The sequence below is a fragment of the Rhodopseudomonas faecalis genome, from assembly GCF_003217325.1.
GTDB classification, from domain to species: domain Bacteria; phylum Pseudomonadota; class Alphaproteobacteria; order Rhizobiales; family Xanthobacteraceae; genus Rhodopseudomonas; species Rhodopseudomonas faecalis.
In genome coordinates this window covers 1-55,296 of record NZ_QJTI01000002.1, presented here as the reverse complement: position 1 = coordinate 55,296, position 55,296 = coordinate 1, and the positions used below count along the sequence as shown (strand labels likewise).

56 protein-coding genes (1 of these 56 only partly in view) are annotated in these 55,296 nt (G+C 64.5%); 27 read left to right on the top strand and 29 right to left on the bottom strand.

The features are described 5' to 3' along the window. From BJ122_RS01970 to BJ122_RS01955, 4 genes are all read right to left on the bottom strand, one after another. Positions 1-765, bottom strand: the 5' portion of a protein-coding gene (locus tag BJ122_RS01970) for a branched-chain amino acid ABC transporter permease (protein ID WP_110779496.1). The gene continues 216 nt to the left of window position 1, outside the view; the window shows 765 of its 981 coding nt (coding positions 1-765); its start codon is at positions 763-765; its stop codon lies off the left edge, out of view. After that, positions 765-1,622: a branched-chain amino acid ABC transporter permease gene (locus BJ122_RS01965; protein WP_110779495.1), complete on the bottom strand. Its 858-nt coding sequence runs from the start codon at positions 1,620-1,622 to the stop codon at positions 765-767. Before BJ122_RS01965 ends, BJ122_RS01970 begins: the two co-directional genes overlap by 1 nt. Positions 1,623-1,760: 138 nt before the next feature. Then, a complete protein-coding gene (locus BJ122_RS01960) occupies positions 1,761-3,005 on the bottom strand; it encodes an ABC transporter substrate-binding protein (protein WP_103012614.1) in 1,245 nt (414 codons plus the stop codon). Between the two features lie 58 nt (positions 3,006-3,063). Further along, positions 3,064-3,876: a putative hydro-lyase gene (locus BJ122_RS01955; RefSeq protein WP_110779494.1), complete on the bottom strand. Its 813-nt coding sequence runs from the start codon at positions 3,874-3,876 to the stop codon at positions 3,064-3,066. A gap of 112 nt (positions 3,877-3,988) precedes the next feature. On the opposite strand from BJ122_RS01955, the gene BJ122_RS01950 reads away from it, so the two are divergent. The 3 genes from BJ122_RS01950 (at position 3,989) to BJ122_RS01940 (ending at position 7,108) form a co-directional block, all read left to right on the top strand. Continuing rightward, positions 3,989-4,948 (top strand): LysR family transcriptional regulator, encoded by a 960-nt coding sequence (locus tag BJ122_RS01950; protein WP_110779493.1) that lies wholly within the window; start codon positions 3,989-3,991, stop codon positions 4,946-4,948. Positions 4,949-5,185: 237 nt separating this feature from the next. Further along, positions 5,186-6,109, top strand: coding sequence for an NAD(P)-dependent oxidoreductase (locus tag BJ122_RS01945; RefSeq protein WP_110779492.1), 924 nt, complete (start codon positions 5,186-5,188; stop codon positions 6,107-6,109). Positions 6,110-6,292: 183 nt separating this feature from the next. Beyond that, positions 6,293-7,108 carry a hypothetical protein gene (locus BJ122_RS01940; protein WP_110779491.1) on the top strand — a complete coding sequence of 272 codons (816 nt, stop codon included), beginning with the start codon at positions 6,293-6,295 and terminating at the stop codon, positions 7,106-7,108. A gap of 427 nt (positions 7,109-7,535) precedes the next feature. On the opposite strand, the gene BJ122_RS01935 is transcribed toward BJ122_RS01940, so the two are convergent. From BJ122_RS01935 to BJ122_RS01905, 7 genes are all read right to left on the bottom strand, one after another. Next, positions 7,536-8,024, bottom strand: a complete 489-nt coding sequence (locus BJ122_RS01935) for a phasin family protein (RefSeq protein ID WP_110779490.1) — start codon at positions 8,022-8,024, stop codon at positions 7,536-7,538. Positions 8,025-8,184: 160 nt separating this feature from the next. Continuing rightward, entirely contained in the window at positions 8,185-8,964 is a 780-nt protein-coding gene (locus tag BJ122_RS01930; protein ID WP_110779489.1) for an esterase/lipase family protein, read from the bottom strand. 19 nt (positions 8,965-8,983) lie between these two features. Further along, on the bottom strand, positions 8,984-9,250 hold the full coding sequence (locus BJ122_RS01925; protein WP_110779488.1) for a DUF6489 family protein: 267 nt from the start codon (positions 9,248-9,250) through the stop codon (positions 8,984-8,986). Positions 9,251-9,350: 100 nt separating this feature from the next. Continuing rightward, positions 9,351-10,601 carry an FAD-dependent oxidoreductase gene (locus BJ122_RS01920; RefSeq protein WP_110779487.1) on the bottom strand — a complete coding sequence of 417 codons (1,251 nt, stop codon included), beginning with the start codon at positions 10,599-10,601 and terminating at the stop codon, positions 9,351-9,353. A gap of 102 nt (positions 10,602-10,703) precedes the next feature. Next, entirely contained in the window at positions 10,704-13,799 is a 3,096-nt protein-coding gene (locus tag BJ122_RS01915) for a MexW/MexI family multidrug efflux RND transporter permease subunit (protein ID WP_110779754.1), read from the bottom strand. A gap of 135 nt (positions 13,800-13,934) precedes the next feature. Beyond that, on the bottom strand, positions 13,935-15,131 hold the full coding sequence (locus BJ122_RS01910; RefSeq protein WP_110779486.1) for an efflux RND transporter periplasmic adaptor subunit: 1,197 nt from the start codon (positions 15,129-15,131) through the stop codon (positions 13,935-13,937). A gap of 1 nt (position 15,132) precedes the next feature. Further along, complete coding sequence (locus BJ122_RS01905) at positions 15,133-15,834, bottom strand: TetR/AcrR family transcriptional regulator (RefSeq protein WP_110779485.1); 702 nt, start codon at positions 15,832-15,834, stop codon at positions 15,133-15,135. 241 nt (positions 15,835-16,075) lie between these two features. Between BJ122_RS01905 and BJ122_RS19385 the strand changes: the two genes are divergently transcribed. Both BJ122_RS19385 and BJ122_RS01895 read left to right on the top strand, forming a co-directional pair. After that, the gene (locus BJ122_RS19385; protein WP_210205421.1) at positions 16,076-16,258 is read left to right on the top strand and encodes a hypothetical protein; all 183 of its coding nucleotides are present in this window, start codon (positions 16,076-16,078) and stop codon (positions 16,256-16,258) included. A 74-nt stretch (positions 16,259-16,332) separates the two neighbouring features. Continuing rightward, positions 16,333-17,226, top strand: coding sequence for a sugar kinase (locus BJ122_RS01895; protein ID WP_103012604.1), 894 nt, complete (start codon positions 16,333-16,335; stop codon positions 17,224-17,226). A gap of 232 nt (positions 17,227-17,458) precedes the next feature. Here BJ122_RS01895 and BJ122_RS01890 read toward each other — a convergent pair whose 3' ends face one another. The 3 genes from BJ122_RS01890 to BJ122_RS01880 all read right to left on the bottom strand — a co-directional run bounded on the left by BJ122_RS01890 (position 17,459) and on the right by BJ122_RS01880 (position 21,438). Beyond that, complete coding sequence (locus tag BJ122_RS01890) at positions 17,459-18,676, bottom strand: NAD(P)/FAD-dependent oxidoreductase (protein WP_110779483.1); 1,218 nt, start codon at positions 18,674-18,676, stop codon at positions 17,459-17,461. A gap of 141 nt (positions 18,677-18,817) precedes the next feature. Beyond that, positions 18,818-20,308 carry a glycosyltransferase family 39 protein gene (locus BJ122_RS01885; protein ID WP_110779482.1) on the bottom strand — a complete coding sequence of 497 codons (1,491 nt, stop codon included), beginning with the start codon at positions 20,306-20,308 and terminating at the stop codon, positions 18,818-18,820. Then, entirely contained in the window at positions 20,305-21,438 is a 1,134-nt protein-coding gene (locus BJ122_RS01880; protein WP_110779481.1) for a glycosyltransferase, read from the bottom strand. The genes BJ122_RS01885 and BJ122_RS01880 overlap by 4 nt, the downstream gene beginning before the upstream one ends. 431 nt (positions 21,439-21,869) lie before the next feature. Between BJ122_RS01880 and BJ122_RS01875 the strand changes: the two genes are divergently transcribed. The 4 genes from BJ122_RS01875 to bcsS all read left to right on the top strand — a co-directional run bounded on the left by BJ122_RS01875 (position 21,870) and on the right by bcsS (position 24,347). After that, entirely contained in the window at positions 21,870-22,676 is an 807-nt protein-coding gene (locus tag BJ122_RS01875) for a DUF72 domain-containing protein (RefSeq protein WP_110779480.1), read from the top strand. A gap of 31 nt (positions 22,677-22,707) precedes the next feature. Further along, the gene (locus tag BJ122_RS01870; RefSeq protein ID WP_110779479.1) at positions 22,708-23,166 is read left to right on the top strand and encodes a DUF488 domain-containing protein; all 459 of its coding nucleotides are present in this window, start codon (positions 22,708-22,710) and stop codon (positions 23,164-23,166) included. Positions 23,167-23,282: 116 nt separating this feature from the next. Continuing rightward, positions 23,283-23,528, top strand: a complete 246-nt coding sequence (locus BJ122_RS01865) for a hypothetical protein (RefSeq protein ID WP_110779478.1) — start codon at positions 23,283-23,285, stop codon at positions 23,526-23,528. Between the two features lie 126 nt (positions 23,529-23,654). Beyond that, positions 23,655-24,347, top strand: coding sequence for a cellulose biosynthesis protein BcsS (gene bcsS, locus BJ122_RS01860; protein ID WP_245407576.1), 693 nt, complete (start codon positions 23,655-23,657; stop codon positions 24,345-24,347). 23 nt (positions 24,348-24,370) lie between these two features. On the opposite strand, the gene BJ122_RS01855 is transcribed toward bcsS, so the two are convergent. The 12 genes from BJ122_RS01855 to BJ122_RS01800 all read right to left on the bottom strand — a co-directional run bounded on the left by BJ122_RS01855 (position 24,371) and on the right by BJ122_RS01800 (position 35,465). Further along, positions 24,371-25,531, bottom strand: a complete 1,161-nt coding sequence (locus BJ122_RS01855) for an ABC transporter permease (RefSeq protein ID WP_110779476.1) — start codon at positions 25,529-25,531, stop codon at positions 24,371-24,373. Further along, entirely contained in the window at positions 25,528-26,481 is a 954-nt protein-coding gene (locus tag BJ122_RS01850) for an ABC transporter ATP-binding protein (protein WP_110779475.1), read from the bottom strand. Before BJ122_RS01850 ends, BJ122_RS01855 begins: the two co-directional genes overlap by 4 nt. Next, on the bottom strand, positions 26,478-27,257 hold the full coding sequence (locus tag BJ122_RS01845) for an HlyD family secretion protein (RefSeq protein WP_027277975.1): 780 nt from the start codon (positions 27,255-27,257) through the stop codon (positions 26,478-26,480). The genes BJ122_RS01850 and BJ122_RS01845 overlap by 4 nt, the downstream gene beginning before the upstream one ends. Further along, positions 27,254-28,009, bottom strand: a complete 756-nt coding sequence (locus tag BJ122_RS01840) for a TetR/AcrR family transcriptional regulator (RefSeq protein WP_245407575.1) — start codon at positions 28,007-28,009, stop codon at positions 27,254-27,256. The genes BJ122_RS01845 and BJ122_RS01840 overlap by 4 nt, the downstream gene beginning before the upstream one ends. Before the next feature lie 262 nt (positions 28,010-28,271). Further along, positions 28,272-29,870, bottom strand: a complete 1,599-nt coding sequence (locus BJ122_RS01835) for an NTP transferase domain-containing protein (protein ID WP_110779474.1) — start codon at positions 29,868-29,870, stop codon at positions 28,272-28,274. Continuing rightward, on the bottom strand, positions 29,867-30,559 hold the full coding sequence (locus BJ122_RS01830) for an XdhC family protein (RefSeq protein ID WP_110779473.1): 693 nt from the start codon (positions 30,557-30,559) through the stop codon (positions 29,867-29,869). The genes BJ122_RS01835 and BJ122_RS01830 overlap by 4 nt, the downstream gene beginning before the upstream one ends. Further along, positions 30,556-30,894, bottom strand: coding sequence for an XdhC family protein (locus BJ122_RS01825; protein ID WP_110779472.1), 339 nt, complete (start codon positions 30,892-30,894; stop codon positions 30,556-30,558). Before BJ122_RS01825 ends, BJ122_RS01830 begins: the two co-directional genes overlap by 4 nt. A gap of 12 nt (positions 30,895-30,906) precedes the next feature. Beyond that, positions 30,907-32,124 carry a vWA domain-containing protein gene (locus BJ122_RS01820; RefSeq protein ID WP_110779752.1) on the bottom strand — a complete coding sequence of 406 codons (1,218 nt, stop codon included), beginning with the start codon at positions 32,122-32,124 and terminating at the stop codon, positions 30,907-30,909. 426 nt (positions 32,125-32,550) lie between these two features. Further along, positions 32,551-33,468, bottom strand: a complete 918-nt coding sequence (locus BJ122_RS01815; RefSeq protein WP_110779471.1) for an AAA family ATPase — start codon at positions 33,466-33,468, stop codon at positions 32,551-32,553. Further along, positions 33,465-34,313 carry an FAD binding domain-containing protein gene (locus BJ122_RS01810; protein ID WP_110779470.1) on the bottom strand — a complete coding sequence of 283 codons (849 nt, stop codon included), beginning with the start codon at positions 34,311-34,313 and terminating at the stop codon, positions 33,465-33,467. Before BJ122_RS01810 ends, BJ122_RS01815 begins: the two co-directional genes overlap by 4 nt. A 42-nt stretch (positions 34,314-34,355) precedes the next feature. Then, positions 34,356-34,841: a (2Fe-2S)-binding protein gene (locus BJ122_RS01805; protein ID WP_110779469.1), complete on the bottom strand. Its 486-nt coding sequence runs from the start codon at positions 34,839-34,841 to the stop codon at positions 34,356-34,358. 168 nt (positions 34,842-35,009) lie between these two features. Beyond that, positions 35,010-35,465: an SRPBCC family protein gene (locus BJ122_RS01800; RefSeq protein ID WP_103012586.1), complete on the bottom strand. Its 456-nt coding sequence runs from the start codon at positions 35,463-35,465 to the stop codon at positions 35,010-35,012. 266 nt (positions 35,466-35,731) lie between these two features. Between BJ122_RS01800 and pcaD the strand changes: the two genes are divergently transcribed. Next, positions 35,732-36,511: a 3-oxoadipate enol-lactonase gene (pcaD, locus tag BJ122_RS01795; RefSeq protein ID WP_110779468.1), complete on the top strand. Its 780-nt coding sequence runs from the start codon at positions 35,732-35,734 to the stop codon at positions 36,509-36,511. A gap of 187 nt (positions 36,512-36,698) precedes the next feature. Beyond that, on the top strand, positions 36,699-36,836 hold the full coding sequence (locus tag BJ122_RS19110) for a hypothetical protein (RefSeq protein ID WP_181418849.1): 138 nt from the start codon (positions 36,699-36,701) through the stop codon (positions 36,834-36,836). A gap of 94 nt (positions 36,837-36,930) precedes the next feature. Here BJ122_RS19110 and BJ122_RS01790 read toward each other — a convergent pair whose 3' ends face one another. Next, on the bottom strand, positions 36,931-37,485 hold the full coding sequence (locus BJ122_RS01790) for a hypothetical protein (protein WP_245407574.1): 555 nt from the start codon (positions 37,483-37,485) through the stop codon (positions 36,931-36,933). A 524-nt stretch (positions 37,486-38,009) separates the two neighbouring features. Here BJ122_RS01790 and BJ122_RS01785 point away from each other — a divergent pair. The 5 genes from BJ122_RS01785 (at position 38,010) to BJ122_RS01765 (ending at position 43,266) form a co-directional block, all read left to right on the top strand. After that, positions 38,010-38,927, top strand: coding sequence for an ABC transporter permease subunit (locus BJ122_RS01785; RefSeq protein ID WP_110779467.1), 918 nt, complete (start codon positions 38,010-38,012; stop codon positions 38,925-38,927). A 12-nt stretch (positions 38,928-38,939) separates the two neighbouring features. Next, positions 38,940-40,280 (top strand): high-affinity branched-chain amino acid ABC transporter permease LivM, encoded by a 1,341-nt coding sequence (livM, locus tag BJ122_RS01780; RefSeq protein ID WP_110779466.1) that lies wholly within the window; start codon positions 38,940-38,942, stop codon positions 40,278-40,280. Next, entirely contained in the window at positions 40,277-41,113 is an 837-nt protein-coding gene (locus BJ122_RS01775) for an ABC transporter ATP-binding protein (protein ID WP_110779465.1), read from the top strand. The genes livM and BJ122_RS01775 overlap by 4 nt, the downstream gene beginning before the upstream one ends. A 136-nt stretch (positions 41,114-41,249) precedes the next feature. Then, positions 41,250-41,993, top strand: a complete 744-nt coding sequence (locus BJ122_RS01770; RefSeq protein ID WP_110779464.1) for an ABC transporter ATP-binding protein — start codon at positions 41,250-41,252, stop codon at positions 41,991-41,993. Positions 41,994-42,150: 157 nt separating this feature from the next. Further along, positions 42,151-43,266 carry a branched-chain amino acid ABC transporter substrate-binding protein gene (locus BJ122_RS01765; RefSeq protein ID WP_110779463.1) on the top strand — a complete coding sequence of 372 codons (1,116 nt, stop codon included), beginning with the start codon at positions 42,151-42,153 and terminating at the stop codon, positions 43,264-43,266. 345 nt (positions 43,267-43,611) lie between these two features. Here the strand turns inward: BJ122_RS01765 and BJ122_RS01760 are convergent, their stop codons facing one another. Beyond that, a complete protein-coding gene (locus BJ122_RS01760) occupies positions 43,612-44,346 on the bottom strand; it encodes a cytochrome c biogenesis CcdA family protein (protein ID WP_110779751.1) in 735 nt (244 codons plus the stop codon). Between the two features lie 116 nt (positions 44,347-44,462). On the opposite strand from BJ122_RS01760, the gene BJ122_RS01755 reads away from it, so the two are divergent. Next, positions 44,463-45,458, top strand: a complete 996-nt coding sequence (locus BJ122_RS01755; protein ID WP_110779750.1) for a P1 family peptidase — start codon at positions 44,463-44,465, stop codon at positions 45,456-45,458. A gap of 11 nt (positions 45,459-45,469) precedes the next feature. Here BJ122_RS01755 and BJ122_RS01750 read toward each other — a convergent pair whose 3' ends face one another. After that, positions 45,470-46,210, bottom strand: a complete 741-nt coding sequence (locus BJ122_RS01750; protein WP_110779462.1) for an EF-hand domain-containing protein — start codon at positions 46,208-46,210, stop codon at positions 45,470-45,472. A 242-nt stretch (positions 46,211-46,452) separates the two neighbouring features. Here BJ122_RS01750 and rpe point away from each other — a divergent pair, with 242 nt between their 5' ends. The 10 genes from rpe to BJ122_RS01700 all read left to right on the top strand — a co-directional run bounded on the left by rpe (position 46,453) and on the right by BJ122_RS01700 (position 54,747). Further along, complete coding sequence (rpe, locus tag BJ122_RS01745) at positions 46,453-47,151, top strand: ribulose-phosphate 3-epimerase (protein ID WP_110779461.1); 699 nt, start codon at positions 46,453-46,455, stop codon at positions 47,149-47,151. 386 nt (positions 47,152-47,537) lie between these two features. Continuing rightward, positions 47,538-48,845, top strand: a complete 1,308-nt coding sequence (gene purB, locus BJ122_RS01740; protein WP_110779460.1) for an adenylosuccinate lyase — start codon at positions 47,538-47,540, stop codon at positions 48,843-48,845. 235 nt (positions 48,846-49,080) lie between these two features. After that, positions 49,081-49,413, top strand: coding sequence for a type II toxin-antitoxin system TacA family antitoxin (locus BJ122_RS01735; RefSeq protein WP_110779459.1), 333 nt, complete (start codon positions 49,081-49,083; stop codon positions 49,411-49,413). Next, the gene (locus tag BJ122_RS01730) at positions 49,398-49,907 is read left to right on the top strand and encodes a GNAT family N-acetyltransferase (RefSeq protein WP_110779458.1); all 510 of its coding nucleotides are present in this window, start codon (positions 49,398-49,400) and stop codon (positions 49,905-49,907) included. The genes BJ122_RS01735 and BJ122_RS01730 overlap by 16 nt, the downstream gene beginning before the upstream one ends. Further along, positions 49,897-50,454 (top strand): MOSC domain-containing protein, encoded by a 558-nt coding sequence (locus tag BJ122_RS01725; RefSeq protein WP_110779457.1) that lies wholly within the window; start codon positions 49,897-49,899, stop codon positions 50,452-50,454. The genes BJ122_RS01730 and BJ122_RS01725 overlap by 11 nt, the downstream gene beginning before the upstream one ends. Positions 50,455-50,538: 84 nt before the next feature. After that, on the top strand, positions 50,539-51,375 hold the full coding sequence (gene murI / locus BJ122_RS01720; RefSeq protein ID WP_110779456.1) for a glutamate racemase: 837 nt from the start codon (positions 50,539-50,541) through the stop codon (positions 51,373-51,375). Positions 51,376-51,518: 143 nt separating this feature from the next. Next, positions 51,519-51,905: a cupin domain-containing protein gene (locus BJ122_RS01715; protein ID WP_027278001.1), complete on the top strand. Its 387-nt coding sequence runs from the start codon at positions 51,519-51,521 to the stop codon at positions 51,903-51,905. A 34-nt stretch (positions 51,906-51,939) separates the two neighbouring features. Continuing rightward, a complete protein-coding gene (locus BJ122_RS01710) occupies positions 51,940-52,782 on the top strand; it encodes an acyltransferase (RefSeq protein WP_245407573.1) in 843 nt (280 codons plus the stop codon). A gap of 179 nt (positions 52,783-52,961) precedes the next feature. Continuing rightward, the gene (gene rpsD, locus BJ122_RS01705; protein WP_110779455.1) at positions 52,962-53,579 is read left to right on the top strand and encodes a 30S ribosomal protein S4; all 618 of its coding nucleotides are present in this window, start codon (positions 52,962-52,964) and stop codon (positions 53,577-53,579) included. A gap of 100 nt (positions 53,580-53,679) precedes the next feature. Next, positions 53,680-54,747: a threonine aldolase family protein gene (locus BJ122_RS01700; protein ID WP_110779454.1), complete on the top strand. Its 1,068-nt coding sequence runs from the start codon at positions 53,680-53,682 to the stop codon at positions 54,745-54,747. Positions 54,748-55,296 lie beyond the last annotated feature (549 nt).

The window sequence follows — 55,296 nt, the reverse complement described above, 5'->3', positions numbered from 1 at the left end:
CAGCGCCATCAGCAGCGAGAAGTGGAAGCTCATCACGCTTTCCGGATCGATATAGGACACGAACTGCGCATAGAACGCGCCGCCGACCGCGGTGAAGAACGCCGACACCGCGGCCGCGCCCATCTTGGAGTTGAACACCACCACGCCGAGGCTTTCGGCGGCTTCCGGATTATCCTTTACCGCGCGCCACCAAAAACCCCATTTGGAGTTTTCCAGCCAGAACGTCACCAGCCAGACCACGCAGCACAGCGCCAGCGCGAAGTAGAAATACGGCAGCTTGGAGCGCGTGAACTGGAAGGTCGCCCAGGAATCGCTGCGCACCGGAATGTCGATGCCGAGCGCGGCGCCGGCCCAGTCCCAGTTCAGGAACAAAAGATAGGCGATTTCCGCGATCACGATGGTGGCAATCACGAAGTAATGGCCTTTGAGGCGGAAGGTCGGATAGCCGAGCGCCAGCGCGATCAGCGCCGAGATCAAGCCGCCGGTCAGCATGCCGAACCATGGCAGCACGCCGAATTTGGTGAACAGCAGCGCGGTGGTGTAGGCGCCGAGCCCGAAATACAGCGCATGGCCGAGTGAAATCTGCCCGCAATAGCCGCCCAGGATATTCCAGGCCTGCGACAGCGCGGCATACATCAGCGTCAGGATCAGGATGTTTTGGACATAGACGTCCTTGATGAACACCGGGGCGAGCGCCGCGAGGCAAGTCAGCACGGCGGCCAGAATGAGATCGCGTCGGCGGCGCTGAGCGAAGCTGTTATCCATCAGATCGACCCGAACAGGCCACGCGGCCTAATGAACACCACCAGCAGATAGACCGCGTAGATGCCCACCGCTTTCAGCGACGGCGGCAGCACCAGCGCGGTGGTCGCCTCCACCAGTCCGACGATGATGCCGCCGGCAAAGGCGCCGAGCGCTACCGTGACATAGGCGATCAGCGCGAACGAGGCGCCGACATCCGGATAGATGTAGAAGAACATCGCCATGATCGCGCCGGCCAGCCCGACCAGCGCCGCGCCCAGGCCCCAGCCGACCGCGAACACCCGGTTCTTGTCGATGCCGACCAGCGCCACCGCGCCGGCATCCTCGCGCGTCGCCTCGAGCGCGCGGCCAAAGTCGGTCTTCTTGATGAAGAAGAACAGCGCGGTGAACGCCGCCAGCGACACCGCCGCGCCGACCAGCTGCGGCACCGGCAGAAATACCCCGCCGATCGATATCGTCTGGCCGCCGAGCCAGGAGGTATTGATGCTGCGATAATCCGGCGTGAAGAAGAACTGCGCCAGCCCGCGCATCACAATCGCCAGCCCGAAGGTGGCGAAGATCTGCACCATGCCGACGTTACTTCTGGCCCGCATCGCGAAGCGTATCACTAATATGTAGATCACGGCGCCGAACACGAACAGCGCCGCCGCCACGAATGGTGCCGCGAGCAGCGGATCGATCGCGAAGAACACGAACAGGAAGAACGTCGTGTACATCGCGATCATCAGGAACTCGCCATGGGCGAAGTTCACGACGTCCATCAGCCCGAAGATCAGGGCTAGCCCTGCCGCGATCAGGCCGTATAGCAGGCCCATCAACAGGCCACTCGCCAGGGATTGGATGATGGTGGCAGTCGTCAAATGAAACGCTCCGAAGCGAGGTCGATCATGACCGTCATTGCGAGCAGCGCAGCAGCGAAGCAATCCTTTTCAAGCTCTGAACTGTGGATTGCTTCGCGCCGTTCGTGACCGGCCGGAACGGTGCCCGGCCGCGGCCGATTACGGCATCGGCCACACCGCTTCCGCCACCGCAGCCTGCGGCGGGAAGATGGTGACGAACTTGCCGCCGTTATATTGCAGTAGCACCGGGTCGGCGTCGTTGTTCTGGCCGCTCTCGTCGAACTTGACCCGCTTCCAGGGCATGATGGTCTGCTCGCCCGGCAGGTCGGTGGCGACCAATGCCTCGCGGATCTTGTCGCCGTCGGTGGACTTGGCGCGATTGATGGCCTCGGCCATCACGATCAGCCCCATGAATTGCCGCGACGAATAGTCGTTAAAATCCTTGCCGGACTTCGCCTTGTACAATTCGTTGATCTTGCCGACCATCGGCCGCTTGGCCGCCAGATCCAGCGAGAACGAGCCGCGCGAAATCACCCCGGCCACCTTGTCGCCGACCGCGTCATACAGCGCCTTTTCCGAGAAGCCGGCATCCTGGGCCACGATGTTCTTGGCCTTGTAGCCGAGCTCGCCCATGGTCTTGATCAGCAGAATGGCGTCGGTGGTGTAGCTCGACGGCATCAGCACGTCGGCATCGGCCGCCTTGAGCTGCTGCACCTCGGCGGTCAGCGACGGCGAGTTGGCGCGATATTTGATATCGGCCACCACCTTGTAGCCGCGCTCCTTGGCGAGCTTGAGCTGAGCGTTCGAGGAGTCGGTGCCGAAGATGGTGTCCTCGTGGAACAGCGCCAGCGTCTCGATCTTGCGGCCCTTGGCCTTCTCGGCGTCGAAGAAGTCGAACATCGCGGTCGAGAACATCTCGTCATGCGGTGCCGGCCGGAAATAATATTTGAGGCCGCGGCGATGCAGGCTCGGCGAGGAATTGTCGGCCGACAGGAACGGCACCTGATAGCGCTCGCAGATCTGGCTGACGGTGACCGCCACCGAGCTCTGATAGGTGCCAATGATGGCGCTGACCTTGTCCTGGGTGATCAGCCGCTCGGCTTCGGCGCGGCCCTTCTGCGGGTCGGCCTGGTGGTCGGCAAACACCAGCCGTACCTTGGCGCCGCCCAGCCCCGGCAATCCGGTGCCGCGCGCCAGCGGCAGGTCGAAATCATGGTCGCCATTGATCAGTTCGGCTGCGGTTTCAAACGCCTTCTGGGCATCGACGCCGATCTGCGCCGAAGCGCCGGACAGCGGATAAATCACGCCGATCACCACTTCGGAAGTTTGGGCCTGGGCCGCGAGCGGCAGCATCGCGAGGGAGGCCGCGCCTCCGAGCAGAACTTGACGTCGGTCGATGAGCATGGAGCGATCCTTCTTTGCGGGCGCTATGGTGTGATCAGCACATCTGGGGCTGACGGTCTCATAGAACGGCAAGCTGCTTGTTCTGGAGGTCAGTGACAAGCATCAGGCCGGGCGAATGCGTGATCGCGAACGGCACGCGCGCCGCTGCGATCACCGCCTGCGGCGTGACACCGCAGGCCCAGAACACGGGTATTTCGTCATCATGGATCGGCACCGGGTCGCCATAGTCCGGCTTGGCGAGATCGCTGATACCGATCAAATGCGGCAGCCCCAGATGCACCGGGGCGCCATGTACCGAGGGGAAGCGCGAGGTGATCTGCACCGCGCGGATCGCATCGGCTGGCTTCATCGGTCGCATCGATACCACCATTGGCCCGGCGAACGGCCCGGCCGGGACGCAAGCGATATTGGTGCGATACATCGGCACGCGTACGCCAAGCTCGATATGACGGATCGGCAGCCCCTCGGCGAGCAGCGCTTCCTCGAAGGAGAACGAACAGCCGATCACGAATGCGACCAGATCGTCACGCCAATGGCTGAGGATGTCGCCCGGCTCATCGATCAATTCGCCGTCGCGCCACACCCGGTAGCGCGGCAGATCAGTGCGGATGTCGAGATCGCGGCCGAGTGCTGGAATATGCGGGCTGCCAACATCGGAAATGCCGACGATCGGACAGGGCTTTGGGTTCTGCTGACAGAAGCGATGGAATGCCGCGGCGAGCGTTTCCGGCAGGATGGCCAGATTGCCCTGGACATAGCCGGGAGCCAGCCCGGCGGTCTGTGTCACCTGCCCGGCCCGGCAATCGAGCCGCGCCTGCAGTGCTGGCTGCCGTTCCGGTTCCCGGACCTTATTTGCCGCCGAAACAGTCATCGCACCTCCCTGCTTATCAACTCGACAGCAGTGGAACCCAGCTCTACTATTAAGTCTAATCGTCTCTCATGATGGATGTCGATAAAAATGCGTTATCCGCAAGGGAGCTGTGATGGCGGATTTCAAGGCGATTGAGACATTCCTCTGGGTGGTGACTCTCGGCAGCTTCCGCGGCGCGGCCCAGCGGCTGAACACCACGCAGCCCGCGATCTCGCAGCGGATCGCTCAGCTCGAACAAGAGCTTGGCGTGAAGCTGCTGCAGCGCGACCACCGCGCGGTGTCGCCGACCCCGAGCGGCCGGCAGATGCTCACTTACGCCGAGAAACTAATCCGGCTGCGAGCTGAAATGCTGGCCGTGGTCGGCGACCCTTGCTCGATGCGCGGCGTGCTGCGGCTCGGCGTCGCAGAGACCATTGTCCACACCTGGCTGTCGCAGCTGATCAAGAGCGTCAACAACGCCTACCCCAATTTGTCGCTGGAAATCGAAGTCGATATCACCCCGAATCTGCGCGCCCGGCTGTTGGCGCAGGAGATCGACCTCGCCTTCCTGCTCGGGCCGCCGACCGCGCCCAATGTGCGCAGCCGGGTGCTCAGCCATTATCCAATCGGCTTCCTGGCCAGCCCCTCGCTCGGGCTCGGCTCCGGCAAGCTGACGGTGGAAGAACTGGCGCGCTTCCCGATCATCACCTTCCCGCGTAAAACCCAGCCCTATGAGGTGGTGCGCTCGCTGTTCAATCGGCCAGAACTGCCGCCGATCCGGCTGCACGCCTCGGCCTCGCTCGCCACCGTGATTCACATGGCGCTTGAAGGGCTCGGCATCGCGGTGATTCCCAATGCGATCGTCGAAAGCGAACTCGCCAGCGGCCGGCTGCAATCGCTGCACACCGACCTGCACGTGCCGCCGCTGACCTTCTCGGCGAGCTGGCTGGCCTCCGCCGACACCATCGCGATCGAGCGGATCGCCGACCTTGCCTCCTCGATTTCCCAGGCCGGCGGCTTCATGGAGGAGCATCCGGCGCCTTCGGCGGCAGCTACCCACAGCAAACAAATCTCGCGCGAGCCGATCGGTTGACGGCGCCGCGGCGGCGCGCCATTCAAGGTACACCGTCGGCCACGGCGCGAATCCCGGATCTCGTCGCATGCGCAAGGCGCCTTAACGGCGGACTGCCAGCTGCAGACTGGTTCTGCCCGGCGACCGCCACGCGGCGGGACGCGCAGGCCCGGACCAGGTCTGTGCTATCGCGAAGTCTGTGCTATCGCGGACCGGCGACACGCCGTTGAAGTCATACCGAGCGGATCGGAGATCCTGGTGCACGCCGTTTTCATCGATGCCAGCGAGACATTGGGCTCCCTGTTCGAACGGCTGCCGACGCCGCTGGATCTGCCGCTGATCGTGCATCGCGATCCCGACATCCGGCCGGAGGAAATTCCGCAGGTGCTGTTCGGCAACGCGCCGATCGCAATCATTGATCACACCGCCTTGCCGACCGCGATCGCGCGGCGCTGCGTCGGCCTCAAGCACGTGATCTTTCTCGGCACCGGCGCGCGCAGCTACATGAATCCGGAAGAACTCGCCGAGCTTGGCATTCAGGTGCATCTGATCCGCGGCTATGGCGACACCGCCGTGGCCGAATGCGCGATCGCGCTGATGTGGGCTGGCGCCCGCAATCTCGGCCTGATGGACCGCGCCATGCGCCGCGGCGAGTGGCGCCGCGATGACGGCGTGCAGCTGACCGGTAAGACGCTCGGCCTGATCGGCTTTGGCGGCATCGGCACCGAAGTGGCGCGGCTGGCGCTTGGCATCGGCATGAAGGTGCTGGCTTGGAACCGGACGCCCAAGAGCCATGACGGCGTCGAATTCGTCGATATCGATACGCTGCTGGCGCAAAGCGATGTGGTGTCGCTGCATCTGCTGCTCACCGACGAGACCCGCGGATTTCTGTCGCGCGCGCGCATTGCGGCGATGAAGCCGGGCGCGATGCTGGTCAACACCGCGCGCGGCGCGCTGGTCGATGAGGATGCGATGATCGAGGCGCTGCAAAGCGGCCAGATCCGCCACGCTGGGCTTGATGTCTATTGCATCGAGCCGCTGCCGGCCGATCATCCGCTGACCAGCCTGCCCAATGTCACGCTGTCGGCGCACTCGGCGTTCCGCACCCCGGAGGCCAGCGAAAACCTGGTGCAGGCCGCGCTGCAGCACTGCCGGCGGATCGTCGCCGAGAGCCTGAGCTGACGGCCGCGCCGTCGCTTGGGGACGAACGCACGAGCAACGCGGCGCCGCGCACGGCACGCGCGAACGTTGTAATCACAGCAAAATTGGCAATTAGCTACCGCGGGCAGCCGCCAATCCGGCTATCCGAATCAAATCGCTTGAACCACGATCGTGTCACACTTTGCGTATTTGCAGGGGGTGCACATGAAGGACTGGATTGCGGTATTCGCTGTTGCACTGGTGATGATTGTCGGCGCAGCCGCCGGGCTCTCTGGAACCTTGGCGTTTCTGCTGACCTTTGTGATTGCCTGGTACTTGCTGACGGCGCGCGAACACGGCTTTGCCAATGCGCGGCGCGCCCTTGGTATCAACTTTGCGCCGCCGCTATGGACGGCTGCTAATTGGCGGCAACTCACCGCGCTGTTTGATGATGACCGCAAGCTGATCAAGTCAACCGCGGTGGCGCTGGTGACGCTGAGCGCCGCGCTGATCCTGAGCCGCAGTTTTGCCTATGCGATCGCGGCGATCTTCGCGGTGCTCTATGCGTCCGACATCTGGCGCGGCGGGCCGCCGCCACGTTACGCCCGCGTCCCCGATGCCGGCGCCACCACCAGCGAGCAACCGGCGTCGCCGACGCGCGCCCAGCCAGACGCAGGATCAGGACCAGGATCAGGATCAGGATCAGGATCAGCACCAAGCTCGACAGCGGGCGGCGGCACCAGCGCGGGGAAACGTGCCGCCTATCGACCGCTGAAGCGGCAGAAGCTGCGGCGCCCGCCGCTGCGGCCCCGCCGGTTCGGCGCGGCCGCGCGCGACACCAGCAAGCGCCGTGGCCGCAAACCGGCCAAACCATCGGCCTGGATGTTGCATCCGCTGCCGAGCCGCAAGCCCGACACCCCGATGATCGCGCTCAAGCCGCGCAAGCTGGTGCGGCCGCGGCTTGGACAACGGCGACGGCTGCTGCTCAAGCCGCCGACGCAGCTGAAACCCACGGTGCGCCGCCCGGCCAGCAGCAAGTAACCGCGGCGCCACCGATCTGCGTTCAGATTGCCGCGTGGCACTCTTTCCGATGCGCCGACGTTCGCTACACTGGCGACATCATCAGGGGGGCATGGAGCTGCAGCTGCGCGGCAAGCGTGTTCTGATCACCGGCGCGATCGCAGCATAATCGGCGGCCTTGGCGTGAAGACGCACGCAGCGCGCCTCGGTCGCCCGCGGCAGGGATGAAGTCGACGACATCGCAACAACTCTTCGCTAACTGTTGGCTATCTGTTGCCAGGATCACAGCAGCAATCAGATCCAGACCGGTTCTGATTGGAGCCGACGCAAAGCCTGCCAGATCGCGCCCTGCGATGCCACCGCGGCGACATGGATGCTGAATGATGCAGAATCAAAAGGCCCGCAGCAGCAGCAGCGGGCCTCAGATCATTCGCGGTGGCAGCGCCTGTTAGCGGCTATAGATCCGGCTAAAATTGTCCTGCGCGGTCTTGGCACCGTCGGTGAACAGCTTGCCGACATAGTCGGTGGAGTGCTTGGCGCGCGCCATCAGCACCTCGCTGTGGCTTCGCAGCAGATCGGACTGGATTTGCACCGCCTCGTTGAGCGATTTGGCCGAAGCAAGCCGATCAATCCCGGAGAAGAACGCATCGGCATCCTGAAAGAACGCCTCCTGGATCGAGCGGGTCAGCTTGGCGGCCTCGGCGACTTGACTCGTGACCGCGGTCTCGATCGCGGTGGTGACCTTCTCGGCGTTGGTATGAAGATCGGCCGTACGTTCCTTGCCGTTGGTGGCGGTGCGCTTGAAGAAATCACGGGTCGCATCGGGGACCTGCAGGTTTTGCAGGTTCTTGAAGGCTTCGGACACCGGAGCAAAGGCTTGTTTAACGCCGTCCAGCACCGGGCTGGTATCAGCGGCGGTATTGCTTTCGTCGGACATGAGCTTCCCACCCTCGATTGAGAATTACTGCTCCCCGCGAAAAATACGCAGATGCGGGCTCGAAAAATATCTCACGGGATTTTGTGCAATGCAACATATTCCGCGGCGCAATATTCACTAAAACGTGAGTAGCTGAAATTTCGCGCGCTATGGTTGCGCATCACTCCATCAGAGGCGCGGCGTAGGCCAATGCAAATGGCCCGGTGCGATCGAACGGATAGAAGCTGCCCTCCGGCTGGGCCAGCCGATCGGCGATAGCCCACAGCACCGCCGGATTGACCACCAGGCCGATATGGCTGGCGAGATGCACCTCGATGTTCTCGGCGGTGGCCGAGGGGCGCAGCAGGCTGGTGCGCCAGTTCACGATGCCGTCGGTACGGGAATAGATCGAGGAGGTCGGCACCGGCAGATCGCCGCCGAGCGCCTTGATATCGGCAAGGTCGATGTCCTCGAGCCGCTCGCCGGACAATAGCTCATAGACGCGCTTAGCATTGGTGGCGGTGACGTCGCCGCTGAACGGCGAGCCGAGTGAGATCACCGCGCGCACCAGTTCTGGCCGGTACAACGCCAGATCGCGGGCATAGACCCCGCCGAGACTCCAGCCGACCAGACTGACCTTGCGCCCGGTGCTGTCATAAATTTGCTCCAGCCGCTGGCGCAGTTGCTCGCGCATCCGATAGACGCCGCCGAGATTGCGGCCGAGATCCCAGCCGATGCTCTGGTAGCCGAGCCGCGTCAGCAGCTTGCGCATCGGCACGGTGGACAGATCGCTGGCCAGCAGGCCCGGCAACACCAGCACGGGATGACCATCGCCGCGCGGCGCCTGCAGCAACAGCGGCGCCAGCAGCAGGCTGGCATTGAGCTCGAGCACGCTGCGCGCTTCGGCCAGCAACAGACCCAAGCTCGGCGGCTGCAGCGGCAGTGAACTGCTATCCGACATCAATGGCGCCGTGCGCTCGCTACTTCTTATCCTTGGTGAGCCCGGTGCCGAGCCCGCTGCCAAGTCCCGCCATGGTAATGAACATGTCCTGGAACCGTTCGGCGATCTTCGGGTCGAAAGTGAACCAGCTCTGGATCAGCGCTTCCGGCGACACCTTGTCGAGATTGGCCGTCACCTGATGCTGCAGTTTCTCCATCACCGCCGTCTGCATCGGCTGCACATCCGGTAGGCCGAAAAACGCGCGAGCCTCCTGCGGCGTGCACTCGATCTCAACGTTAACTTTCATGTCGGCTCCTGACTGTCAGCTTCGTGTCACGCATGATCGAGCCGTGACCGAATGAGTATCGCCGCGACGCGCCACACGATGCAAGCGCCGCCGCATGCCGTCAGCTGAACCGCTCCGCGGCGAATGGCGCGGGATCGGCGAACGGCGTTTCGCCGGTCATCAGCTCGGCGAGCAGCCGCCCGGTCGCCGGGCCCAAGGTCAAACCGTGATGCTGGTGACCGAAATCAAACCACAGCCCGGGATGGCGCGGCGCGCGGCCGATTACCGGCAGCATGTCGGGCAGACAGGGCCGCGCGCCGAGCCAGGGTTGTGGCTCGATCGCTTCGCCGAGCGGGAACAGCTCGCGCGCCAGCGGCACGGTGCGCGCAATCTGCACCGGCGTCGGCGGCGCATCACGGCGAGCGAATTCAGCGCCGGTGGTCAGGCGAATGCCGCGATTCATCGGCGCCAGCAGATAGCCGCGATCGGCATCCAGCACCGGATGACGCAACACCGCATTGTCGCGCGGCTTGAGATGCTGGTGATAGCCGCGCTTGACGCCCAGCGGAATCCGGTAGCCGAGCGGCCGGAACACCTGATCCGACCACGGCCCGAGCGCGACCACCACGTCGCGCGCCGAAAGCGCGCCATCGGGCTGCGCGATGCGCCAGCCATCGCGCGCGCCTTCGAGCGTTGCGGCATCGCCGAGCAGCACACGGCCGCCGCGCCGCTCGAACAGATCGGCGTAAGCGCGCACCAGCCCGCCAGGATCGGGGATGAAGCCGGGTGTCGGCCAATGAATGCCGCCGGTAAACGAACCGCGCAGCAGCGGCTCGCGCGCGGCGATCGCTGCCGGATCGAGCACCGTGCCATCAACGCCAAGACCGCGCGCGGTCTCAAGCTCGTCCAACGCCTTGGCGAGCGACGCCTCGGAGCGAAACAGCTTGATCCAGCCGGTGTAGCGCAGCAGCTCCGGCACGCCAGCCTGCGCGATCAGCGCCTCATGCTCGATGAGGCTGCGCTTGATCAAGGGCAGCGCGGCCATCGCGCTGCGCATCGTGCCTTCCGGCGACGATGCGAGAAAATAACGTACCAGCCAGGGCACAAAACTTGGCGCATCGCTGAGCCGGTAATGGACATCCGCGGTGCGATTGAGCGCATAGCGCAGCAGATGGCGCAGATCGCGCGGAAACATATAGGGGATCACCGAGGCGTTCTCGATCAGCCCGGCATTGCCGTAGCTGGTGCCCTCGCCGGGCTGCTGCCGATCGACCAGCACCACCGCACGGCCACGCTGCTGCAGATGCAGCGCGGCGCTGACGCCGACAACGCCGGCCCCCAGCACGATGACGTCGGTCTTATGCGTGGTCATGATCGCCTGCCCACCTTTCTGCTTCCAAAAAAAACGCCGCGATCGCTGTTCGCGTCGCGGCGTTTAGTACTATCAGCTTCGTCGTGACTTGTCGCGACGCGCTCAGGTCGCCTTCAACGTCGAGCCGCCCACTTCGAAATCGGCAATCTCCTGATTGCGCTTCGACTCGGCGTCAGCGCGGTGATCGGTGCCGATCGCCACGTAAACCGCCGGCAGCACGAACAGCGTGAACAGCGTGCCGATCGACATGCCGGCCACCACCACCAGACCGATCGAGAACCGGCTGGCCGCACCCGCGCCGCTCGCGGTGAGCAGCGGAATGAGGCCGGTGACCATCGCCGCGGTGGTCATCAGGATCGGCCGCAGCCGGACCCGCGCCGCCATCTCGATCGCCGAACGCTTGTCGAGCCCTTCCTTGAGCTGCAATTCGCGCGCGAATTCCACCATCAGGATGCCGTGCTTGCTGATCAGGCCGACCAGCGTCAGTAGCCCGACCTGGGTGTAGATGTTGATGGTGGCGACCCCGAAGAACAGCGGGATCAACGCGCCCAGCACCGCCATCGGCACGCTGATCATGATCACCAGCGGGTCACGCAAGCTCTCGAACTGCGCCGCCAGCACCAGGAAGATCACGATCAGCGCGAAGCCGAAGGTGATGGCCAGCTGGTTGCCTTCCTGCACATATTGGCGGGCATCGGCGAGATAGTCGTGGTTGTAGCCGGTCGGCAGATTCTTGGCCTGCTGCTCCAAGAACTCCACCGCCGCGCCGACCGTGACACCCGGCATCGGCACCGCCTGGAAGGTCGCCGAATTCAGCTGGTTGAACCGGGTCAGCGCATTCGGATCGGTCGCGGTTTCGATGGTCACCACGGTCGAGAGCCGCACCTGCTGGCCGGTATTGGTCGCCACATAGAAATCGTCGAGCGCTTCAGGCGAAATGCGCAGCGTGCGCGGCACCTGCGGTATCACCTGATACGAGCGGCCTTCCAGGTTGAAGCGGTTGACGTAATTGCCGCCGAGCAGCGTCGACAGCGCGCCGCCGATCTGCGCCATCGAGATGCCGAGTTCATTGGCCTTGGTGCGGTCGATCTTGACCCGCACCACCGGCTGATTGAAGTCGAGATCGCTGTCGGCGACGATGAACAGACCGCTCTTGCGGGCCGCATCCTTCAGCTTCGCCATTTCCTCATAGACCGACTGATAGCCGGCCGTGGTGTTGATCACCATCTGGATCGGCAGACCGCCGGGGCCGCCGGGCAGCGGCGGCAGATTGAAGGTGAAGACGCTGACGCCCTCGATCTTGGCAAGCTCCTTCTGCACCAGCGGCTTGAGCTTGATCGACGAGCGCTCGCGCTCATCCCAAGGCTTGAGCAGCATGCCGGCGATGCCGTTGCTGGGCCCGGAGGTGCCGTTGATCGCAAAGCGCTGCTCGGTTTCGGGGAAGGCGGCCAGCACGTCGTCGACCTTGCGACCATAATAGTCGGCATAGTCGATATTGGCGTATTTCGGCGCCTTGATCACCGAGAACAGAATGCCCTGATCCTCTTCCGGAGCGAGTTCCTTGGAGGTGTTCATATACATGAAGCCGACCAGGCCGAGCACGGTGACCGCAAACAGCGCGGTGACCGGACGATAGTCGAGCGAGCGATCGAGCTGCCGGCCATACCAGCGCGTCAGCCCCGAGAAGAACCGGTCGACCTTGCCCGCGAACTTGCCCTGGCCATGCGGCTTGAGCAGCAGCGAGCACATCATCGGCGACAGCGTCAGCGCGATCACGCCGGACACGATCACCGCGCCGGCCAGCGTGAACGCGAATTCGCGGAACAGCGCGCCGGTCAGACCGCCAAGGAAGCCGATCGGCGCGTACACCGCCGCCAGCGTGATCGTCATCGAGATCACCGGCCCGACGATTTCGCGCGCGCCGACCAATGACGCCTGGACTGGCGACTTGCCCTCCTCCAGGTGTCGATGAATGTTCTCGACCACCACGATGGCGTCGTCGACCACGAGACCGATCGCCAGCACCATCGCCAATAGCGTCAACAGATTGATGCTGAATCCCAGCGCCAGCATCAGCGTACAGACGCCGATCAGCGATAGCGGGATCGTCACCACCGGGATCACCACCGAGCGGATCGACGCCAGGAACAGGAAGATCACCACCACCACGATCAGGATGGCTTCGAGCAGGGTTTTTTCGACCTCGTCGATCGACGACCGGATGAATTTGGTGGAGTCGTACGACACCTTCATCTTCAAGGAAGGCGGCAGGTTGCGCTCGATGTCCGGGAACAGCTTGCGCACGCCGGTGACAATGTTGAGCGGGTTACCCTGCGGGGTCGCCTGAATGCCGATGAAGATCGCGCGCTCGCCGGACAGGCTGACGGTGGAATCGGCGCTTTGCGCCGCCAACTCCACGGTGGCGACGTCTTCCAGCCGGACGAAGCCACCATCTTTCGACTTCACCGTCATGCGTTTGAACTGGTCGACGTTCTGCAGATCGGTGTTGGTGGTGACGTTCGAGACGATGAAATAGCCTTTGGTCTGACCGGCCGCCGCCTGATAATTGTTGGCGCGGATCGCGGCGGCGACATCTTCGGGCGAAACGCCGCGCCCGCTCATCCGCACCGGATCGAGCCAGATCCGCATCGCAAAGGTCTGGCCGCCATAGATGTCCACCGAGGCAACCCCATCCACCGTGGACAGGATCGGCTGCACGACGCGCGTCAGATAATCGGATATCGCCGAACCGGACAGCTCGTCGCTGTAGAAGCCGACATACATCACCGCCGTGGTCTGGCCGGTCGATTTCAAGATGATCGGGTCGTTGGCTTCCTTCGGGATCAGATATTTGACCGAATTGACCTTGGACAGCACCTCGGTGAGCGCTTGGTTCGGATCGACATTGAGCTTGATATAGGCCGAGATCAGGCTCTGGCCCTGGGTCGAGGACGAGGTCAGGTAATCGATGCCCTCGGCTGCCGCCACCGCCTGCTCGATCGGCGTGGTGATGAAGCCCTGCATCAGCTCCGGCGACGCGCCAGGATAGTTGGTGGTGATGGTCACCACGGTGTTGGACAGTTTCGGATACTGACGGATCGGCAGGCTGGTGGCGGCCTTGAAGCCGATCAGCAGGATCAGCATGCTGACCACCAGCGACAGCACCGGCCGCTTGATGAAGATATCGGTGATGACCATCGCTGGCTCCTTTGCGACTTCGTGGCCGGCATGGCGGCGGCGCGAAGCGCGAAATGTCCTGTATTCAGCCGGCGCGCCGCGCCGGATGGCAAATCGCACACCGGACCGGCGACGCCGGTCCGGTGGCAGCCTTCATCAATAAGGCGACGGCTTGCCCGTGACCGGCGGCGGCGGGTTCGGTGAAATGGTCACCGCCGCACCCGACTGCAGCTTGAGCTGGCCGACAGCCACCACACGATCCCCGGCCTTGAGGCCGCTTTGGATCACCGCGCGGCCCTTGATGCGATCGCCCACCCGAACGAAGGTGCGCACCGCGGTGAGATTGACCTTGCCGTCCTCGGCCTTGTTCTCGGTGATCAGATAGACCGAGTCACCATAGAGCGTGTAATCGACCGCGGTTTCCGGCACGGTGATCACGGCCGGCTTTTCGGGCAGCACCACGGTCGTGGTGGCAAACATGCCGGGCTTGAGGATCTGCTCGGGATTGTCGATGGTCGCCTGCACCCGGATGTTGCGGGTGTCGGTCAGGATCTGCGGCTCGATCGTGGTCAGCTTGCCTTCGAACACACGGCCCGGATAGGCGTCCACTTCCACGCGCACGGTCTGGCCGACCTTGAGCGTGCCGCTTTCCTTTTCGGTCACCGTGAAGTTGGCATAAATCTTCGACAGATCGGTCAGCGTGACGATCTGGGTGCCGGCGGTGAGATACTGACCGACTTCGGCGCGGCGCACGCCGAGCACGCCATCGAACGGCGCCTTCACCAGCTTCTGCGAGATCAGCGCCTCGGTCTTGGCGATGCCGGCATTGGCCTGGTCGTAGGCGGCCTGCGCCGAATCCACCGTGGCCTGCGGGCCGAACTGACGCGCGGCAAGTTGCTTGGCGCGATCGAGCGACAGCTCGGCGACCTTGGCCTGGGCCTTGAAGTTGGCAAGGTCGGCGCGCTCCGGCTCATCGAACAATTGCACCAGCGGCGCGCCCGCCTTCACGGTGGCGCCGGCCGTGAACAGAATGTCGGTGATACGGCCGTTGACGTCGGTGGTGACGTTGACCTGATGGACCGCGGCGAGATCGCCGACCGCGGTCAACAGATTGGGCAGCACTTCCTGCTTCGCCTCGGCAATCGTCACCTGGGTCGGCGGCGGTTTGTTGTTGGCGAAGAACTGAGCGATCATCTTGTTGCGGAATGCGTTGAAGCCGACGATTCCGCCGACCAGCAGCACCAGCGCCAAGCCGACGATCACGAACCAGCGCTTCAGCTGCACCGGACGTGGAGCCGGCGGCGTATCGCTGGACGCGCGCGCCGCGGGCGTCGATTGTGTCGCAAGAGTCATGTCATACACTTTCAGTCGTTGCCGGCCGCGCCATAGCGATCGGCAGGTCGCCGACCATATGCTGAGCGATTGCCGCTTCGTTCAGTCCAATTCCGCGCAAGACGAATTCGCAAGTCTGCCGCTCAAGAGCGCCGAGGTCGCCATAGGGAAGGCACGGCGTCGTGGGCAATCTCGATAGTCCCGTCATCATGACGCTGTGATGAGCCAACCAGAACAGATTGAACGGCTCCCCCTTAACCCGCGAAGCATCCCCCGTCTCGACGGCGCGCGCGAGCGACGCCGTGAACAGAGGTCGAATCAGAGCCCCTATTTTTTGGTAAAGAAGCCGGGCAAACTCCCCGTCATCCAGATGGCTACCAACCATCAACCTTAACCGTTGCGCATCCTCCTGACCGGGGACGTTGGCGATGTGCAGGAAATGCCACACCAGTCCGCGCACCAGCACCACCAGCGTCTTGGTCGAGGGCTCGAGATCGAGCAGCTCCACCATCGCCGGATCGGCTTCGCATTCCTCCGCCAGGATCTCGGCATAGAGCGCCGCCTTGCTCGGAAAATGCTTGAACAGCAGCCCCTCTGAAATCGAGGCTGCGGCCGCAACGCTTTTGGTGGTGGTGCCCGCAAAACCGTGCCGGGCGAAGCAACGCTTCGCCGCGATCAGAATAAGCTCGCGTCGCAGATCGCTGGTTACGCGCAACGTGGTCATCTTTGTGAGTAAACACTCACCGCAAACGGTGTCAAGCGGCGAGCATCGTCATGGTGCACAACATCGTGATGACCACGGAGCGCCGCCCTACTCCGCTGGCCGCCCGCGCCCGCTCCCTGTTCAACCGGATCGCCGCGCCTGTTTGACGTGGGAGTTGATCACAGCGGAGCTGTCACGACCTCCTGTCGCTGCCTGTGTCACTGGCTCTGTCATTGGCTTGGCATCAATTCATGCCATGGCGATGCCGGCGATCGATGTCAGCGTGCTAACGAGCGCCACGTTCCTTGTCATGACGTTCCTTGCCATGACGTTCCTTGTCATGACGTTCCCTGGCGTGACGTTCTTTCATGGCCAAAACACGACGCGCCCGCTGCATCTTCCGCGATCATCGACTGCGGAAAATTTTGGCGAGGCAGGAACGTAACGGGTGTTAATGTGTCGGTGTAACCGCCCTTCGATTGCACGCGACAGCTCCTTCAGTGTCGAACCGGATCACCGATGCAGGCCCTTTTTATCGGACAGACTTATATCGACGTCACCTTCCTGACGGACCACATGCCGACCGGCGACGAGAAGTATGTGGCCTCCGACTACGCGGTCTCGTTCGGCGGCAACGCCGTCACCGCGGCATTTTGCTGCGCCAAGCTCGGCATCGTGCCTGATCTGATCGCCACCATGGCCAATGACTGGCTGGGGCGAATGTTTCAGGACATGACCGCGAAATACGGCATCTCGGTGCATCCGCGCAAAGTGAACACCTCGTCGCTGTCGTTCATCATGCCGAAAGACGGCAAGCGCGCGATCGTGCGCTGCCGCGACGACGATCATCTGCATCCGTTCCCGCTGCTCAACCTCGGCTCGTGCCGGGCTCTGCATGTCGACGGCCACCAGCCCGACGCCGCGCTCTACTACGCCAAGCTGTGCCGAGAGGCCGGCATTCTGACCTCGCTCGATGGCGGCGGGCTGCGCAGCAATACTGACGAGCTGCTCGCATTCATTGACGTCGCGGTGGTGGCGGAGCGGCTGTGCGAACAGATGGACAAAACCCCAGCGCAGATGCTCGATTATCTGAAAAGCCGCGGCTGCCGGATCGGCGGCGTCACGCTCGGCGAGCGCGGCCTGTACTGGTATGACGAACACGGTGTGGTGCAGACCCTGCCGGCCTATCCGGTGCCGGCGCATCGCGTGCTCGACACCAATGGCGCCGGTGACGTGTTTCACGGCGCTTATATCTATTCTTATCTGCGCAACCCGTCCGGCGCCTGGGCCGACCATTTTGCGTTTGCGCGCGCTGCCTCCAGCTTCAAGGTGCAGCGGCTCGGCAATGAAGCCGGCCTGCCGACCCTGGCCGATATTCAGGCGGTGCAGCAGGAATTCGGCATGATGGCCTGAGCGCGCGGCAGCTCATAAACGTTTCGATGCGCACGTCATGGCCGGGCTCTCGTCCCGGCCATCCACGTCTTTAATCTTGCGACGATTTCAAGACGTGGATACCCGCGACAAGCGCGGGCATGACGGTCATTGGTACGAGCCGATATTGATACGACCGATGGTGTCACAAACGACAATGGCCGGGACGAGCCCGGCCATTGCGTTGTGAAGTTGGTAGCAACCGTCGTTGGCGTTACGCCATCGCCTTCTTCAGATCGAAGCTGAGATCGGCGGCCTGCTCCGGCGTCACCGAACCGCCGAGCGGCAGGATCTTGCGGCCGAACACGTGATCGCCTGCGCGGTTCACGGACTCGATGCCGATCAGCTTGCCGTTCTTGTAGCAGAAGGTCGAGAACGAGCGCTGCGCAACGTCGCCGCGCACCACCACCTGGTCGAAGCCCGTGGTGAGGCCCGCGATCTGCAGCTTGTCGTCGCCCTGGTCGCTCCAGAACCACGGATAGCCGTCATAGGTCTTGGCATCGCCGGTCAGCCGGGCGGCGACGCAGCGTGCCTGATCAGTGGCGTTTTGCACCGACTCAAGCCGCATCAATTCGCCGAAGCGATGGCTGGCAAACAGCGAGCAGTCGCCGATCGCGGAAATATCCGGATCGGAGGTCAAAAGCTGCTCGTTGACGATGATGCCGGCGGCGACCGGCAGATCGGCTTCCGCGGCCAGTTCGACATTCGGCAGCACGCCGACGCCGACCACGATCAGATCGGCCGGCAGATGGCGGCCATCGCTGAGCGCAACGCCGCTGACCTTGCCATCGGTGGCTTCGATCTCGGTGGCGCGCACACCGTAATGGATGCGGATGCCCGCCGCGGTGTGGCGGTCATGGAAGTAGGACGAGATTTCCGGGGTCACGGCGCGCGCCATCACCCGCGGCGCGAGTTCAAGCACGTCGACTTCCAGACCCTTGGAACGCGCGGTCGCGGCGAATTCCAGGCCGATGAAGCCGGCGCCGATCACCACCACGCGCTTGCGCTCAGGCATGCGCTGGCGAACCTGCTCGCTCTCGTCCATGGTGCGCAGATAGAGCACGTCGTCGAGCGAGGCGTTGGGCACGTCGAGCAGCCGGTTACGGGCGCCGGTGGCAATCACCAGATGCCAGTAATCAAGCTCCTTGCCCGAGACCAGTTTTAGCTTCTTGGCCTTGCGGTCGATCGCCTTGGCGCTGTCATAGACCAGCTCGATATTCTGATCTTCAAAGAACTTCTGCGGCCGGAACATCAGCGAGTCCGGGGCGCCGTCGCCCTTCAGATAGGCCTTCGACAGCGGCGGGCGCTGATAAGGCAAATGCTTTTCGTCATTGATAAGCAGTATCTGCCCGGCAAACTTGGCCTGGCGCAGGGATACGGCGAGTTGGAAGCCAGCATGTCCGGCTCCCACGATCACCACCGGTCCGGTCATAATGATTCTCGTGCTGTTGATGGCCGCGCAGAACGCGCGCGCATTGGGAAGTGAGGCGGACAGCCTGTAGCACAAACGGGCCCGGTGGTGTCAGCCATGCCCGGGGCTTCCTTAGACTAAAGTTGCGACAAGGTGCCAATCTCAATAAGGCGGCGGCGAGCGATCGAACACGTCACCCTTGGCGCCGTCGAGCAGATCGAGTTCGACGTCCTCGATCACCAGCGGCCCGCGCTTGCGCTGCACCACGCCGACCCGCTCGATACGCTCAAAACTGGCCTGCACGCTGGGCAGCATGGCCGCCTGATCCTCGCCGACCAGCAGCAGCTTGCCGGCCAGCAGTTCCGGCGCCGGCTCGGGGGCATTGACCCAGCGCAGCCGCTGGTTGCGCTGCGCCACGCAGGTGCCCTTGGGCAGATAGAACGCCAGCCAGCCGGTGTTGCCATAATCATCGGCCAGCACGCAGCTGGCGCCGACCCGGACCCGCACCGCTTCGATCTCGGCCGCCATCTGCGCAAAGCCGACCCCGACGGTGCGCACCGAGGCGTCGCGCCGGAAGCCGGTCAGCACGCCGGTATTGGCCTGCACCGCCGCCAGCACCAACAGCAGCACCCCGGTCGGCACCGCCCAATTGGCGCAGAACCGCACCAGCCGCTGCATGCGCGCGCCCCATGGCACCGCGGTGGCCGCGACCGCGCCGGCGATGGCGAAAGCCGGATAGATCGGGCTCAGCCAATTGGCCTCCACCCGGGCGTGCAGCGCGTGCCAGGCGAAATAGACCACGATGGTCCAGACGGTGGCGCTGATCAGGGTGCGCGAGCCGGTGGCGCCGACCTCGCGGCGCGCCAGCGCATAGAGGCCGAGCACGCCGAGGATGAACACCAGAGGCGTGGCAAACGCGAACTGGGTCGGGATCAGTTCGGCAATGTAAGCCGGGCGAAAACTCTCGATCCTGGCGCGGCCGAGCTGCTTGGCGAATGACACAAAGTCATGCTCGGCATTCCACCACAAGACCGGGGAAAACAGCGCCAGCGCCAGCAGGCCGCCGAGATAGGGCCAGGGCGAGGTCAGCCAGCGCCGCAGCTTCGGCACCCACAGCAGCCAGATCAGAATGATCGGCCCAAAGAACATCGCGGTGTATTTTGACAGCAGCGCGACGCCAACTGCGGCGCCGACCGCCAGCCACCAGATGCCGCGGCCGCTGGCGAGCACCTGGGCGAGCGCGTAGAGCACGAAGCTCGACGCCACCAGCAGCGGCGCGTCCGGGGTGACGATGGTGGTGCCCGCCGCGGCGATCAGCGTGACATTGAGCAGCAAGGTCGCGGTGCAGGCGATCCGCACGCCACCGAACAGCAATTGCGCGGAGCGGAACACCGCCCAGCTCATCGGCAGCCCGAGCAGCACCGACACCAGCCGCACACCGAACTCGGTGTCGCCGGCGATCAGCGTGCCGAGCCAGATCACCACCGCCACCATCGGCGGATGATCGTAATAGCCGCCGGCCAGATGCTTGGACCACTGCCAGTAATAGGCCTCGTCGAAGGTCAGCGGCAGCCACGCCGCAATGGCGAGGCGCAGCGCGACCAGACCGAGGACGGTCAGCGCCGTGAGACGGACCAGCCGCGTATCGTTCATCGCTTGCGCCAGACGAACAGTCCGGACATCGCGTAGTTCCACACCACCCCCATCAAGGCACCGGCGGCGCCGGCGATCCACCAGGTCGGCTCCTGATCATAGATCGAGAACGCAACGCCGACATTGGCCAGCAGCCCGACGCTGCACACCAGATAGAACAGCAGCAGGCCGCGCAGGATCGCAAAGCCCTTTAGCCGCTGGTCGCGGTAGGTGAGGAAATTGTTGAGCAGGAAGTTGCTGGTCATGGCGCAGATCGCGGCCACGGTCTGGGCCTCGCCGAACCGCAGCTGCAGCGCATCGAGCGCGACATAGAGCACCGCCACATGGACCAGCAGGCCGAGCGTGCCGACCATCGCGAACAGCACAAAGCGCAGCGTGATGATGTCATTGGTGAACTTCGCCAGCACCAGGCCGAGGAAGTCGAGCATCACCATCGAGTCGAGCTTGCTCTCGCCATGCAGCCGCGAACCGAAAGTGTACGGGACTTCCACGATGCGCAGGCTGCCACGCGCGGTCGCGACCAGGTCGAGCAGGATCTTGAAGCCCTGGGTCGAGAGCTGCGGCGCCAGTTCTTCAAAACGGTCGCGGCGGATCATGAAGAAGCCGCTCATCGGATCGTTGACCTCGACGCGCAGCACGCGGCGCGCGATCGTGGTGGCGAGCGCGCTGGCACCGGCGCGCTGCTTGTTGAAGGCGTCGGAATTGCCGCCCTCGATATAACGGCTGCCGACCACCAGATCGGCCTGCCCCGCTTGCAGGATGCCGAGCATCTTGGCGAGCTGGGTCTCGTCATGCTGCAAATCGGCGTCGATCACGGCCACAAAACTGGCACTCGACGACAAAATGCCTTCGATGCAGGCGCCTGACAAGCCGCGGCGGCCGATGCGGCGCAGGCAACGCGCCCGCTGGTCCTGCCGTGCCAGCGCACGCACCACATTGGCGGTTCCGTCCGGCGAATTGTCGTCCACGAACACCGCTTCCCAGGCGATCCCGGCCAGCGCCACCTTCAGCCGCTCGAACAGCGGCGTGACATTGTCGCGCTCGTTGAAGGTCGGGATGATGACGGAGAGCTGCAACGGCGCGTCCGTCAGCGGCAAGGCGCCACTGCTGGCTGGAAAGGGCTGGTTCATGCGCCAGCCCTATATCCGCGGCGCCGCGCCATGCCAAGGCGGCCAGCGGCAATCAGCGGGGGGAATCGGCGCACCGCGCCCGGAAAAGGCCGGCCTGCGGGGCACTGACGCTGCGGGAGAATGGAGCTTCGGGGAGAATGGAGCTTTGGGAGGAAGCGCTTCGGGAGCGGGAGGACGCGGCTTCCGGGGGCAACGGGGCCCAAATGCGCCCTCAAAAGTTACCGACCCAAACTTACCGTCCCAAAACTTGACCGAGCGGGGAAAGGGAACCGACCCGGAAAACGTAAACGACCACGAACATCAGGTGTGCGTACATCCGGCACTCCCTGATTATTCCGTGGCCGTTGCGGCGCCGTGGCCCGTTGGCTTCGACGTCGCCGTTGTCAACAAGATAGGAACGGTTAGCTCGTTCCGCAAGGGGAGGCTGATCAATGAAAAAAGCTTGCGGCGCAATCAGGATCGGCGTTGGCGGATGGACCTATCCGCCCTGGCGTGGAGAATTTTACCCGAGCAAACTGCCGCACACCCAGGAACTGAGCTACGCCGCGCAGCGCCTGACCTCGATCGAGATCAATGGAACTTTCTACGGTTCGCAAAAGCCGGCGAGCTTCCGCAAATGGGCGCGCGAAGTGCCGGACGGTTTCGTATTCGCGCTAAAGGGTCCGCGCTTTGCCACCAACCGCAGAGCGCTGGCCGAGGCCGGCGACAGCATCAAACGGTTTTATGACTCCGGCGTGCTGGAACTTGGCGACCACCTCGGCCCGGTACTGTGGCAGTTCGCGCCCACCAAAACATTCCACGAGCCGGATTTCGCCGCATTTCTCGCTCTGCTGCCGCGCGAGATCGATGGCCGCGCGCTGCGCCACGCGGTCGAAGTGCGCCATCATAGTTTCGGTGTGCCGTCCTTCGTGACGCTGCTGCGCCAGCACGGCGTCGCCGTGGTGTTTTCAGAGCACGAAAGCTATCCGGCGATCGCCGATATCACCACTGATTTCATCTATGCCCGGCTGCAAAAGGGCCAGGAAACGATCGCGACCGGCTATCCGGATGGTGCTTTGGATGCGTGGGCGGCGCGCTTCGGGCAATGGGCCGAGGGCGGCGAACCCGCCGACCTGCCGCGCATCATCCCCTCCCCGCCACCGGCGCGGCAGCCGCGCGATGTGTTTGGCTATGTGATCCATGAAGCCAAGCTGCGGGCGCCGGCAGCGGCGATGGCTCTGATCGAGCGATTGCGTTAGCCTTGTTATTCCAGGCCAGGAGGCAACCACGATGGGTACGGCGAGCCAACTGTTCACCATCGGTTATGAGCGCACCGCGCCGCAGGCGCTGCTTGACGAATTGCAGCGCGCCGGCGTCAAACTGGTCGCCGATGTTCGTGCCGTGGTGTCGTCGCGCCGGCCGGGCTTTTCCAAAAACCAATTGGCCGCGGCGCTTGATCAGCACGGCATCGGTTATCTGCATTTGCGCGACCTCGGCGCCCCGAAAGAAGGCCGCAACGCGGCGCGTGGCGGCGATTTCGCAGCGCTGCGCCAAATCTACAGCACGCATCTGAAAACGCCGCAGGCTAGCGAACAGCTCGATGCCTTGGAGGCGCTGATCAACAGCACAGGTCCGGTCTGCTTATTGTGTTTTGAGCAGGATCATCAGCACTGCCATCGGCAATGGATCGCAGAACGAATGGCAGCTCGCCGGCCGGTTACAGTGCATCATCTCAAGCCGCAGCCATGAGTCGTGACAGCGTAATGGTCAACATGGTTGTCATTTGGCCGCAGGTCGACGCATTGGCCTACCTGACCGCTTCTGCTATGCGACGAACACAACGCTGACGAGAAGGATGATAACCGATGGGCAAGGTCGACTATCTCGATGGACAACTCAAGGCGCTGGTGAATTTCGTCGCGGTGCTGGTCAAAGCACATCCGGCGCCGGACCGCGTGCAGCAATTCTTTGCGGAAGCCAATCAGTCCGAGCCTGACTCCCCCGAGGACCTCTCGGTGTCATACGCGTATCTCGACGGCTATAACGAGACCAATCGCCGCTTGAAGAACCTGATCAAAAACGCGATCGAGCAGCGTTCCGCCACAGGCTGACGGCTTCGTGCTGGACAGAGTGGAGGCATCCGCGCTTTACTGCAATCCACGGTTGCCTAAGTTGCGTTGGGGGCTGCCATGGTTTGTCGGGTTCGGGGGCTGAGCGCGTGGCTCGCGGCGGCCATGATGGTGGCTGGCGTTGGCACCGTTCAGGCGCAGGACGCCCCACCAGTGCTGGTTCTGCCCTCGCCGGCCAATGCGCCATCAAACCCTGCGCATTTTCTGCTGTTCAACGGCATCGACCTGTGGCGCGGCGCCTTTGATCTCTATGGCGGCGTGTATTGGGCGCCGGGCGGCTTGAATGACGACGGGCTGGTGACGCAGCTACAGGTGTCGCGCCGCATCGATCGTTATGACAGCGGCAGCACGCTGACCTCGCGGGTCTCGACGCTGGCCGGCTATCGCTTCAAGCGCGGCGATTTCGAAGTCAAGCTGCTGGTCGGCCCGCAGTTCCAGAATATCGATCCGACTGCACCCAATGCCAGCCTGCGCGGCCCGCAATTCGGCGTGCATGGCGTGATCGAAACCTGGTGGGAGCCGACGCCGTCGCTGCTGGTGGCCTCGTCATGGACCGCTTATTCGGTCAGCAATGGCCGCGGTGGACGGATCGCCGCCGGCGTCCGGCTGTTCGACGGCTTTTGGACCGGACCGGAAGCGTCGGCGTTTGCCGATATCTACAGCACGCAGTACCGGGTCGGCATGCACATCACCGGCTGGCACTGGCACGATCTGGAATGGTCGGCGTCGGCCGGCTATCTCGAAGACAATTACCACCGCCGCGGCGGCTATCTGCGGCTCGGCGTGCTGCTGCGGCACTGACGGCACCGCAGCCACACCCCCGATCAATCGAGCGTGCGACGGAAGCGCGTCACGGCGATGGTCATCGCCACCAGCATCAGCACCACCAGCGCGATCGCGTCGTAGCGTAAATTCTCCAGCGACGCGCCTTTCAGCATGATCGAGCGCACGATGCGCAGATAATGGGTCAGCGGCAGGCACTCGCCGATATATTGCGCCCATTTCGGCATGCCGGCGAACGGGAACATGAAGCCGGACAGCAGGATCGACGGCAGGAAGAACATCATCGAGGCCTGCATCGCCTGCAGCTGGTTCTGCACCAGGGTCGAGAACGTGTAGCCGATCGCCAGATTGGTGGTGATGAACAGCGTCGACAGCAGCGCCAGCATGATCAGGCTGCCGAGGATCGGCACGCCGAACAGCAGCACGCCGATCGACACGATCAGCGTCGCCTGGATGAAGCCGACCAGCACATAGGGCAAAATCTTGCCGAGCATCACCTCGACCGGGGTGATCGGCATCGACAGCAGATTTTCCATGGTGCCGCGCTCGATCTCGCGGGTCACCGACAGCGCCGTAAAGATCAGCATGGTCATGGTGAGAATGGTGCCGACCAGTCCCGGCACGATGTTGAGCCGCGACGATGCCGCTGGATTGTAGCGGGCGTGGGCGCGGATCTCGAATGGCGGCACAGCCGGCTCGCCGCCGACCCGGTCATGCATCAATGCGCTCTGCGCGATCTGGCCGAGCGCCGACAGTGCCGAGCCGGCCGCGACCGGATCAGTGGCATCGGCCGCGACCAGCAGCGCCGGCCGTTCGCCGCGCCGCACCGCGCGCTCGAATCCGCGCGGAATCTCGACTCCGAACAGCACCTGGCCCGACAGCAGCAAGGCGTCGAATTGCTCGACATTGTGCACCTCATGGGTGAAGCGGAAATAGGCGGTGTTTTCCAGCGCTTTGAGGATCGATCGGCCGAGATCGGTGTCCTCCTGCAACAGCACCGCGGTCGGCAGATGACGCGGCGTGGTGTTGATGGCATAGCCGAACAGCAATAGCTGCATCACCGGCATGAAGATGATCATGCCAAACGACACCCGGTCGCGCAGCAGTTGCAAAAGTTCTTTCACCAGCATCGCATAGGTGCGGCGCCAGAATCCGAACGGCCGGTCGCGGGCGGCGATGCGCGGATCGCGGGCGGCATTCATTGGAAATTGTCCTTCGATGTGTTCATCAGATCGATGAACACGTCCTCCAATGACGGCTCGCTGCGCCGCCACGTCAGCCGGCGATCGGCCTTGTAGCTGGCGATCGCCGCTTCCAGCGCCGCCTGATCGCGGCCGCAGACATGCAGGCTGACGCCGAACGGCGCCACCATGTCGATGCCGGGCTTGCCCGTTAGTTCCGCCGCCAGACCGTTCAAGGCGTCGCCGGACACGGTGTAGGTGGTGAGCTTAGATCCGGCGATCACTTGATCCACGGTACCATGGGTCAGCAGATGGCCATAGGCGATATAGGCGATCTCGTGGCAGCGCTCGGCCTCGTCCATGTAGTGGGTCGAGACCAGCACGGTCAGCCCCTCGGCGGCGAGCGCGTGAATCTCGTTCCAGAAATCGCGGCGCGCTTTCGGGTCAACGCCCGCAGTCGGCTCATCGAGCAGCAGCAATTGCGGATTGGGCAGCGTGCAGGCGCCGAGCGCGAGCCGCTGCTTCCAGCCGCCGGAGAGTTCACCGGCAAGCTGCGCTTCGCGGCCGTTGAGGCCGAGCCGGTTGATCATGTCGCGCGCCGCGCCGCGCGGATCGCGCAGGCCATAGAGCCGCGCCACGAATTCCAGGTTCTCGCGCACCGACAGGTCCTGATACAGGCTGAAGCGCTGCGTCATATAGCCAACCAGCCGCTTGATCTTGCGCGCTTCGCGGCGGATGTCGAAGCCAAGGCAAGTGCCCTCGCCGCTATCGGGCGTGAGCAGTCCGCACAGCATGCGGATCGTGGTGGTCTTGCCGGAGCCATTTGGGCCGAGAAAGCCATAGATCGAGCCGCGCCGTACCCGCATCGACAGATCGTGCACCACCTCTCGGCCGTTGAACGATTTCGACAGCCCCGAAACCTCGATGGCGATATCGCTGGCGATAGCATCGGCGGCAGCCTGGGTGCTCATCGCTTCACCGCCAGCGCGCCATGATGTTGCACCACCACGCTGACCGGCTGGCCGACCCGTAGCCGCGCCGGCTGTTCCGGCCGGGCCTGGATCAGATAGACCAGCTTGCTGCGTTCCTCGAGCGAGTAGATCACCGGCGGGGTGTATTCCGCGGTGGTCGAGATGAAATACACTTTGCCGGTCAGACCGGGTCCGCAGCTATCACAGCTGATCTCGACCTGATCGCCGATCGAGAACCGCGCCAGCTCAGTTTCCGACACATAGAACCGCACTTTCATATTGCCGGGCGGCAGGATCGACAGCACCGGCTTCTGCGCCGGCACCAGCTCGCCTTCGCGAAAGTAGATCTGCTGCACCATGCCGGTCACCGGGGCATGAATCTCGCGGCGCGCGAGGCGCGTCTTGGCGGTCTCGACCCGCGCTTCGGCGACGCGTAGCGCCGACACCGCGGAGTCGAGATTGGCCTGCGTGCCGGAGCCGGTGCGCGACAGCGACTGCGCGCGATCATAGATCTGGCGGGCATTGGCCAGCGTGGCGTTGTTCTGGTTGAGATCGGCCTGCTGCAGATCATCATCGAGCGTGTAGATCAGCGCGCCGTGGCTGACCTCGTCGCCCTCGCGCACCTTGAGGCTGGTGATGCGCCCGGATTCATCGGGGCTGACAAAGATCATGTCGGCCTCGATCCAGCCCTGATAGCTGCCGTCGGAGCGCGGGCCACAGGAGCCGAGCAGCAGCGCCGACAACGCGACCAGCCAAAACCGTCGTGACGCGATCATGTCGTCCCCCGTTGATCGAAAATGATATCGAGATGGGCGCGCAGCATCTCTGCAGCGTCGAGCGGCGCGTGCTTGCTGAACAGCCCCTGCCAGATCACCGCCATCAGCGCCGGCGCCGCCACCAGCTGCGGAAACTTGGCCAAAACGGTGTGATGAATCTCGCCGCGCGCGATGCCGTAGCGGATCAGCTGTTCGATCGCGCCAAGCGCGCGCAGCACCACTTCGCGATAGTGAAACTCGGCGAGTGCCGGAAAGCGCGCGCCTTCCGCCAGCACCAGCCGCAACACATCGGCACGCTCGGTCTCGACGATTTCGCGCACAAAGGTCTGCACGAATTGCTCGAACAGCGCGCGCGCCGATTGGCCCTCGCCCGGCTGCGGCGCGATCCTGGTCACCACCGGCACCAGCGCCGAGCGGATCAGTTCCTGGAACAGCGCTTCCTTGTCCTTGAAGTACAGATAGATCGTGCCCTTGGCGACGCCGGCGCGGCGCGCGACGTCGTCGAGCCTGGTCGCGGTGTAGCCGCGCGCCACGAATTCCTGCAGCCCAGCGGCCACGATCGCGGCGCGGCGCTGCGCCGATTTCGCCGCGCGCCGTGATGGCGCCTGCGCGCCATCGCCGCTTGCGTCCGGTTCCGCTGCTGCGCCCGACTTACGGCGGCGCGGTTTTGCCTCAGCTTGCGGTGACGCCGTGCGCCGCCGCTGCTTTGCCGGGCCGCCGCGCTGCGCCGGTTTGGGATCTCGCATGGTCATTCATCAATACTGACTGACCAGTCAGTCATTTTCAAGCGAGACTTTGAGGGGCCGTTTCAGCAACGTGATCGGGACGCGCAAACCGCCCTTCTTTTCCCTCCCCCTTGCGGGGAGGGTGGACGGCCCGATGCAAATCGGGCCGGACGGGTGGGGGTCACAATCAACGTGACGCCTCGAGATGGCGGGCGACAAGCCCCCACCCCGGCGCGGCGCGCCGACCCTCCCCACCGCTCCGCGGGGGGAGGGAAAGAAGCTGCGGCGATCACGCCCGCTGCATGTCGTCGAGCGCCTGCGGCGTGTCGATATCGAGAAACGCGCCCTCGCCTTCGACCGCGACTTCCGCCACCGCCTCGCTGTGCTTGCCGATCAAATGGCGGGCACCGACATCACCGTCCAGCGTCAACAGTTCAGCAAAGAACCGCCGCGACCACAGCACCGGATTGCCACGCCTGCCGCCGCTGACCGGCACCACGATCAGCGCGCCGCGATCAGGCGCAAAGGCGGCGATCAGCCGGTCGATCAGGCTGGGGCCAACCAGCGGCATATCGCCCAGGCACACCACAGCGCCGGCGGCATCGCTCGGCACCGCGGTGATACCGGCCTTCAGCGACGACGCGATCCCTTGCGCGAACTCCGGATTATGCACCAGCGTCACCTTGAGACCGGACAGCGCGGCCGCGACCTCAGCGCTCTGATGGCCGGTGATCACGATCACCTCGCAGGCCTGCGAGGCCAGCGCCTGCTCGGCCACGATCCGCACCAATGGCCGGCCATTCAGAGTGGCAAGCAATTTGTTCGGCCCGCCCATGCGCGTCGAGCGGCCAGCGGCAAGCACGATCGCGGCGACGCGCTGGCTTTCTGCAGCGGCCGGCAGCCGCGGCTGCGGCCGGGTGACGATTTCCATCAACAGCCCCCCAACGCCCATGCCGGTGATCTCGGCGCGCGTCACCGGCAGCCCGGCCAAGAGCCGCATCAGCACCCAGTCAAAACCGTTCTCGACCGGGGAACGCGCACAGCCCGGCGCACCGATGATCGGCACGCCGCGCACCGCGCCAATCAGCAGCAGATTGCCGGGATCGACCGGCATGCCGAAATGCGCGATCTCGCCGCCGACAGCCTTGATCGCCGCCGGGATCACGTCACGGCGATCGGCGATCGCGGATGCGCCGAACACGATCACCAGCTCCGCGCCGAGCGTGAGCAGTTCATCGATCGCCCCAGCGAGCGCGCTTTGCTGATGGGCGACGCGGCGCTCGGCGATGATGCTGGCGCCGGCTGGTGCCAGCCGCTCGGCGGTGACGCGCAGCGTCTTGTCGATCACCTTGGTGGCAAGCCCCGGCAGCAGCGTCGAGACCACGCCGATCCGCCGGCGGACGAAGGGTGCGATGCGTAGCGCGCCGCGGCCCGCCGCCACCGCCGCGTCGCAGAGCGGCGCGGCGACGCCGAACGGAATGAGTTTCACGGTAGCGATCATTTCGCCTTCGACCACCGGCTTGAAAGCCGGCAGCGTCGCCAGTGTGATCGCTTCATTGATGCCATTGACGCGGTCCACCACCTCGCGCGCCACCACCAGCACGCCAGCTTGCGCCGCGAACAGATTGGCACGGCCGGTCATTGCGGCCTCGACGTGCACGCCCTCGCCCGCGACCGCCTGCGCGATCCGGCCTGCGGCCACATCTTCCGACACATCGCTCGCTTCGAGATGCACCGCGGCGAGGCGTTCGACGCCGGCCGCCTGCAACGCCGCGACTTCGGCGGCGCCGATCACCGTGCCTTTCTTCAGCACCAGCGCGCCGCGGCGCAGCGTGTGCACGGCGATGCCGCCAAGCGCATCAGCGGGCGCCAGCTCCGCGAATTTCATGATGGCAGCGGCTGCGGCAGCCGCAATTGCGCGGTGATCTCGGCCATGATCGACACCGCGATTTCCGCTGGCGACACCGCGCCGATCGCCAGCCCAATCGGCGCGTGAATTTTGGCAAGATCGGCGGCGCTGGCGCCCTGCGCGCTCAGGCGATCGAGCCGCTTGGCGTGGGTCTTCTTCGAACCGAGCGCGCCGATATAGAAACAGTTTTGCGCCAGCGCATGCAGCAGCGCGCCATCATCGATCTTCGGATCATGAGTCAGCGCCACAAACGCGGTGTAGCGATCGACCTGCAACGGCGGCAGCGCAACATCGGGCCAGTCCGCGATCAGCGGCACCTCGGGAAAGCGCTCAGCACTCGCGAACGCGGTGCGCGGATCGACAATGGTGACGTCATAGCCGAGCGTGCGCGCCAGCGGCGCCAGCACCTGGCTGATATGAACCGCGCCGATGATCACCATCTTTGCCGTCGGCGCGTGCACATGGATGAACCATTTGCGGCCCTCGGCGTCGATGGTGGCGCTCTTGCCCATCCGCAGCAGCTTGTGCACTTCGGCGGCGAGCGGATCGCCGTCGATCTGATCGGCCGTGAGCAGCCGCTGCGCGCCGCTGGCAAGCTCGGTGACCACCACCGCCGGACGGCGCGCGGCGCGCTCGGCATTGAGCGCCTGCAGAATTTCCAGCTTCACGGCGCGCCGACCTTTTCCACGAATACGCGAATGGTGCCGCCGCAGGACAGCCCGACCTGCCAGGCGGTTTCGTCGGCAACGCCGAATTCCAAGAGTTTTGGCGTGCCGCTGCTGATCACCTCCAGCGCTTCGGTGACCACCGCGCCTTCGACACAGCCGCCCGACACCGAGCCGAGAAACACACCCTCATCATTGATCACCAAACTGGAGCCGGCCGGCCGCGGCGCCGAGCCCCAGGTTTCGACCACGGTGGCAAGCGCCACGCCGCGCCCGGCCTGGTGCCATTGCTGCGCGGCCTGCAGAATGTCGTCGTCGCGATCGAGCGTGCTTGGCATGGGCGTCGTCCCTTAAGCCGCCGATCGGATCAGCGTGCGGTGATGCGGCGGCGGCGGCGCGGACAGCGCCTCGACCAGCGCGTGCATCGAGGTGAGGTTATGCACTGGGCGAAATTCGTCAACGTGCGGCAGCATCATTTTGATGCCCTGCGCCTTGGCTTCAAAGCCGGCATAGCGCAGCAGCGGATTGAGCCAGATCAGCCGCCGGCACGAGCGATGTAGCCGGTCGATCTCGAATGCCAGTTGGCCGTCGGCGTCGCGTTCCAGCCCGTCGGAAATCAGCAGCACGATCGCGCCCTGGCCGAGCACGCGCCGGCTCCACAACTTGTTGAAGGCGTGCAGCGAGGCCGAGATGCGCGTGCCGCCGGCCCAGTCCTCGACCGCGGCGGTGCAGCTTTGCAGCGCGTCGTCCGGATCGCGGGCGCGCAGCGCGCGGGTGACATTGGTCAGCCTTGTGCCGAACAGAAAGGTCGAGACCCGTTTGCGATCATCGGTGATGGCGTGCAGGAAATGCAGGAACAGCCGCGTGTATTCGCTCATCGAGCCGGAAATATCGAGCAGCGCCACGATCGGCGATGGCTTGTCGAGCGGGCCGAGCTTGCGGATATCGACGATCTCGCCGCCGGCGCGCAGCGACGCGCGTAGCGTGCGGCGCAGATCGAGCCGCCGGCCGTGCCGGTCGGGCGCCTGGCGGCGCGTGCGCAGCTCGGCCTGCGGCAACCGCATCTTGGCGATCGCGCGCGTCACCTCGGCGATCTCGGCCGCGCTCATCTGCGCAAAATCCTTCTTCTGCAGCACTTCATGATCAGACACCGACAGCCGCAGTTCCTGCTGCTCCTCCGCCTTGTCGATCGCTTGGCTGGCCTGCGCCAACGCCTCCTGCACGCGGCGCGACGCTGGCGGCGGCTTCTTCTTGGCGTGATCGGGCAGCGGGATCGAATCCAGCATGTGCTGCCATTCCTCGGCGGCGCGGAAGAACAGTTCAAAGGCCTGCGCGAAAATCAGCACATGTTCGTGGCGCTTGACGAAGATTGATTGCAGCGTCGCATAGACATCGGCACGGCAGCCGACATCGATCAGTTGCAGCGCCTGCAGCGCGTCGATCACCGCACCGGGCCCGACCGGCAATCCCGCCGCCCGCAACGCGCGCGCGAAGCCGACCACATTGTCGGCCATCATGCCGGTCGGCGGATTGAGGTGGTCGATCATTCCGGTCGGGATACGCTGCATTTTGATACGGTCCACACCTCACTCAGCGCTGCTTGCGCCATCTGTTAATTCGTGATTCCGGGGCGCACCGAAGGTGCGAACCCGGAACCTCGATCGTCTATGCCGCATCCAGATTCCGGGTTCGCGAGCTATCGCTCGCGCTCCGGAATGACGAGCTTGTGGCGAGTGCACCTGTCGCTGCGCACCGCCCTTCTACGCGCACGGCCTTGCTCACCTCTCCCCGCTTGCGGGGAGAGGTCGATCCGGCGGAGCGCAGCGAAGTCGGATCGGGTGAGGGGGCGCTTCCGCACAGGCGAGCGGCTGCGACAAATCGAAACGCCCCCTCACCCCAGCCCTCTCCCCGCAAGCGGGGAGAGGGAGCAGGCCGCCTGCTTGGTGAGCATCGTGGCTTCGCATCGGCGCGGGAGAACGCCCACGCCGCCTCAGCTATTGCGCCGTCGCCTCCTTCACCAGCTTCTGCATGGTATCGCCCTGCATGCGGGCGATGTCGTCCTGATATTTCAACAGCGCGCCGAGCGTATCGCCGACCAGTTGCGGCGTCAGGCTGCGGGCGTCGAGTTCGGTGAGCGCGGTCGCCCAATCGAGCGTTTCGGCAACGCCGGGCGATTTGTAAAAATCCTGCGCGCGCAGCGCCTGCACGAACGCCACCACCTGCGCCGACAGCGCCGCGGAAATGCCCGGCACCTTCGATTTGACGATCGCCAATTCGCGCTCGGCGCTCGGATAATCGACCCAGTGATACAGGCAGCGCCGCTTGAGCGCGTCATGAATCTCGCGGGTGCGATTGGAAGTGACGATCACGATCGGCGGGTGCGGCGCCGCGATGGTGCCGAACTCCGGTATCGTCACCTGAAAATCGGACAGCACTTCGAGCAGATAGGCCTCAAAGGCCTCGTCGGCGCGGTCGAGCTCATCGATCAGCAGCACCGGCGCGCCGCTGACCTCCGGCTCCAGCGCTTGCAGCAATGGCCGCTTGATCAGATAGCGCTCGGCAAAAATATCGGCGGCGAGCCGGTCGCGATCGGTGTCGCCCGCTGCTTCCGCAAGCCGGATCGCGATCATCTGCGCCGCGGTGTTCCACTCATAGACCGCAGACGCGATGTCGAGCCCTTCATAGCATTGCAGCCGGATCAAGCGGCGGCCGAGCGCGGCGGCCAGCACCTTGGCGATCTCGGTCTTGCCGACCCCGGCCTCGCCTTCCAGAAACAGCGGCCGTCCCATGCGCAGCGCCAGAAACGTCACGGTGGCGAGCGCGCGTTCGGCAAGATAGCCATTGGCCGTCAGCAGCGCCAAGGTGGCATCGACCGAAGCCGGCAGCAAGGCAGGCGGGGCAGCGCTGGTCATGACGCCGGCTCCAGCGCCGCGGGCTGCGCAGCTACTTTGTCAGGCCGCGCCTGCGCCGCCTCGACCGCGCGCCGCGTCAGCACCGCGATCAGATGCGCGCGATAGGTCGCGCTGCCGTGTAGATCGCTGGTCAGGCCATCCGCCGCCACATGCAGGCCGCCCAGCATTTTTGGATGAAAGCGCTTCTGCAACGCCGCCTCGGCCGCGCTCAGCCGGAATACGCCGTCGGCGCCAGCGCCGGTGACCGCAACGCGCACGTCAGACGGCCGCTTGGCGACGAACACCCCAACCAGCGCATAGCGCGACGCTGGATTGCGGAACTTGCAATAGGCGGCCTTCTTCGGCACCGGCAGCATGATCTTGGTGATGATCTCGTCCGGATCGAGCGCGGTGGTGAACAGCCCCTGGAAGAACTGATCCGCTTTCAGGCGGCGCTTGCTGGTGACGATGGTGGCGCCGAGCGCCAGCGCCGCGGCCGCGTAGTCCGCGGCCGGGTCGTTATTAGCGAGCGAGCCGCCGATCGTGCCCCTGTGGCGCACCGCGGGATCGCCGATCTCGGCCGCCAGTTCCGCCAGCGCGGGGATCGCCGCCTGCACCGTGTCCGACGCGGCCACTTCGGCATGCGTGGCAGCGGCGCCGATCGTCAGCGCGCGGCCCTGCATTGCGATCTCGCCGAGCCCTTCGATATGCGACAGATCGACCAGATGCGGCGGTGCGGCCAGACGCTGCTTCATCACCGGCAGCAACGTATGGCCGCCGGCGATCGGCCGCGCTTCCTCATGCTTGGCGAGCAAGTTCGCCGCCTGCCGCACGGTCGCCGGACGATGATATTTGAACGGGTACATGCGGCTCCTTTCGCTCGGCCGGATCGAGTTGTTGGCGCCTTGCTACGCAGCACCGCGCGGCGCCATCGCCTTGGCGCCGGCGGCAATCGCCATCACGATGTTCTGATAGCCGGTGCAGCGGCACAGATTGCCTTCCAGCTCATCGCGGATCGTTTGCTCCGACAGTTCGTGGCCCTTGCGCTGCACCAGATCGACCGCGGTCATGATCATGCCCGGCGTGCAGTAACCGCATTGCAGGCCGTGATGTTCGTAAAACGCCTGCTGCATCGGATGCAGCGCCGCGCCATCCGGCGCCAGCCCTTCGATGGTGACGACCTCGTGACCATCGGCCATCACCGCCAGCGTGGTGCAGGACTTCACTGCCTTGCCGTCGAGATGCACCACGCAGGCGCCGCATTGCGAGGTGTCGCAGCCGACATGGCTGCCGGTCAGCCGCAACTGCTCGCGCAGAAACTGCACCAGCAGCGTGCGCGGATCGACATTGGCGGTGACCGCCCGACCATTCACGGTGAGGGAAATTTTGGCCATCGGTGTTCTCTAAGTCGGCGCCGCCATGGGCGACGCAAGGACGGCGAAGGATGGACTGCGCCGCGGCGACGGCGCAGCACGTACGTGAAGGCCAACCATGTGCAGCACCGCGCGCGAGTGCGGTGCCGTGCGGCGGCCGGTGTTCATGAGCAGCGGCCCTCCGTCTCTTCAGGTTTGCGGCTGCACCGCCTTGCTGAAATTAGCGAAGAACTCATCGGCGAGTTTCTTCGCCGAACCATTGATGAGACGCTGGCCGAGCTGCGCCAGCTTGCCGCCGATATGGGCTTCGACATTGTAGGACAGTAGCGTGCCGCCCTCGTGATCGGATAGTCCGACCGTGGCGCCGCCTTTGGCGAAACCGGCAACGCCACCCTCGCCTTCCCCGGTGATCTTGTAGGCTTTGGGCGGGTCGAGATCGGACAGGATGACTTTGCCTTTGAAGCGCGCCGACACCGGGCCGACCTTGAGCTTGGCGACCGCGCGAAAGCCGCTGTCGTCCTCAGTCCGCTCCAGTTCCTCACAGCCGGGAATGCAGGCTTTCAGCACCTCTGGATCGTTGAGCTTGGTCCAGACCAGCTCCGGCGATCCGATAAGCCGCACCTCGCCGCTCATCGTCATCGTCATTGCAATCCTCCCTGGGATCGCCGCCTTTTTTCGGCGACTGTTACCCAAGTAAAGCATGCCTTCCGGAAAAGAAAAAGCTTGGCAGAATCACGTCAATGCCGCATCGCGGCAAACAAGCACGACCGATGGCCGGGGATCGCCGCGCCGCTGGCCGCAGCTTTGATAGCGCCCGTTGTCCGCAGCAGCGCGGCGGCTATGCTCCACCGGCTGCGCCGCGGGCGATCGGACCGCTCCGTCAGCCAGCGCCTGCGACCTGGAGAGCCCCAATGCCCCTGATCGATGCCGACGGTTGCCTTCTCAACGTTTCGGTCGAGGGCCGTGATGGCGCCCCGACGCTGATGCTGTCGAACTCGCTCGGCTGCCGGCTCGAGATGTGGCAACCGCAGATGAAGGCGCTGACGCAGCTGTTCCGCGTGGTGCGTTACGATCGCCGCGGCCACGGCAAGTCGCAGGTCACCGGCCCTTACTCGTTTGAACGGTTCGGGCGCGATGCCCTCGCCATTCTCGACGATCTCAATATCGACAAGGTGCATTGGTGCGGGCTGTCGATGGGCGGCATGGTCGGGCAATGGCTGGCTGCCAATGCCCCGGAGCGCATCGACCGGCTGATCCTCGCCAACACCACTTGTTACTATCCCGATCCGGCCCCGATGAAGAACCGCATCCCGCTGGTGCGTGACGGCGGCATCGCGGCGATCGCCGACACCGTGATCAACAACTGGCTGACCGAGGATTTTCGCGAGCGCGAGCCGCAGGCCACCGCCAATCTCAAGGCGATGCTGCTCGCCACCCCGGTCGAGGGCTATATCGGCTGCTGCGAGGCGCTGAGCACGCTTGATCATCGCGAGCTTTTGCCCAAGATCGACAAGCGCACGCTGGTGATCGCGGGGCGCCACGACAATTCGACGCCGGTTGCCTCCGCCGAATTCATGCGCAGCCGCATCCCCGGCGCGTCGATGACACTGCTCGATGCCGCGCATATTTCCAACATCGAACAGCCGCATGCTTTCGTCGATGTGGTGATCGGCTTCCTGACGCAGCGCTAGCCAAGGTACGGTCAAGGTACGGTCAAGGTACGGTCAAGGTACGGTCAAGGTACGGTAACGGCTTGAACGCGCAGCGCCTCGCAATGCTACAAGGGGCGCTGGCAAGAAGCTGTTAACCATTCGGTGCTCAGCTCGCCGTAGAAGGCGCCCACCAATCTGGTGTCGGCGTCAGCCTACGGAGGCAATCATGCCGACCGGACTCGTCATTCACGACTTAAACTCGTTCCTGTGCATCATCGCCGCACTGACCATTCCGGTGCTGCTGATGGGAACGACCCTGGCCCTGGCCAAGCTCGAAGCCCGCCATCTGCGTTCGCGCCGCTGATCAGCGGCGCAGCCTGCCAGCCTGCGGATCTCCGCAAGCCATCTTAAGCGGCGTGGTGTTTCGATTGCGCCGAAGCAAGTAGCCGTGCGCGACGTCAGGCCGCGTGCGGCTGCGGTTCGGGGTGCATGCCCTGGAACGCGCTCGCCGACACGTTGATCGGGAGGTTGTCCTCGACCACGTCGCGGCTGGCGAGCAGCGGCGGCTCCAGCGCCATCAGCGAAATGCCGCCCAGCATCAGCAGTAGCTCGGTGGCGTGCAAACGCAGCGCCTCGTGCTCGCCGACCAACGACGCCATCACCATGCTGGCGAAGCTGATCAGGCTGCCGATCCCGAGCGCAAAGCCCAGCGCCTCTTCGCCGCCGCGCGCCTTGCGGATCGACGCGCGCGCGGTCAGCACCACGAACACCGCAAAGAACGCCACCACGGTCAGCTTGGCGAGTGCCAGCAGCCAGGCGGCGCGCACGGTATAGAGTCCGGCCAGATGCAGATGGTCGTTGACGAACAGCGCCACCGACACGCTCTGGCGCTCATAGAAGCCTTGCACCGGCGAAACGATGATCTGACCCGCCGGGATCACCCAGGCCGGAACGAAGTAAGCCGCCAGCAAAGCGCCGTTAATGGTGCTGATGCGCCAATGATTGGTTTCCATGGCTGCTCTCCTGTCGGCCGCGCCGCTCCACTCACTATTCCGGGAAACGCGGGCCCAAGGTAACCGCAGGTTAACCCTGCGCGGCAATGGTAACGCTTTGTTAACCTTAACGCTTAACCATTTGTTGACCATATTTGCCAAAATCGGCAACAAAATACCACCAAAGCCGCACTGCTCGCTTCGCCGGGCGGCGCGGGCTGTGGATCCAAGCCGCCATCGGTCATTGAGACCGGCACTCACTCAGAATCGGTCATGAGGTAGCCGGCGCTGCGGACTGCGGCGGCAGGCCACGGCTATTGCAGCGCAGCAGATGTGCATGGCGCGATCAGCCGCGGTTGCCGCCCCCGATCACCACTGTTACAAAACTCGGTAGTCGACGCTTAACTGAGTTGCGCGGACGACATGGCGAGGAACACGCGGCGAGGACTACGCGGCAGGAAATCGGTACTCGTCTTGCATGCTCCTTGCTGCGGCAGGACCGGCCAGCCGGCTGGGACGATGTGACGACCGGAACTTAGAAACACATGGATTATTTCGCCCAGCAACTGATCAACGGCCTGGTGCTCGGCTCGATCTACGGTCTGATCGCGATCGGTTACACCATGGTCTATGGCATCGTCGGCATGATCAACTTCGCCCATGGCGACATCTTCATGATCGGCGGCTTTATCGCTCTCATTACATTCCTGGTGCTGGTGTCGTTCGGGCTGACCATGGTCCCGGTGATCCTGCTGGTGGTGTTGCTGGTATCGATGGCGGTGACAGCGCTATACGGCTGGACCGTGGAGCGGATCGCCTACCGGCCGCTGCGGCAATCGTTCCGGCTGGCGCCGATGCTGTCGGCGATCGGCATGTCGTTCGTGCTGATGAATTTCGCGCAGGTGTCGCAGGGCGCCCGGGTCAAGCCGGTGCCGCCGATCGTCACCGGCGGCTACACCCTGCACGAAGGTTCCGACGGTTTCGTCGTTCAGGTGTCGAACGTGCAGATCCTGGTGGTAATCACCACCGTGCTGCTGCTCGGAATCTTCACCTGGATGGTGTCGCGCACCCGGCTCGGGCGCGACATGCGCGCCTGTGAGCAGGACCAGACCATGGCGGCGCTGCTCGGCGTCGATGTCGATCGCACCATCTCGATGACCTTCGTGATCGGCGCGGCGCTCGCCTCGGTCGCCGGTATGATGTACCTGCTGTATTACGGCCTGGTCGACTTCTTCATGGGCTTCCTCGCCGGCATTAAGGCGTTCACCGCCGCGGTGCTGGGCGGCATCGGCTCGCTGCCCGGCGCCATGCTCGGCGGGCTGTTGATCGGATTGATCGAAACGCTGTGGTCGGCCTATTTCTCGGTCGAGTACAAGGACGTCGCGGCGTTCTCGATCCTGATCATCGTGTTGATCTTCATGCCGACCGGCCTGCTCGGCCGCCCCGAAGTCGAAAAAGTCTGATCGGTGGCGCCCGTGGTAAGCCCTGTACCTGCCGCCGCCGTCGCCTCTGCCGCCAACACCGGCGCAGCCAAGACCGGCGTTGCTTTCATTCTGAAAAAGTCCCTGATCAGCGCCCTTGTGGCGCTGGTTCTATTTTCACTGATGATCGGTGTGCGCACCGAGGTCGGCACCGCCGGGCAGTTGATCTATTGGACGCGGTTCGGCGAACTCGCCGCGATCGTCGGCGCGGTGTTCGTCGGTTCGATCGTGATCGAATTGCTGCGCGGCTGGATCGGCCCGCGCGAAGGCGTGCAGCTGCCGCAGGGCGTGCAGCGCGGCCTGTCCTGGGCCGGGCGGCTGATCGGGCCGGCGGCGCTGGTGTTCGCGCTGCTGCTGCCGGTGATTTTCTACGACCAGCGCTACATTCTCGATCTGGCGATCCTGGTGCTGACCTACATCATGCTCGGCTGGGGCCTGAATGTGGTGGTCGGCCTCGCCGGCCTGCTCGACCTCGGCTATGTGGCGTTCTATGCGGTCGGCGCCTATTCCTACGCGCTGCTCGCCACCAATTTCGGCCTGTCGTTCTGGATCTGCCTGCCGCTCGCCGGCATCCTCGCCGCGTTCTGGGGCATCCTGCTCGGGTTCCCGGTGCTGCGGCTGCGCGGCGACTATCTGGCGATCGTGACGCTGGCCTTCGGTGAGATCATCCGGCTGGTGCTGCTCAATTGGCAGGATCTGACCGGCGGCCCCAACGGCATCAGCGGCATTCCGCGGCCGACGCTGTTCGGCATCCCGCTGTCGTCGGGCGAAGATGGCCTGGCCGCTCGGCTCGGCATCGAGTTCTCGCCGACCCACCGCATCGTGTTCCTGTTCTATCTGATCCTCATCCTGGCGCTGATCACCAACTGGGTGACGATCCGGCTGCGGCGGCTGCCGATCGGCCGCGCCTGGGAGGCGATGCGCGAGGACGAAGTGGCGTGCCGCGCGCTCGGCATCAACATCACCACCACCAAGCTGACCGCGTTCGCCACTGGCGCGATGTTCGGCGGTTTTGCCGGTGCATTCTTCGCGACCCGGCAAGGCTTCATCTCGCCGGAATCCTTCACCTTCCACGAATCGGCGCTGGTGCTGGCGATCGTGGTGCTGGGCGGCATGGGCTCGCAGCTTGGCGTCGCGATTGCCGCGGTGACGCTGATCGGCGGTTTCGAGCTGTTCCGCGGCCTCGATCAATACCGCATGCTGGTGTTCGGCATGGCGATGGTGCTGCTGATGATCTGGCGGCCGCGCGGCCTGGTCGGCCACCGCGCGCCGACCGTGTTCCTGGAACACAACCGCGCGATTGCGGCCGACATGGTCAAGGAAGGGCGCGGATGAGCAACGATCACATCCTCGTCGTCGACCAGCTGATGATGCGCTTCGGCGGCATCATTGCCGTCGGCGGGCTGTCCTTCGCCGCCAAGCATGGCGAGATCACCGCGCTGATCGGCCCGAACGGCGCCGGCAAGACCACGGTGTTCAACTGCATCACCGGCTTCTACCGGCCAAGCGGCGGCGAGCTGCGGCTGACCCATCCTGATGGCGCCACGTTTCAGCTTGAGAAGCTCAACGATTTCCGGATCTGCAAGATCGCCAAAGTGGCGCGCACCTTCCAGAATATCCGGCTGTTTCCCGGCATGACCGCGCTGGAAAACCTGATGGTGGCGCAGCACAACGCCTTGATGCGCGCCTCCGGCATGACCTTGCTCGGGCTGTTCGGCGTGCCGTCCTGGCGCGCGGCCGAGCAGCGCGCCATCGACCGCGCCAAATTCTGGCTCGACCGGGTCGGGCTGGTCGCGCGCGCCGACGATGCCGCCGGCAACCTGCCCTATGGCGATCAGCGCCGCCTGGAAATTGCGCGCGCAATGTGCACCGAGCCGGCGCTGCTGTGCCTCGACGAGCCGGCCGCCGGCCTCAATGCCCGCGAAAGCGCCGGGCTCAACGAATTATTGCTGTCGATCCGCGCCGAGCACGGCACCTCGGTGCTGCTGATCGAACATGACATGAGCGTCGTCATGGAAATTTCCGATCATGTGATCGTGCTCGATCACGGCACCAAGATCGCCGACGGCACGCCGCGCGCGGTGCGTGACGATCCGAAAGTGATCGCCGCTTATCTCGGCGTCGAGGATGACGAAGTGGCCGCGGTCGAGCGGGAGTTGGGTCAGTGAGCCGCACGCGTCATCATCCACCGTCATGCCCGGCCTTGTGCCGGGCATCCACGACTTTGCTGCGAACCGCGGGAGAAGACGTGGATGGCCGGGACAAGCCCGGCCATGACGAAAGCAAGCGTGGCAAGGTCGCGCCATGACCTCTTCTTCAGTTCCCCTCCTGAAAATCGAAAACCTGCGCGCCGCCTATGGCAAGATCGAAGCGCTCAAGGGCGTCGATCTCGACATCGCGCAAGGCGAGATCGTGGCGCTGATCGGCGCCAACGGCGCCGGCAAATCGACGCTGATGATGTCGATCTTCGGCAAGCCACGCGCCAAGGCCGGCCGCATCCTGTTTGATGGAGCCGACATCACCGCGATGCCGACCCATCTGATCGCCAAGCTGCGCATTGCGCAATCGCCGGAAGGCCGGCGCATCTTCCAGCGCATGACGGTGGCGGAAAACCTGCAGATGGGCGCCGATGTCTGCCCGACCACCGACGCGGAACGCGACGCGGCGCTGGAGCGAGTGCTGAAACTGTTCCCGCGGCTGCGCGAACGCTACACCCAGCGCGGTGGCACGCTGTCGGGCGGCGAGCAGCAGATGTTGGCGATCGGCCGCGCCTTGATGAGCCGGCCGCGGCTGCTGCTGCTCGATGAGCCCTCGCTCGGCCTTGCACCCTTGATCGCCCGGCAAATCTTTGACGCGATCCGCATGCTCAATGCCCAGGACGGCCTGACCGTGCTGATCGTCGAGCAGAATGCCAACCACGCGCTGCGGCTGGCGCATCGCGGCTATGTGATGGTCAACGGCCTGATCACCCTGAGCGGTAGCGGCCGCGAACTGTTGCAGCGGCCGGAAGTGCGCGCTGCTTACCTCGAAGGCGGCCGCCACGGATGACGCGGCGCTGCTGCGGCAACAAGCGTCATCGGCACCCATGCGCTGGCCGCATTTTGCCGATGACTTGGCAAAAATTTCAGCGGAAACTGCTCGGCAATTTCGAGCCCGGCGCCCCGGGCAAACTCACAATTTCGTCCATCATTGACAGGATTGGCCCATGACATCGATTAAGCTCTTCGGCCTGGCGCTCGGCGCGACGCTCGCGCTGTCGACCACGGCATTCGCTCAGGACATCAATGTAGCGGTCGCCGGGCCGATGACCGGCTCGGAAGCCGCGTTCGGCCGGCAACTCGCCAACGGCGCTGACCTCGCGGTCGCCGACCTCAACGCGGCCGGCGGCGTGCTCGGCAAGAAACTAGTGCTGCAAACCGGCGACGACGCCTGCGATCCGAAACAGGCGCGCTCGGTCGCCGAGAAGCTGGCCAGCGCCAAGGTTCCGTTCGTCGCCGGCCATTTCTGCTCGTCGTCGTCGATCCCGGCGTCGGAAGCCTATGCCGACGGCAATGTGCTGCAGATCACCCCGGCCTCCACCAATCCGTTGTTCACCGAACGCAAGCTGTGGAACGTGCTGCGCATCTGCGGCCGTGACGATCAGCAGGGCGGGGTCGCGGCCGAGTACATCTTGAAGCACTTTAAGGGCAAGAACATCGCGATCCTCAACGACAAGACTACCTACGGCAAGGGGCTCGCCGACGAGACCAAGAAGGCGCTGAACAAGGCCGGTGTGCAGGAGAAGATCTTTGAGTCCTACAACAAGGGCGACAAGGACTTTAACTCGATCGTGTCGCGCCTGAAGCGCGAGAACATCGATCTGGTCTATATCGGCGGCTACTATCTGGAAGCCGGCCTGATCCTGCGCCAGATGCGCGACCAGGGCCTGAAGACGGTGATGATGGCGGGCGACGCCATGAACGACCGTGAATTCGCCTCGATCACCGGCCCGCTCGCGGCAGGCACGCTGTTCACCTTCGGCCCCGATCCGCGCAACAAGCCGACCGCCAAGGCGATCGTCGAAAAGTTCAAGGCCAAGAACGTCGATCCCGAAGGCTACACGCTCTACACCTATGCCGCGTTCCAGGTGTGGTCGCAGGCCGCGACCAAGGCCGGCACTACCGATCCGAAGAAGGTGATGGCCGCGATCAAGGCCGGCGAGTGGGACACCGTGCTCGGCAAGCTGTCGTTCGACGCCAAGGGCGACATCAAGATGATCGACTACGTCGTCTACAAGTGGGACGACAAGGGCAACTACGCCGAAGTGGCCGCTGAAAACTAATAATTCCGCACGTGATGGCCGGGCGCGTCCCGGCCATCTGTTATACCAACGGCTCCTACCATTGACACGTCATGCCCGCGCTTGTCGCGGGCATTCACGTCTTGAAAGCGCTGCAAGATCAAAGACGTGGATGGCCGGGACGGAGCCCGGCCATGACATGCGGATGGGGTGGTATCAATTTCCGTTGGTCTTAAGCGATCAGGCGCGGGCCATTCGGTTCGCGCCTTTTTGTTGGCGATCGTTGTCGGGCGATCGCCTCGCCGCAGGACTCAATACCAACGGCGATTGGTACCAAACCCGCCCGCGACAAGCGCGGGCACGGTTCATGGGTGGGAGCCTATGGCATCAGCCGAAATTGCCGAGCGCCGGAAAGGTTTCCAGCAGCCAGATCGAGGCATGGCTGACCGCGCCGGTCAGGAAGCCGATGCCGGTCAGGATCATCAGCACGCCCATGATGCGTTCCACGGTGACGAGATGGCGCTTCATGCGCGCAAACAGCGTCGAGAACTGATCGACCATCAGCGCCGCCAGCAGGAACGGAATGCCAAGCCCGGCGGAATACACCGCGAGCAGACCGGCGCCCTTGGCAACGGTGGCTTCGGCGGCAGCGACCGACAAAATCGCGGCCAGGATCGGGCCGATGCACGGCGTCCAGCCAAACGCGAACGCCAGGCCCATCACATAAGCACCCCACAACCCGACGGGCTTGGGAATGGTCAGCCGGCCCTCGCGCATCAACAGCCCGATCCGGGTCAGGCCGAGGAAATGCAGCCCCATGATGATGATGACGATGCCGGCGGCGATCGACAATTCCGCCGACCAGGTGCGGATCAGGCTGCCGACCAGGCTGGCGCTGGCGCCAAGCGCGACGAACACCGTGGAGAAGCCGAGCACGAACATCAGCGCCGCGACCAGCACCGCGCGGCGCGACGCCGACGGCGTTTCGCCGGTCGCGACATGCTCGATCGTGGCCCCGGTCAGATAGATCAGGTAGGGAGGCACCAGCGGCAGCACGCAGGGCGACAGAAAACTGACGAGACCAGCAAGCAGCGCGGCAGGGATCGTGACGTCATGGATCATGCCCGCTAGATGCACTGCAATCGCGGCCTGATGCAAGGCTTGGCGGCCGCTCGCGCCGAGTTGTGATCAAGCGAGCAGACAGGTACCACTGCATGTCGCAGCTGGGAGAGACGCCCATGAAAAATCTGCTCACCGACATTGCCGGCGTCAAAGTCGGCCACGCCGACGATGCCCGTGTTGCTTCCGGCGTCACCGCGATCGTGTTCGATCGGCCGGCGGTGGCCTCGATCGATGTGCGCGGCGGTGGCCCTGGCACCCGCGAATGCGCGCTGCTCGATCCGGTCGCCACGGTGGAGACCATCGACGGATTGGTGCTGTCCGGTGGCTCCGCGTTCGGACTCGATGCCGGCGCCGGCGTCCATGCCTGCCTCGCGGCGCAAGGCCGCGGCTTTCAGGTCGGCGGCATCTCGATTCCGATCGTGCCCGGCGCGATCATGTTCGATCTGCTCAATGGCGGCGACAAGAACTGGGGGCAGTACCCGCCCTATCGCGAGCTGGGCTATGCCGCCGCGGCGGCGGCCAGCGATGATTTTGCGCTCGGCAGCGTCGGTGCCGGGCTCGGCGCCACCACCGCGACGCTGAAAGGCGGCCTCGGCTCGGCCTCCGCCGAAACGCCGGATGGCGTGCGGGTCGGCGCGCTGGCGGTGGTCAATGCCGTCGGCAATGTCACCATTGGCGATGGCCCGTGGTTCTGGGCGGCGCCTTATGAAATCGATGGCGAGTTCGGCGGCTGCGGCCTGCCGCCACGTTTTACGCCCGAGATGCTGGCGATGCGCATCAAGGGCGCGGCCGCCGCCAAGGCTGGCGAGAACACCACGCTGGTCGCGGTGGTCACCGATGCCGCGCTTACCAAAACCCAGGCCAAGCGGCTGGCGATGATGGCGCAGACCGGCTTTGCCCGCGCCATCTATCCGGTGCATGTGCCGCTCGATGGCGACGTGGTGTTTGCTGCCGCCACCGGCGACAAGAAGGTCGATCCCTTGGTCGGGCTCACGGAGCTTGGCATGATCGCCGCCAACACCGTGGCGCGGGCGATCGCGCGCGGCGTCTATCACGCCAGCGCGCTGCCGTTCCCGGATGCGCAGCCGGCGTGGCGCGACCTATTCGGCTAAGCTCAGCGCGCTCAGGCGCTCAGCGACAGCGTCGAGGCGTTTTGCGCCAAAATCGCGTTGGACTGGCGCTGGATCAGCTGTTCGACGTAGTTGTAGGACGACGTCGCCGCCGATGATGCGCTCGACGCCGCGGAGGTCATGGTGACCTTGGAGCCGTCGGCATAGCTCACTGTGGTGGTGGAGCTGCCATCGCTGTTCTGAGTGGTAGCGGTGCTGGCGCCCTGCAGGCCGCGCATCACCGCATCGGCATTGCCCTGGCCTTCGAAGGACGGATGGTGATGGCCCTTGCCCTTCATCACCACCGACAGCTCATCCAGGCTGAGCGCGCCGTCGCCATCCTTGTCGAGCTTGCCAAACACCTTGTCGGCATTGGCGAGATTGGTGCCGCCGGCGCCGAGCTTGTCCTCGAACTCGCTCTTGCTGATCGCGCCGTCGCTATTGCCATCGAGCATCGCGAACAGTTTCTTGAGCGGACTGGCGCGGCTGCTGTCGGTGGAATGCGACAAGTTCGCCTGCTCGCTTTGCAGCGAGAACAGGCTGGTCATGGTGCTGCTCGACAGAAGCTGGCTCTGCCCCGAGTTCCCCCGGCCCCATGGTGTCTCGGTGTCCGAGAATGGCGATTTGCTGGCGCTGGAGGATGAGGGCAGATCGAAGCTGGTATCGCGCGCCTGACGCGATTGCTTCGAGGAGGACGACGTCAGCGAATTGAGGAGATCGAGCGCCGAAGAAGCGGCAATGAAGGCTGGCAACATGACAAGCTCCGAACTCTGCCGCGGCGCGGCGCCCCATTCCCTGCCACCAGCCTTGCAAGCCGCGCGCCATCCAAAAGCACAGTAAAATCAGAGCCATTGAATGCATTCTCACCCGCCCAACCGGGTAAACACTGCCCCCGCGGCAGAATGTGCCGACTGTTTGCTTTCGCTTCCGATTGCTCACCGCCGATCTGGCGTGGTACGCGAAAGCCCCCTTCCCAGCCTGTTAGGTCATAGCCGCCATGTCCTCGTTCCCGCTCCGCCCGCTTGCCATTGCGCCGTCGATCCTGGCCTCGGACTTCTCGAAACTCGGCGAGGAGGTGCGCGCCATCGACGAGGCCGGCTGCGACTGGGTGCATCTCGACGTGATGGACGGCCATTTCGTGCCGAACATTTCGTTCGGCCCCGACGTGATCAAGGCGATGCGGCCGCACAGCAAGAAGGTGTTCGACGTCCATCTGATGATCGCGCCGTGCGATCCCTATCTGGAAGCGTTCGCCAAGGCCGGCTGCGACATCATCACCGTGCACGCCGAGGCTGGCCCGCATTTGCACCGCTCGCTGCAGGCGATCCGCGCGCTCGGCAAGAAGGCCGGCGTCTCGCTCAACCCCGGCACCCATCCGAGCGCGATCGAATATGTGCTCGATGACATCGATCTGGTGCTGGTGATGTCGGTGAACCCGGGCTTTGGCGGCCAGGCGTTCATCCCGTCCGCGGTCGAGAAGATCCGCCAGGTGCGCGCCATGGTTGGCAACCGGCCGATCGACATCGAGGTCGATGGCGGCGTCAACGACAAGCTGGCCGGCCAGCTCGCCGCTGCCGGCGCCAACGCGCTGGTCGCCGGTTCGGCGGTGTTCAAGGGCGGCACGCTGGAAGCCTACAAGGCCAATATCGACGGCATCCGCAAGGCGGCGATGGCCGCGCGCGGCGAAGTGGCGTAAGGCCCCCTCGCTTCACACGATTTTCTGCACTTGCAGGCGCCCGCCGATTGGCGGTCGTTTTCATTTTGTCATCGCCAGTTCGTGTGCCGCGGCGATCTCCCCTCCCCCCGCGGAGCGAAGCGCAGTGGCGGGGAGGGGTCGGGGGTGGGGGGCTCTTGCCTTCGCCAAAAGCGGCGAGATGATCTGACCGGATGAAGCCCCCCACCCGGCCGGCTGCGCCGGCCACCCTCCCCACCGCTACGCGGGGGGAGGGAAAACTCCCTACCCACGCCCCTGCCCCACGCCCCTACCTCTCACCTCCCGCCCCCGTTCGCCCCAAAGGGTGGCCTCGCCCGGCGCGATCTGCTAAAGCGCGGCCAAATTCCCCCCACACCCAAGAGTCTGTGATGATCCCGCGCTATACCCGTCCGGAAATGGCTGCCATTTGGGAGCCTTTGACCCGCTTCAAGATCTGGTTCGAGATCGAGGCCCACGCCGCCGACGCCCAGGCGGCGATCGGCGTGATCCCGAAGGAGGCTGCCGAGGCGATCTGGAAGGGCGGCAAGGACGCCGCGTTCGACGTCGCGCGCATCGACGAGATCGAGCGCGAGGTGAAGCACGACGTCATCGCGTTCCTGACCCATCTGGCTGAATTCGTCGGGCCGGAATCGCGGTTCGTGCACCAGGGCATGACCTCGTCGGACGTGCTCGACACCTGCTTTAACGTGCAGCTGGTGCGCGCGGCCGACATTCTGATCGCCGATATCGACCGGGTGCTGGCGGCGCTGAAGAAGCGCGCTTTCGAGCACAAGCTGACCCCGAGCATCGGCCGCTCGCATGGCATTCACGCCGAGCCGGTGACGTTCGGCCTAAAATTGGCTTACGCCTATGCCGAGTTCAGCCGCGCCCGCGAACGCATGGTGGCGGCACGCAAGGAAGTCGCGACCTGCGCGATCTCCGGCTCGGTCGGCACGTTCGCCCATATCGATCCGCGCGTCGAAGAACACGTCGCCAAGTCGATGGGCCTCACTTTGGAGCCGATCTCCACCCAGGTGATCCCGCGCGACCGCGCCGCGATGTATTTTTCCACGCTGGCGGTGATCGCCTCCTCGGTCGAGCGGCTGGCGGTCGAGATCCGTCATCTGCAGCGCACCGAAGTGCTGGAAGCCGAGGAGTATTTCTCGGAAGGCCAGAAGGGTTCGTCGTCGATGCCGCACAAGCGCAACCCGGTGCTGACCGAGAACCTGTCCGGTCTCGCCCGCATGGTGCGCGCCTACTCGCTGCCGGCGCTGGAAAACGTGGTGCTGTGGCACGAGCGCGATATCTCGCACTCCTCGGCCGAACGCATGCTGGCGCCCGACGCCACCGTGACGCTGGACTTCATGCTCAACCGCCTTGCCGGCGTGATCGAGAAGCTGGTGATCTATCCGGACAATATGCGCGCCAATCTCGACAAGCTCGGCGGGTTGATCCACTCGCAGCGCATGCTGACCGCGCTGACCCAGAAGGGTTGCTCGCGCGAAGAATCGTACAAACTGGTGCAGCGTAACGCGATGCCGGTGTGGCGCGGCGAAGGCGAGTTCCAGACGCTGCTCAAGAACGACGAAGGCGTGAAGAAGTACATGACCGACGCCGAGATCGCCGAGCAGTTCGACCTCGACTATCACTTCAAGCACGTCGACACGATCTTCGAGCGCGTGTTCGGCGAGAAGTGAGGCCATCGGGTCGTCTCAATGACCGTGATACCCGCGCTTGTCGCGGGTATGCACGTCTTAAAATCGCTGCAGGATCAAAGACGTAGAGGGCCGGGACGAGCCCGGCCATGACGTGTGGGTTGGTATCAATCGCCGTTGGTATGGATTGAGCTGAGAACACCCTCGCCCGCTGTTGCGAGGAGACGCAGCCGCACCTCCGTATTGACATTGTAGATACAGGCCCCATGTTGGTGCCATGGCAAAGCACCGTCCCTCATCGCCGGAAACACCCGTCGCCGTCGCGGAGCGCGGTTCCGTGCCCGAGACCAAGGGCAGCATCAATCTGCGCATCGAGGCGCAGACCCGCCAGCTGATCGATGATGCGGCGGCAGTCCTCGGCAAGACCCGCACCGAATTCATGATCGACAGCGCACGGCGCGAGGCAATCGACGTGCTGCTCGATCAGCGGCTGTTCATGCTCGATGCCGAGCGCTACGACGCGTTCATGCACGCGCTCGACCATCCGCCGGCCCCCGGACCGAAACTGCGCACGCTGCTGCGCCGAGTGCCGTCATGGCAGAAGAGTTAGGCGGCGGGCGCACGCCTTGCCGCTATTCGGCGCCGCAGCCGCTGACCGCGGCGCATGACCTGTCCGCCTTTGATTGCGGCGAGCCTGTGCTGAACGACTGGCTGCGCCAGCGTGCGCTGAAAAACGAAAGCCGGTTTTCGCGCACTTACGTCGTGTGCGAGGGTGCGCAAGTCGTCGGTTATTTCTGCATCTCGGCCGGCGCGGTTCAGCGCAAGGCTGCGCCTAGCACCATCCCGGTGTCGGTGATCGGTCGGCTGGCGGTCAGCCGCGATCATGCCGGCCAAGGGCTCGGCGCCGATCTGCTCGCGGACGGGCTGCGCCGGATCGCGCTGGCCGCGCAGAGCATCGGCATTGGCGCCGTGCTGGTCCACGCCAAAGATGACGCGGCAAAACGCTTTTATCTGCGCTGCGCCGAGTTTATCGAATACCCGGCCGACAGCCGGACGCTGTTTTTGCCGATCGAAACCGTGATGGCTGCATTCGATGACCAATGACCTGACTGGGCCCCGCGTGGTGGCCGTGGCCGCGCGGCCCGGCCATCATTTTAGCAAAACCCCGTGCCTCAGCATCCATCTGAGCGCCGGGCTCGGCGTCGATGGCGACGGCCATCGCGGCGTCACGGTCAAGCACCGCTCGCGGGTGCGCAAGGACCCGACGCTGCCCAATCTGCGCCAGGTACATCTGATCCATGCCGAGCTATTCGACGAGGTGCGCGCCAAGGGATTTGCCGTCGCGCCCGCCGATCTGGGCGAGAACATCACCACTTCCGGCATCGCGCTATTGGCGCTGCCGACCGGCACCAAGCTTGCGATCGGCGACAGCGCGGTGGTGGAGATCACCGGGCTGCGTAATCCCTGCGTGCAGATCGACCAGTTTCAGAGCGGCTTGATGCACGCTTTGCTCGACCGCGACGCCGATGGCAACCTGATCCGCAAGGCCGGGGTGATGGCGATTGTGCATAGCAGCGGCGAGGTGCGCCCCGGCGATCAGATCGAGATCACGCTGCCGGACGGCCCTCATCAACCGTTACAGCCGGTCTGACGGCAAAATGCCCTATTCTGACCACGCTCCGGGCTCACAGCAGACTGCAACCCGCTGGTAACAACATTGCAATAAATTTTCAGGATGTCGGTCATTCCAACCATTCTGGTGTTCGACTCCGGGCTGGGCGGCCTCACGGTGCTGCGCGAGGTGGTCAGGGCCCGGCAGGATGCCAACTACGTCTACGTCGCCGACGACGCCTTTTTCCCCTACGGCCAACACAGCGAAGACGCCATCATCGGCCGCGTGGTGCCGTTGATCGGCGAGCTGATCGACCGGCATGCCCCCGATCTGGTGGTGATCGCCTGCAATACCGCTTCAACCCTGGTGCTGGCGCATCTGCGCGCCGCCTATCGCGTGCCATTCGTCGGCACGGTACCGGCGATCAAGCCGGCCTGCGCCCGCTCGGTCAGCAAACAGGTGTCGGTGCTCGGCACCCGCGGCACGGTGCAGCGCGAATACACCAAGGCGCTGATTCGCGATTTCGCCAAGGATTGCGCGGTAACGCTGGTCGGCTCCGCGCATCTGGCGTCGCTCGCCGAAGCCTCGCTCGGCGGTGATCCGGTCGCCGATGAGCTGATCCGCGCCGAAATCGCGCCGTGCTTCATCGCCGCTTCCGAGGCTGGACCGCGCACCGACACCGTGGTGCTGGCCTGCACCCATTACCCGCTGCTGCGCCAGCGGCTGATCGCACTCGCGCCCTGGCCGGTGGAATGGATCGACCCGGCGCCGGCGATCGCGCGCCGCGTCGCCAATCTGCTCAACGGGGTCGCCGGCTGCGCCCCGCAGGCCAGCGCCGCGATGATCATGACCTCGGGCCGGCAGCCGCCGCCGGCGCGCATCCTGCTGCCGTTCTTCGGCGAGCGGCTTGTGGCACCGCACAGCAACCAACGGCTTCCGCAAGCCGGATTGCACTGCTAAAGCCATTTTGAGCGGACCCGGTCCGGTTCGCGCCAAGAGAACGCACCAAGCGTCTGACAACACGGAAACAATCTGGGGCATCCGGGGCCGATTTTATCTGAACCGCAAAATGCTCTAGTGTGCCGGAGAGAGGAATTGCTCAAATGAAGCGCATTTTTTTGGTGTTTGCGGCCACGATCGTGACCTTCGCCGGCGTTGCGCTGGCACAGCAGCCTGGCGTGAAGCGCACGCCGCTGCAGAAGGTCGAGTTCCCTGATGGCTATGTCACTGTCAGCGGTCTGGCCGAATTGCCGGTCGGCGGCAGCATCGGCCGTCACACCCATCCCGGCATCGAGACCGGCTATCTGCTGGAAGGCGAAGCGGTGATGAGCATCGACGGTCAGCCCGACAAGCATCTCAAGGCCGGCGATTCCTACGCCATCCCGGCGGGCGTGGTGCACGACGCCAAGGTCCATGGCGACAAGAACGCCAAGGTGATGGCGGTGTGGGTGGTCGACAAGACCAAGCCGCTGTCCTCGCCGGCGCCTTGAGCGCGTGGGCGTGCCTGGCTTGGAGCGGTGACAGATGCGCGGCAAGATGAAGAAGGTGTCGCTACCGCGGCGCTTCATCATTGATCTGATGCGCGCCTCGCAGCGCGTGCCGCTGATTACCCTGCAGCGGCATCTCGACCTTAGCGTTCTTGCCGAAGCGCATCGCGCGGCGGCGGTGCGCCCGGGCTGGGCGGCGATCTTTGCCAAAGCGTTCTGCCTGGTGGCGCGCGATCAGCCGATCCTGCGCACCCTGTTCATCAAATGGCCCTGGGCGCATTTCTACGAGCTGCCGCAGAGCGTCGGCATGATCGCCATAGCCCGCCGTGAAGACGGCGAGGACTGCGTGCTGATGCAAAAGATCAGCGCCGCCGATGAACTGACGCTGGCGCAGGTCGATGCCGAGATCCGGCACGCCCAGACCGCCCCCATCAAGGATGTGCCAGCATTTCGGCGGATGATGCGGCTGACGCGGCTGCCGCTGCCGATCCGGCGGCTGGCCTGGGCGTTCGGCCTCAACAGCGGCCGGCAGCATGCCAATTATGCCGGTAGCTACGGCATCACTTCAGTGTCGGCGTTCGGCACCGGCTCGCTGCACGCGCTCAGCCCGGGCCCCTATCTGATCAGCTATGGACGGTTGGAGCCTGACGACCGCATGGAGGTGATCATCCGCTGGGATCACCGCGTCACCGACGCGGCGATGATCGCCACCACCCTGACCAAGCTCGAAGCGGTACTGAACGGCGCCATCGCCGACGAATTGCGGGCCGGCGTTTGGCGGGGCCATGCCGAAGCGCCCAAGGCTGACCAGCGCATGGTCTCAGCGAATGATCAGAGCGGCGCGCGGCGCGACCGCCTGAGTGCCCCGTTGCCGAATTGACTCCCGCGCCGCGACCGCCTAGAACGACGCTGCAACGCGGGCCGATTTCGGCCCGCGTTGCGTTTCGCGACCCGTGGTCCTCCCCTTAAGCTTTAAGGAGAGACCTGTCGGCAAGGGGCCTTGGCCCTGAGCGTAGGAGGGCGCGTTTCCTCACCATTATCAGCATCTTAGAGGACGCGATGACAAAGCGCAGTGAAGCGAAGTACAAAATTGACCGCCGTATGGGCGAGAACATCTGGGGTCGTCCGAAGAGCCCGGTGAATCGCCGCGAATACGGCCCCGGCCAGCACGGCCAGCGCCGCAAGGGCAAGCTCTCCGACTTCGGCGTTCAGCTGCGCGCCAAGCAGAAGCTCAAGGGCTATTACGCCAACATTTCCGAGCGTCAGTTCCACGCCATCTACGTGGAAGCGACCCGTCTGAAGGGTGACTCGGGCGAGAACCTGATCGGCCTGCTCGAGCGCCGCCTCGACGCCGTGGTGTATCGCGCCAAGTTCGCCGCCACCATGTTCGCCGCGCGCCAGTTCATCAACCACGGCCACATCAAGGTGAACGGCCGCCGCGTGAACATCGCCAGCTATAAGGTCAAGGTCGGCGACGTGATCGAGGTCAAGGAATCCTCGAAGCAGCTCGCGATCGTGATGGAAGCCTCGCAGCTCGCCGAGCGCGACGTGCCCGACTACATCGAAGTCGATCACCACAAGATGACCGCGAAGTTCGTGCGCATCCCCAATCTGTCGGACGTGCCGTTCGCCGTTCAGATGGAGCCGCATCTGATCGTCGAATACTATTCGCGCTAATCGGTCGAAAACATTCACACCGACGAATTCGGGCCCCGGCTTTGCCGGGGCCTTTTTCGTTCCTACATCGGTTGTGGGGGTGCAACCGCGCTGAGGACAGATGGCCTACACTCCGATACCGAGCGACCATTCGCTGCCGCCGATCCACATCAACCTGTTGTCCGACACCCAGACCAGGCCGGTGCCGGCGATGCGCGCGGCGATGGCGAGCGCCGAGGTCGGCGACGAACAGATCGGCGACGATCCCACCGTCAATCGGCTGTGCGAGCGGGTGGCCGAGCTGCTCGGCAAGGAATCTGCGGTGTTCATGCCCTCGGGTACGATGTGCAACGTCACCGCGACGCTGGCGGTGTGCCGCCCGGGCGATGAGATTCTGGCCCATGACAGCGCGCATATCCTGTCGCGCGAAGGCGGCGCCCATGCCGCACTCGGCGGCTTTCAGATCATTGGGCTGCGCGGCCCCGGCGGGCAGTTCAGCCTCGCGACCTTTCAAGCGGCGCTGCATCCGCGCAACCGCTATCAGCCGCCACAGACCATGGTCAGCGTCGAGCAGACCGCCAATCTCGGCGGCGGCACGATCTGGCCGCAGCACGCGCTCGACGAGATCGCGATCGCCGGCAAGGCGGCAAAGCTGCATACCCATATCGACGGCGCCCGGCTGCTGAACGCCACCATCGCCACCGGCATCGCGCCAAGGCGCATGGTGCAGCATTGGGATTCGGTGTGGATCGATTTCAGCAAGGGTCTTGGCGCGCCGATCGGCGCGGCGATGGCCGGCAGCCGCGATTTCATCGACGAGGTCTGGCGCTGGAAGCAGCGGCTCGGCGGCGCGATGCGCCAAGCGGGCGTGTGCGCGGCGGCGGCGCTGTATGCGCTCGATCATCACGTCGAGCGGCTCGCCGTCGATCACGACAACGCACGGGCGCTGGCTAGCGGGCTGTCGCAGATCGCCGGCATGGAGGTGCGGCAGCCAGAGACCAATCTGGTGTTCTTTGATCCCAGCGGCAGCGGCGTCAGCGGCCCCGATCTCGTCAGCCAGCTGCGCGGCCAAGGCGTGCTGCTGGCGATGATGGACGACCGGGTCCGGGCCTGCACCCATCTCGATGTCAGCAGCGCCATGATCGAGGAAACCGTCGGCTTGGTGCGCGACATCGTCCGCGCGGCGTGAGGTAGCAACTAACACGTAGCCCGGATGGAGCGCAGCGTAATCCGGGAGTTTCACAGATTTGTAGGGCGGGTTAGCGCGAAGCGCGTAACCCGCCGAAAAGCGTCGATGTGACGGCATGTGATGGCGGATGACGCTTCGCTCATCCCTACGAGCTCTACGAATGCCAAAAGGATAAGCACAGCGAATGCGATCGGCCCCCTTTCCTTCTCCCCTGGTGGGAGAAGGTGGCGCAGCGCAGCTGCGCCGGATGAGGGGGCTCGACGCATGATGCGTCCCCTCACCCGCCTTCGATGCTACGCATCTCAGGCACCCTCTCCCACAAGGGGAGAGGGAAAGAACGTGCCACACGGCGACGCATCACTGACTACGTCCTCAATGACCGCTCCATCACCACGGTTGTCGGAGGCCATCGCAAGAATGGCGTAGATGAGGTCGGCCTTGTAGCCATCAGCCCGTAGCAACCATTAGAGCGCGGTGTGGTTTTCGACCCATGGCGAGCCGCGCTGGACGACGGTGTTTGCGTAGATGAGGAGTTTGCGAGCGCAGGCG

What these genes read in the sequence shown, in the direction of transcription:
- BJ122_RS01730 (WP_110779458.1), top strand. Translation starts at nt 49,398, where the DNA reads ATGGCAGAAGAGTTAGGCGGCGGGCGCACGCCTTGCCGCTATTCGGCG.
- BJ122_RS19110 (WP_181418849.1), top strand. Translation starts at nt 36,699, where the DNA reads ATGCCGACCGGACTCGTCATTCACGACTTAAACTCGTTCCTGTGCATC.
- BJ122_RS01850 (WP_110779475.1), bottom strand. Translation starts at nt 26,481, where the DNA reads ATGAGCACCCAGGCTGCCGCCGATGCTATCGCCAGCGATATCGCCATC.
- BJ122_RS01755 (WP_110779750.1), top strand. Translation starts at nt 44,463, where the DNA reads ATGAAAAATCTGCTCACCGACATTGCCGGCGTCAAAGTCGGCCACGCC.
- BJ122_RS01890 (WP_110779483.1), bottom strand. Translation starts at nt 18,676, where the DNA reads ATGACCGGACCGGTGGTGATCGTGGGAGCCGGACATGCTGGCTTCCAA.
- BJ122_RS01885 (WP_110779482.1), bottom strand. Translation starts at nt 20,308, where the DNA reads ATGAACGATACGCGGCTGGTCCGTCTCACGGCGCTGACCGTCCTCGGT.
- BJ122_RS01725 (WP_110779457.1), top strand. Translation starts at nt 49,897, where the DNA reads ATGACCAATGACCTGACTGGGCCCCGCGTGGTGGCCGTGGCCGCGCGG.
- BJ122_RS01870 (WP_110779479.1), top strand. Translation starts at nt 22,708, where the DNA reads ATGGGTACGGCGAGCCAACTGTTCACCATCGGTTATGAGCGCACCGCG.
- BJ122_RS01955 (WP_110779494.1), bottom strand. Translation starts at nt 3,876, where the DNA reads ATGACTGTTTCGGCGGCAAATAAGGTCCGGGAACCGGAACGGCAGCCA.
- BJ122_RS01875 (WP_110779480.1), top strand. Translation starts at nt 21,870, where the DNA reads ATGAAAAAAGCTTGCGGCGCAATCAGGATCGGCGTTGGCGGATGGACC.
- bcsS (WP_245407576.1), top strand. Translation starts at nt 23,655, where the DNA reads ATGGTGGCTGGCGTTGGCACCGTTCAGGCGCAGGACGCCCCACCAGTG.
- BJ122_RS19385 (WP_210205421.1), top strand. Translation starts at nt 16,076, where the DNA reads ATGCCGGCGATCGATGTCAGCGTGCTAACGAGCGCCACGTTCCTTGTC.
- BJ122_RS01710 (WP_245407573.1), top strand. Translation starts at nt 51,940, where the DNA reads ATGCGCGGCAAGATGAAGAAGGTGTCGCTACCGCGGCGCTTCATCATT.
- BJ122_RS01940 (WP_110779491.1), top strand. Translation starts at nt 6,293, where the DNA reads ATGAAGGACTGGATTGCGGTATTCGCTGTTGCACTGGTGATGATTGTC.
- BJ122_RS01925 (WP_110779488.1), bottom strand. Translation starts at nt 9,250, where the DNA reads ATGAAAGTTAACGTTGAGATCGAGTGCACGCCGCAGGAGGCTCGCGCG.
- BJ122_RS01785 (WP_110779467.1), top strand. Translation starts at nt 38,010, where the DNA reads ATGGATTATTTCGCCCAGCAACTGATCAACGGCCTGGTGCTCGGCTCG.
- rpsD (WP_110779455.1), top strand. Translation starts at nt 52,962, where the DNA reads ATGACAAAGCGCAGTGAAGCGAAGTACAAAATTGACCGCCGTATGGGC.
- BJ122_RS01700 (WP_110779454.1), top strand. Translation starts at nt 53,680, where the DNA reads ATGGCCTACACTCCGATACCGAGCGACCATTCGCTGCCGCCGATCCAC.
- murI (WP_110779456.1), top strand. Translation starts at nt 50,539, where the DNA reads ATGTCGGTCATTCCAACCATTCTGGTGTTCGACTCCGGGCTGGGCGGC.
- BJ122_RS01865 (WP_110779478.1), top strand. Translation starts at nt 23,283, where the DNA reads ATGGGCAAGGTCGACTATCTCGATGGACAACTCAAGGCGCTGGTGAAT.
- BJ122_RS01915 (WP_110779754.1), bottom strand. Translation starts at nt 13,799, where the DNA reads ATGGTCATCACCGATATCTTCATCAAGCGGCCGGTGCTGTCGCTGGTG.
- BJ122_RS01735 (WP_110779459.1), top strand. Translation starts at nt 49,081, where the DNA reads ATGGCAAAGCACCGTCCCTCATCGCCGGAAACACCCGTCGCCGTCGCG.
- BJ122_RS01770 (WP_110779464.1), top strand. Translation starts at nt 41,250, where the DNA reads ATGACCTCTTCTTCAGTTCCCCTCCTGAAAATCGAAAACCTGCGCGCC.
- BJ122_RS01835 (WP_110779474.1), bottom strand. Translation starts at nt 29,870, where the DNA reads ATGAAATTCGCGGAGCTGGCGCCCGCTGATGCGCTTGGCGGCATCGCC.
- BJ122_RS01895 (WP_103012604.1), top strand. Translation starts at nt 16,333, where the DNA reads ATGCAGGCCCTTTTTATCGGACAGACTTATATCGACGTCACCTTCCTG.
- purB (WP_110779460.1), top strand. Translation starts at nt 47,538, where the DNA reads ATGATCCCGCGCTATACCCGTCCGGAAATGGCTGCCATTTGGGAGCCT.
- BJ122_RS01800 (WP_103012586.1), bottom strand. Translation starts at nt 35,465, where the DNA reads ATGACGATGACGATGAGCGGCGAGGTGCGGCTTATCGGATCGCCGGAG.
- BJ122_RS01960 (WP_103012614.1), bottom strand. Translation starts at nt 3,005, where the DNA reads ATGCTCATCGACCGACGTCAAGTTCTGCTCGGAGGCGCGGCCTCCCTC.
- BJ122_RS01810 (WP_110779470.1), bottom strand. Translation starts at nt 34,313, where the DNA reads ATGTACCCGTTCAAATATCATCGTCCGGCGACCGTGCGGCAGGCGGCG.
- BJ122_RS01765 (WP_110779463.1), top strand. Translation starts at nt 42,151, where the DNA reads ATGACATCGATTAAGCTCTTCGGCCTGGCGCTCGGCGCGACGCTCGCG.
- BJ122_RS01775 (WP_110779465.1), top strand. Translation starts at nt 40,277, where the DNA reads ATGAGCAACGATCACATCCTCGTCGTCGACCAGCTGATGATGCGCTTC.
- BJ122_RS01930 (WP_110779489.1), bottom strand. Translation starts at nt 8,964, where the DNA reads ATGTCGGATAGCAGTTCACTGCCGCTGCAGCCGCCGAGCTTGGGTCTG.
- BJ122_RS01750 (WP_110779462.1), bottom strand. Translation starts at nt 46,210, where the DNA reads ATGTTGCCAGCCTTCATTGCCGCTTCTTCGGCGCTCGATCTCCTCAAT.
- pcaD (WP_110779468.1), top strand. Translation starts at nt 35,732, where the DNA reads ATGCCCCTGATCGATGCCGACGGTTGCCTTCTCAACGTTTCGGTCGAG.
- BJ122_RS01760 (WP_110779751.1), bottom strand. Translation starts at nt 44,346, where the DNA reads ATGATCCATGACGTCACGATCCCTGCCGCGCTGCTTGCTGGTCTCGTC.
- BJ122_RS01820 (WP_110779752.1), bottom strand. Translation starts at nt 32,124, where the DNA reads ATGCAGCGTATCCCGACCGGAATGATCGACCACCTCAATCCGCCGACC.
- BJ122_RS01880 (WP_110779481.1), bottom strand. Translation starts at nt 21,438, where the DNA reads ATGAACCAGCCCTTTCCAGCCAGCAGTGGCGCCTTGCCGCTGACGGAC.
- rpe (WP_110779461.1), top strand. Translation starts at nt 46,453, where the DNA reads ATGTCCTCGTTCCCGCTCCGCCCGCTTGCCATTGCGCCGTCGATCCTG.
- BJ122_RS01825 (WP_110779472.1), bottom strand. Translation starts at nt 30,894, where the DNA reads ATGCCAAGCACGCTCGATCGCGACGACGACATTCTGCAGGCCGCGCAG.
- BJ122_RS01815 (WP_110779471.1), bottom strand. Translation starts at nt 33,468, where the DNA reads ATGACCAGCGCTGCCCCGCCTGCCTTGCTGCCGGCTTCGGTCGATGCC.
- BJ122_RS01805 (WP_110779469.1), bottom strand. Translation starts at nt 34,841, where the DNA reads ATGGCCAAAATTTCCCTCACCGTGAATGGTCGGGCGGTCACCGCCAAT.
- BJ122_RS01920 (WP_110779487.1), bottom strand. Translation starts at nt 10,601, where the DNA reads ATGACCACGCATAAGACCGACGTCATCGTGCTGGGGGCCGGCGTTGTC.
- BJ122_RS01790 (WP_245407574.1), bottom strand. Translation starts at nt 37,485, where the DNA reads ATGGAAACCAATCATTGGCGCATCAGCACCATTAACGGCGCTTTGCTG.
- BJ122_RS01905 (WP_110779485.1), bottom strand. Translation starts at nt 15,834, where the DNA reads ATGACCACGTTGCGCGTAACCAGCGATCTGCGACGCGAGCTTATTCTG.
- BJ122_RS01950 (WP_110779493.1), top strand. Translation starts at nt 3,989, where the DNA reads ATGGCGGATTTCAAGGCGATTGAGACATTCCTCTGGGTGGTGACTCTC.
- BJ122_RS01845 (WP_027277975.1), bottom strand. Translation starts at nt 27,257, where the DNA reads ATGATCGCGTCACGACGGTTTTGGCTGGTCGCGTTGTCGGCGCTGCTG.
- BJ122_RS01840 (WP_245407575.1), bottom strand. Translation starts at nt 28,009, where the DNA reads ATGACCATGCGAGATCCCAAACCGGCGCAGCGCGGCGGCCCGGCAAAG.
- BJ122_RS01910 (WP_110779486.1), bottom strand. Translation starts at nt 15,131, where the DNA reads ATGACTCTTGCGACACAATCGACGCCCGCGGCGCGCGCGTCCAGCGAT.
- BJ122_RS01715 (WP_027278001.1), top strand. Translation starts at nt 51,519, where the DNA reads ATGAAGCGCATTTTTTTGGTGTTTGCGGCCACGATCGTGACCTTCGCC.
- BJ122_RS01935 (WP_110779490.1), bottom strand. Translation starts at nt 8,024, where the DNA reads ATGTCCGACGAAAGCAATACCGCCGCTGATACCAGCCCGGTGCTGGAC.
- BJ122_RS01855 (WP_110779476.1), bottom strand. Translation starts at nt 25,531, where the DNA reads ATGAATGCCGCCCGCGATCCGCGCATCGCCGCCCGCGACCGGCCGTTC.